This is a genomic window from Saccharopolyspora hattusasensis (assembly GCF_050972075.1).
GTDB lineage: Bacteria > Actinomycetota > Actinomycetes > Mycobacteriales > Pseudonocardiaceae > Saccharopolyspora > Saccharopolyspora hattusasensis.
In genome coordinates, this window is record NZ_JBPCDC010000001.1 from 6,100,498 (window position 1) to 6,156,275 (window position 55,778).

At 68.4% G+C, this 55,778-nt stretch carries 52 protein-coding genes and 1 pseudogene (2 of these 53 only partly in view); 27 read left to right on the forward strand and 26 right to left on the reverse strand.

The window, feature by feature from the left end; all coding sequences use genetic code 11:
* Both ACRXBZ_RS29280 and ACRXBZ_RS29285 read right to left on the reverse strand, forming a co-directional pair.
* Positions 1-443 carry the start of a prenyltransferase/squalene oxidase repeat-containing protein gene (locus tag ACRXBZ_RS29280; RefSeq protein ID WP_433881805.1) on the reverse strand. 853 nt of this gene lie to the left of the window's left edge, so the window shows 443 of its 1,296 coding nt (coding positions 1-443); it begins with the start codon at positions 441-443; its stop codon lies beyond the left edge, outside the window.
* 280 nt (positions 444-723) lie between these two features.
* Positions 724-909 (reverse strand): 3-deoxy-7-phosphoheptulonate synthase, encoded by a 186-nt coding sequence (locus ACRXBZ_RS29285; protein ID WP_433881806.1) that lies wholly within the window; start codon positions 907-909, stop codon positions 724-726.
* Between the two features lie 231 nt (positions 910-1,140).
* Between ACRXBZ_RS29285 and ACRXBZ_RS29290 the strand changes: the two genes are divergently transcribed.
* Positions 1,141-1,269, forward strand: a complete 129-nt coding sequence (locus ACRXBZ_RS29290; RefSeq protein ID WP_433881807.1) for a glutamine amidotransferase-related protein — start codon at positions 1,141-1,143, stop codon at positions 1,267-1,269.
* On the opposite strand, the gene ACRXBZ_RS29295 is transcribed toward ACRXBZ_RS29290, so the two are convergent.
* Positions 1,247-2,632 carry an aminotransferase-like domain-containing protein gene (locus ACRXBZ_RS29295; RefSeq protein ID WP_433881808.1) on the reverse strand — a complete coding sequence of 462 codons (1,386 nt, stop codon included), beginning with the start codon at positions 2,630-2,632 and terminating at the stop codon, positions 1,247-1,249. The genes ACRXBZ_RS29290 and ACRXBZ_RS29295 overlap by 23 nt on opposite strands.
* A gap of 220 nt (positions 2,633-2,852) precedes the next feature.
* Here ACRXBZ_RS29295 and ACRXBZ_RS29300 point away from each other — a divergent pair, with 220 nt between their 5' ends.
* Entirely contained in the window at positions 2,853-3,209 is a 357-nt protein-coding gene (locus ACRXBZ_RS29300; RefSeq protein WP_433881809.1) for a hypothetical protein, read from the forward strand.
* On the opposite strand, the gene ACRXBZ_RS29305 is transcribed toward ACRXBZ_RS29300, so the two are convergent.
* From ACRXBZ_RS29305 to ACRXBZ_RS29315, 3 genes and pseudogenes are all read right to left on the reverse strand, one after another.
* Positions 3,158-3,355, reverse strand: a complete 198-nt coding sequence (locus tag ACRXBZ_RS29305) for a 3-hydroxyacyl-CoA dehydrogenase NAD-binding domain-containing protein (protein ID WP_433884005.1) — start codon at positions 3,353-3,355, stop codon at positions 3,158-3,160. The genes ACRXBZ_RS29300 and ACRXBZ_RS29305 overlap by 52 nt on opposite strands.
* A 159-nt stretch (positions 3,356-3,514) precedes the next feature.
* The gene (locus tag ACRXBZ_RS29310) at positions 3,515-3,769 is read right to left on the reverse strand and encodes a transposase (RefSeq protein WP_433881810.1); all 255 of its coding nucleotides are present in this window, start codon (positions 3,767-3,769) and stop codon (positions 3,515-3,517) included.
* Positions 3,666-3,896: pseudogene (locus tag ACRXBZ_RS29315) on the reverse strand (transposase); the annotation flags it as partial. The gene ACRXBZ_RS29310 and the pseudogene ACRXBZ_RS29315, both read right to left, overlap by 104 nt.
* Positions 3,897-5,148: 1,252 nt before the next feature.
* Between ACRXBZ_RS29315 and ACRXBZ_RS29320 the strand changes: the two are divergent.
* The 3 genes from ACRXBZ_RS29320 (at position 5,149) to ACRXBZ_RS29330 (ending at position 6,801) form a co-directional block, all read left to right on the forward strand.
* Entirely contained in the window at positions 5,149-5,463 is a 315-nt protein-coding gene (locus ACRXBZ_RS29320; RefSeq protein WP_433881811.1) for a hypothetical protein, read from the forward strand.
* A 49-nt stretch (positions 5,464-5,512) separates the two neighbouring features.
* Positions 5,513-6,244, forward strand: coding sequence for a Clp protease N-terminal domain-containing protein (locus ACRXBZ_RS29325; RefSeq protein ID WP_433881812.1), 732 nt, complete (start codon positions 5,513-5,515; stop codon positions 6,242-6,244).
* Between the two features lie 98 nt (positions 6,245-6,342).
* Entirely contained in the window at positions 6,343-6,801 is a 459-nt protein-coding gene (locus tag ACRXBZ_RS29330; RefSeq protein ID WP_433881813.1) for a GreA/GreB family elongation factor, read from the forward strand.
* Positions 6,802-6,931: 130 nt separating this feature from the next.
* Here the strand turns inward: ACRXBZ_RS29330 and ACRXBZ_RS29335 are convergent, their stop codons facing one another.
* Positions 6,932-10,531 (reverse strand): indolepyruvate ferredoxin oxidoreductase family protein, encoded by a 3,600-nt coding sequence (locus ACRXBZ_RS29335; RefSeq protein ID WP_433881814.1) that lies wholly within the window; start codon positions 10,529-10,531, stop codon positions 6,932-6,934.
* Here ACRXBZ_RS29335 and ACRXBZ_RS29340 point away from each other — a divergent pair.
* From ACRXBZ_RS29340 to ACRXBZ_RS29355, 4 genes are all read left to right on the forward strand, one after another.
* Positions 10,530-10,979, forward strand: a complete 450-nt coding sequence (locus ACRXBZ_RS29340; RefSeq protein ID WP_433881815.1) for an Lrp/AsnC family transcriptional regulator — start codon at positions 10,530-10,532, stop codon at positions 10,977-10,979. The genes ACRXBZ_RS29335 and ACRXBZ_RS29340 overlap by 2 nt on opposite strands.
* 427 nt (positions 10,980-11,406) lie before the next feature.
* Positions 11,407-11,976 (forward strand): NADPH-dependent FMN reductase, encoded by a 570-nt coding sequence (locus ACRXBZ_RS29345; RefSeq protein ID WP_433881816.1) that lies wholly within the window; start codon positions 11,407-11,409, stop codon positions 11,974-11,976.
* Positions 11,977-12,196: 220 nt separating this feature from the next.
* Complete coding sequence (locus ACRXBZ_RS29350) at positions 12,197-12,664, forward strand: DUF2520 domain-containing protein (protein WP_433881817.1); 468 nt, start codon at positions 12,197-12,199, stop codon at positions 12,662-12,664.
* An 18-nt stretch (positions 12,665-12,682) separates the two neighbouring features.
* Positions 12,683-12,979: a pantoate--beta-alanine ligase gene (locus ACRXBZ_RS29355; RefSeq protein ID WP_433881818.1), complete on the forward strand. Its 297-nt coding sequence runs from the start codon at positions 12,683-12,685 to the stop codon at positions 12,977-12,979.
* Between the two features lie 63 nt (positions 12,980-13,042).
* On the opposite strand, the gene ACRXBZ_RS29360 is transcribed toward ACRXBZ_RS29355, so the two are convergent.
* Positions 13,043-13,234, reverse strand: coding sequence for a hypothetical protein (locus ACRXBZ_RS29360; protein ID WP_433884164.1), 192 nt, complete (start codon positions 13,232-13,234; stop codon positions 13,043-13,045).
* Between the two features lie 260 nt (positions 13,235-13,494).
* On the opposite strand from ACRXBZ_RS29360, the gene ACRXBZ_RS29365 reads away from it, so the two are divergent.
* A complete protein-coding gene (locus tag ACRXBZ_RS29365; protein WP_433881819.1) occupies positions 13,495-16,584 on the forward strand; it encodes a discoidin domain-containing protein in 3,090 nt (1,029 codons plus the stop codon).
* A gap of 615 nt (positions 16,585-17,199) precedes the next feature.
* On the opposite strand, the gene ACRXBZ_RS29370 is transcribed toward ACRXBZ_RS29365, so the two are convergent.
* Both ACRXBZ_RS29370 and ACRXBZ_RS29375 read right to left on the reverse strand, forming a co-directional pair.
* Complete coding sequence (locus ACRXBZ_RS29370; protein WP_433881820.1) at positions 17,200-17,682, reverse strand: endonuclease domain-containing protein; 483 nt, start codon at positions 17,680-17,682, stop codon at positions 17,200-17,202.
* 784 nt (positions 17,683-18,466) lie between these two features.
* Entirely contained in the window at positions 18,467-19,357 is an 891-nt protein-coding gene (locus ACRXBZ_RS29375; protein WP_433884006.1) for an endonuclease/exonuclease/phosphatase family protein, read from the reverse strand.
* Between the two features lie 208 nt (positions 19,358-19,565).
* Here ACRXBZ_RS29375 and mshB point away from each other — a divergent pair, with 208 nt between their 5' ends.
* Entirely contained in the window at positions 19,566-20,390 is an 825-nt protein-coding gene (gene mshB, locus ACRXBZ_RS29380) for an N-acetyl-1-D-myo-inositol-2-amino-2-deoxy-alpha-D-glucopyranoside deacetylase (protein ID WP_433884007.1), read from the forward strand.
* Between the two features lie 9 nt (positions 20,391-20,399).
* Here the strand turns inward: mshB and ACRXBZ_RS29385 are convergent, their stop codons facing one another.
* Complete coding sequence (locus ACRXBZ_RS29385; protein ID WP_433884008.1) at positions 20,400-21,110, reverse strand: maleylpyruvate isomerase family mycothiol-dependent enzyme; 711 nt, start codon at positions 21,108-21,110, stop codon at positions 20,400-20,402.
* Positions 21,111-21,462: 352 nt separating this feature from the next.
* On the reverse strand, positions 21,463-22,164 hold the full coding sequence (locus ACRXBZ_RS29390) for a GntR family transcriptional regulator (RefSeq protein ID WP_433881821.1): 702 nt from the start codon (positions 22,162-22,164) through the stop codon (positions 21,463-21,465).
* 175 nt (positions 22,165-22,339) lie between these two features.
* Here ACRXBZ_RS29390 and ACRXBZ_RS29395 point away from each other — a divergent pair, with 175 nt between their 5' ends.
* The 6 genes from ACRXBZ_RS29395 (at position 22,340) to ACRXBZ_RS29420 (ending at position 27,577) form a co-directional block, all read left to right on the forward strand.
* Positions 22,340-23,560: an NRAMP family divalent metal transporter gene (locus tag ACRXBZ_RS29395; protein WP_433881822.1), complete on the forward strand. Its 1,221-nt coding sequence runs from the start codon at positions 22,340-22,342 to the stop codon at positions 23,558-23,560.
* A 7-nt stretch (positions 23,561-23,567) separates the two neighbouring features.
* On the forward strand, positions 23,568-24,329 hold the full coding sequence (locus ACRXBZ_RS29400) for a LamB/YcsF family protein (RefSeq protein ID WP_433881823.1): 762 nt from the start codon (positions 23,568-23,570) through the stop codon (positions 24,327-24,329).
* Positions 24,329-24,937 (forward strand): 5-oxoprolinase subunit B family protein, encoded by a 609-nt coding sequence (locus tag ACRXBZ_RS29405; protein WP_433881824.1) that lies wholly within the window; start codon positions 24,329-24,331, stop codon positions 24,935-24,937. Before ACRXBZ_RS29400 ends, ACRXBZ_RS29405 begins: the two co-directional genes overlap by 1 nt.
* Positions 24,934-25,815, forward strand: a complete 882-nt coding sequence (locus ACRXBZ_RS29410; protein ID WP_433881825.1) for a 5-oxoprolinase subunit C family protein — start codon at positions 24,934-24,936, stop codon at positions 25,813-25,815. The genes ACRXBZ_RS29405 and ACRXBZ_RS29410 overlap by 4 nt, the downstream gene beginning before the upstream one ends.
* 89 nt (positions 25,816-25,904) lie before the next feature.
* The gene (locus ACRXBZ_RS29415; RefSeq protein WP_433881826.1) at positions 25,905-26,687 is read left to right on the forward strand and encodes a putative hydro-lyase; all 783 of its coding nucleotides are present in this window, start codon (positions 25,905-25,907) and stop codon (positions 26,685-26,687) included.
* A 422-nt stretch (positions 26,688-27,109) separates the two neighbouring features.
* Entirely contained in the window at positions 27,110-27,577 is a 468-nt protein-coding gene (locus ACRXBZ_RS29420; protein WP_433881827.1) for a hypothetical protein, read from the forward strand.
* Positions 27,578-27,906: 329 nt separating this feature from the next.
* Here ACRXBZ_RS29420 and ACRXBZ_RS29425 read toward each other — a convergent pair whose 3' ends face one another.
* Complete coding sequence (locus ACRXBZ_RS29425; RefSeq protein WP_168587182.1) at positions 27,907-28,290, reverse strand: hypothetical protein; 384 nt, start codon at positions 28,288-28,290, stop codon at positions 27,907-27,909.
* 322 nt (positions 28,291-28,612) lie between these two features.
* Here ACRXBZ_RS29425 and ACRXBZ_RS29430 point away from each other — a divergent pair, with 322 nt between their 5' ends.
* The 3 genes from ACRXBZ_RS29430 (at position 28,613) to ACRXBZ_RS29440 (ending at position 31,620) form a co-directional block, all read left to right on the forward strand.
* Complete coding sequence (locus tag ACRXBZ_RS29430; protein WP_433881828.1) at positions 28,613-29,359, forward strand: IclR family transcriptional regulator; 747 nt, start codon at positions 28,613-28,615, stop codon at positions 29,357-29,359.
* Positions 29,360-29,725: 366 nt separating this feature from the next.
* Positions 29,726-30,781: a saccharopine dehydrogenase family protein gene (locus ACRXBZ_RS29435; RefSeq protein ID WP_433881829.1), complete on the forward strand. Its 1,056-nt coding sequence runs from the start codon at positions 29,726-29,728 to the stop codon at positions 30,779-30,781.
* Positions 30,782-31,284: 503 nt separating this feature from the next.
* Positions 31,285-31,620, forward strand: coding sequence for a MazG nucleotide pyrophosphohydrolase domain-containing protein (locus ACRXBZ_RS29440; protein ID WP_433881830.1), 336 nt, complete (start codon positions 31,285-31,287; stop codon positions 31,618-31,620).
* A gap of 278 nt (positions 31,621-31,898) precedes the next feature.
* Here ACRXBZ_RS29440 and ACRXBZ_RS29445 read toward each other — a convergent pair whose 3' ends face one another.
* Together ACRXBZ_RS29445 and ACRXBZ_RS29450 are read right to left on the reverse strand one after the other, a co-directional pair.
* Complete coding sequence (locus tag ACRXBZ_RS29445) at positions 31,899-32,036, reverse strand: hypothetical protein (protein ID WP_433881831.1); 138 nt, start codon at positions 32,034-32,036, stop codon at positions 31,899-31,901.
* A gap of 111 nt (positions 32,037-32,147) precedes the next feature.
* Complete coding sequence (locus ACRXBZ_RS29450; protein ID WP_433881832.1) at positions 32,148-32,828, reverse strand: VOC family protein; 681 nt, start codon at positions 32,826-32,828, stop codon at positions 32,148-32,150.
* Between ACRXBZ_RS29450 and ACRXBZ_RS29455 the strand changes: the two genes are divergently transcribed.
* Positions 32,808-33,302: a GNAT family N-acetyltransferase gene (locus ACRXBZ_RS29455; protein ID WP_433881833.1), complete on the forward strand. Its 495-nt coding sequence runs from the start codon at positions 32,808-32,810 to the stop codon at positions 33,300-33,302. The genes ACRXBZ_RS29450 and ACRXBZ_RS29455 overlap by 21 nt on opposite strands.
* 197 nt (positions 33,303-33,499) lie before the next feature.
* Here ACRXBZ_RS29455 and ACRXBZ_RS29460 read toward each other — a convergent pair whose 3' ends face one another.
* The 4 genes from ACRXBZ_RS29460 to ACRXBZ_RS29475 all read right to left on the reverse strand — a co-directional run bounded on the left by ACRXBZ_RS29460 (position 33,500) and on the right by ACRXBZ_RS29475 (position 41,854).
* The gene (locus ACRXBZ_RS29460) at positions 33,500-34,783 is read right to left on the reverse strand and encodes a TIGR02679 family protein (RefSeq protein WP_433881834.1); all 1,284 of its coding nucleotides are present in this window, start codon (positions 34,781-34,783) and stop codon (positions 33,500-33,502) included.
* A 92-nt stretch (positions 34,784-34,875) separates the two neighbouring features.
* On the reverse strand, positions 34,876-38,994 hold the full coding sequence (locus tag ACRXBZ_RS29465) for a TIGR02680 family protein (RefSeq protein ID WP_433881835.1): 4,119 nt from the start codon (positions 38,992-38,994) through the stop codon (positions 34,876-34,878).
* On the reverse strand, positions 38,991-40,205 hold the full coding sequence (locus tag ACRXBZ_RS29470) for a TIGR02678 family protein (protein ID WP_433881836.1): 1,215 nt from the start codon (positions 40,203-40,205) through the stop codon (positions 38,991-38,993). The genes ACRXBZ_RS29465 and ACRXBZ_RS29470 overlap by 4 nt, the downstream gene beginning before the upstream one ends.
* Entirely contained in the window at positions 40,202-41,854 is a 1,653-nt protein-coding gene (locus ACRXBZ_RS29475) for a DUF2397 domain-containing protein (RefSeq protein ID WP_433881837.1), read from the reverse strand. Before ACRXBZ_RS29475 ends, ACRXBZ_RS29470 begins: the two co-directional genes overlap by 4 nt.
* A 278-nt stretch (positions 41,855-42,132) precedes the next feature.
* Between ACRXBZ_RS29475 and ACRXBZ_RS29480 the strand changes: the two genes are divergently transcribed.
* Complete coding sequence (locus tag ACRXBZ_RS29480) at positions 42,133-43,089, forward strand: cobalamin biosynthesis protein (protein WP_433881838.1); 957 nt, start codon at positions 42,133-42,135, stop codon at positions 43,087-43,089.
* A gap of 153 nt (positions 43,090-43,242) precedes the next feature.
* Here the strand turns inward: ACRXBZ_RS29480 and ACRXBZ_RS29485 are convergent, their stop codons facing one another.
* The 3 genes from ACRXBZ_RS29485 to ACRXBZ_RS29495 all read right to left on the reverse strand — a co-directional run bounded on the left by ACRXBZ_RS29485 (position 43,243) and on the right by ACRXBZ_RS29495 (position 45,730).
* Complete coding sequence (locus ACRXBZ_RS29485) at positions 43,243-44,211, reverse strand: SURF1 family cytochrome oxidase biogenesis protein (protein ID WP_433884009.1); 969 nt, start codon at positions 44,209-44,211, stop codon at positions 43,243-43,245.
* Between the two features lie 171 nt (positions 44,212-44,382).
* Positions 44,383-45,255: a fructosamine kinase family protein gene (locus tag ACRXBZ_RS29490; RefSeq protein ID WP_433881839.1), complete on the reverse strand. Its 873-nt coding sequence runs from the start codon at positions 45,253-45,255 to the stop codon at positions 44,383-44,385.
* A gap of 16 nt (positions 45,256-45,271) precedes the next feature.
* Positions 45,272-45,730, reverse strand: a complete 459-nt coding sequence (locus ACRXBZ_RS29495; RefSeq protein WP_433881840.1) for a low molecular weight protein-tyrosine-phosphatase — start codon at positions 45,728-45,730, stop codon at positions 45,272-45,274.
* 171 nt (positions 45,731-45,901) lie between these two features.
* Here ACRXBZ_RS29495 and ACRXBZ_RS29500 point away from each other — a divergent pair, with 171 nt between their 5' ends.
* The gene (locus tag ACRXBZ_RS29500; protein WP_433881841.1) at positions 45,902-46,345 is read left to right on the forward strand and encodes a hypothetical protein; all 444 of its coding nucleotides are present in this window, start codon (positions 45,902-45,904) and stop codon (positions 46,343-46,345) included.
* 1,056 nt (positions 46,346-47,401) lie between these two features.
* Here the strand turns inward: ACRXBZ_RS29500 and ACRXBZ_RS29505 are convergent.
* Positions 47,402-47,863: a DinB family protein gene (locus tag ACRXBZ_RS29505; RefSeq protein ID WP_433881842.1), complete on the reverse strand. Its 462-nt coding sequence runs from the start codon at positions 47,861-47,863 to the stop codon at positions 47,402-47,404.
* Positions 47,864-48,281: 418 nt separating this feature from the next.
* Between ACRXBZ_RS29505 and ACRXBZ_RS29510 the strand changes: the two genes are divergently transcribed.
* From ACRXBZ_RS29510 to ACRXBZ_RS29525, 4 genes are all read left to right on the forward strand, one after another.
* Complete coding sequence (locus tag ACRXBZ_RS29510; RefSeq protein WP_433881843.1) at positions 48,282-48,638, forward strand: 5-carboxymethyl-2-hydroxymuconate Delta-isomerase; 357 nt, start codon at positions 48,282-48,284, stop codon at positions 48,636-48,638.
* A 595-nt stretch (positions 48,639-49,233) separates the two neighbouring features.
* Positions 49,234-50,343, forward strand: coding sequence for an FkbO/Hyg5 family chorismatase (locus ACRXBZ_RS29515; RefSeq protein ID WP_433881844.1), 1,110 nt, complete (start codon positions 49,234-49,236; stop codon positions 50,341-50,343).
* Positions 50,340-52,295, forward strand: coding sequence for an FAD/NAD(P)-binding protein (locus ACRXBZ_RS29520; RefSeq protein ID WP_433881845.1), 1,956 nt, complete (start codon positions 50,340-50,342; stop codon positions 52,293-52,295). Before ACRXBZ_RS29515 ends, ACRXBZ_RS29520 begins: the two co-directional genes overlap by 4 nt.
* An 89-nt stretch (positions 52,296-52,384) precedes the next feature.
* Entirely contained in the window at positions 52,385-53,923 is a 1,539-nt protein-coding gene (locus ACRXBZ_RS29525; RefSeq protein ID WP_433881846.1) for an MFS transporter, read from the forward strand.
* A gap of 2 nt (positions 53,924-53,925) precedes the next feature.
* Here ACRXBZ_RS29525 and ACRXBZ_RS29530 read toward each other — a convergent pair whose 3' ends face one another.
* The 3 genes from ACRXBZ_RS29530 to ACRXBZ_RS29540 form a co-directional block, all read right to left on the reverse strand.
* Positions 53,926-55,143 (reverse strand): amidohydrolase family protein, encoded by a 1,218-nt coding sequence (locus ACRXBZ_RS29530; RefSeq protein WP_433881847.1) that lies wholly within the window; start codon positions 55,141-55,143, stop codon positions 53,926-53,928.
* 196 nt (positions 55,144-55,339) lie between these two features.
* Positions 55,340-55,531: a DUF397 domain-containing protein gene (locus ACRXBZ_RS29535; RefSeq protein WP_433881848.1), complete on the reverse strand. Its 192-nt coding sequence runs from the start codon at positions 55,529-55,531 to the stop codon at positions 55,340-55,342.
* Positions 55,528-55,778, reverse strand: the final stretch of a protein-coding gene (locus ACRXBZ_RS29540) for a helix-turn-helix domain-containing protein (protein WP_433881849.1). Its footprint extends 604 nt past the window's final position; the window shows 251 of its 855 coding nt (coding positions 605-855); its start codon lies beyond the right edge, outside the window; the stop codon is at positions 55,528-55,530. Before ACRXBZ_RS29540 ends, ACRXBZ_RS29535 begins: the two co-directional genes overlap by 4 nt.

Genomic DNA, 55,778 nt, shown 5'->3' on the forward strand with positions numbered 1-55,778 from the left:
AAATTTCTAAGGCAATTCCGGGCCGCCTCGTGCTCGTTCGCAGCGAGCAGCGCTATGCATGCAACCGCGGATATCGCGGGCATGAGACAAAACCCACCATCAGTCCGTTGTTCAGTGACAAGATCGGTCACTGCATTCCTGGAGATCGAGTTTCCCAGGCGGGCGTCAGCAATAATCTCCGCCGCTGCCAGCAGGGTCCTCTGCCATTGCTTGACCCTTTTTCCGCGAAGGGCTCTGACGATGTCGAGGAGGTGCGCCGCATCCGAATATGGGCAATTTTCGATTACGGAGATCGATTCGACCAACAGAACCCGTCCCGACCATGTTCGGCTAGTGCTCGACAGGTTGGGAGCTGGCTTCTTTTCGGCGTCAAGCGCCAGCACGCGCAGCCATTCCTCTAGCTCTGTCACAACGGGGTCGTGGCACTGCGGCACCGCGTTCATGAGCCATTTCCGTGCGCGCTCGACCGCTATGGACGCTCCGCTCCCTGCCTTTGCCAGGCAGAGAGAAACGATAGCGGTGTCGAATATTCTGGGATCAGGCGGAGTCTCCCAATACCCGTCTCGGTGCTGAGTGCTGCAGGCAAACCGCACAGCAGCCTGAAGTGACCGTTTCGTTTCTTCCTTCAAGTCAGGAGCGAACCGGTTTGCTTCTCGGAATGAACCGTTCGGCACTGTAGCCCTCATTTTTCAGCAGGAGTGGTAGTAAAAATCTGCTAACGAGTCATTCGCGGGCCGATTGCCCCGCGGCAAGTCTGGACCGCAGATAGTCGCATGCGCTTGGGGTGACCAATGCCGGCACGGCGGCCAGCCTGGCGAGCACGTTGTTCAGGGCAGCGCGGTCCGGCGACTCCGGTTGGTGCGCTTCGGGCGCGTCACGCCACGAGGCGAGTAACTCGGAATTCGTCATGATCGGCAGACCACCACAAACTCCGCCTGGCGTGCAATGAATTGACCGAGTGGTCCGGTTGGCAGGGCATCGATTGGTCTGGCTAACCGCGACTCGAGCTTGGCGGCCTCGGCGTATACGCCGACCTACCCGACCGGTGCACGGTCACCCGGTATCACTCGATCGTTGTAGCCGAGCCGTTTCCGGCGGAACTCGTTCTGTACGGCACGGTCGATCGACGACGGTTACCTGATGGGTCTGCGTCACCGGAATCTGCCTGTCGAGGGTGTGCAGTTCCACCCGGAGAGCATCGCCACCCCCGATGGCACGACGATGGTCGCGAACTTCCTGGCGGGCGTTACGACGCAAGCAGCCCGGTGACCTGACCCATCACGGCGGCGAGCACACCGACGGCCTCCGCGAGCACGCCACGCCGCACCGCGCCGTAGCCGAGCACCACCCCGGGTGCGGACGGCCGGCCGTCGAAATGGAAGTGCTTGCCAGGATGTACGAGAACCGACCTCGTCCGTGCGACGGTTGCCAGCCGGACGTCGTCGACTCCGGCAGGCAACCGGACGTAGGCGTGCGTGCCGGCGGGTACGCCGGTCAGCCGGGCGCTCGGCAGGTGTTCTGCGACGGCGTCCTGCACCACTGAACGCCGCGCCCGGTAGGTGCTCCGGACCTGGCGGATGTGCTGGTCCAGCAAGCCGGACGAGACGAAGTGGGTGAACGCCAGCTGGGTGAGCGGGTCCGGAGCGCCCAACTGCGCCCGGCCCAGCCGACGCGTCACTACCTCGGGCGCCACTGACCAGCCGAGCTGCAAGCTCGGACCGAGCAGGCCACGGGTCGACCCCGCGTAGATCACCCGTTCCGCCCCACCCCGCTGCAGGGCGAGCGGGCCACTGCTGGCGCCGAACCAGAGGTCACCGTCGCGGTCGTGTTCTATCACCCAGCCGTCCACGTCAACGGCCCAGCGCAACAGTGCCTCCCGCCGGCTTGGCGAAAGCACGGCCCCCGTCGGTACCTGCGCCACCGGCGTGACCAGGACAGCGCGCGCCTTGGTCCGCGCGAGCGCTTCGACGTCGACGCCCTCATCATCCACGGGCACTCCGGTGACCCACAGGCCCGCCCGCTGGGCGATCCTGACCTGCCAGGGCGCACCGGGATTCTCCACGGCGATGTGGTCGACACCGAGCTCGCGAAGGATGTGGCACAACACGCCGAAGGTGTGGTCGAAATTCGCGGTGACGACGACCTCGGCGGCGGTCGCCTGGACCCCCCGCGAACGGCCGAGGTACGCCGCGAGCTCGGAACGGAGCTCCGGAACACCGAGTGGGCGCCGCCAGGGGCCGGACCCACCGATCGATCGAACCACACCCTGGTATGCCTTCAGCCATTCACGCGCGGGGAAGAACTCCGTGCTGGTCGCGTCGACACGCAGGTCGAAGCGGGCGTCCGCGGTCCCGGTCGGCTGCTCGACCGCAACCCGGCCGAGGTGGGACAGATGTGTCGCCACCCTGGTTCCCGACCCCTGAGTGGCCCTGAGGTAGCCCTCGGCGATCAACTGTTCGTAGGCTTGGACCACGACGCTGCGAGAAACCCCGAGGTCTGCAGCGAGATCGCGGCTCGATGGCAACCGGACACCCGGGTGCAGGGTGCCGTCCCATATTCGTTCGCGGATGACTGACTGAATCTGTACGGTTAAGGACAACGGCGACTTCCGGTCGATGGCGATCGGTAACATTTTCCCCTCTTCAGCGCGGAAATGGCCAGCCGGCAGCGGCATCGAATGGTCTTGGTCAGCGCCTCCGCAGACTGGAACGCTGAACACGAAATAACAGCGGACGAGCAGCGATGACCGGCCAGGCACCCGTACTCGACACGATTCGGAAAAGAGATGGGCGGAGATTCTTTCGGCGCTCACGGACGGCCAGGACCTCACCGAGAGCGATACGGAGTGGGCAATGGGCGAGGTGATGCGTGGCGAGGCCGGCGATGCCAGGCTGGCCGGTCTGCTGATTGGCCTGCGGTCCAAGGGAGAGACCGTCGCTGAGCTCGACGGGCTGGTTCGCGCCATGGACGCGCACGCGGTCAAGATCGGTGTCGACGAACCGTTCCTGGACATCGTCGGTACCGGCGGAGACCAAGCCGGCACGGTGAACATCTCCACCATGTCGGCGATCGCCGCCGCGGCAGCGGGTACGCGGATCGTCAAGCACGGCAACCGGTCCGCGTCCTCGGTGGCGCATCGCGGGATGGAAAGAGCATGTCAAGCGACACGATGGCTCAGTTCGCATCTTGTGTATGTTCGTTGCTGGTAGGCGCTCAATCGCGCAATGCCGACATTCGTGGTAGGACCCCCGGTTGTGTGCGCTCGGGCGGAATGAACATTTACTCCGCGTTGAGCGAGGCAGAAGGCTACGCAGGCTCCGATGACGCCGCTTCCTACGACCGCTACGGTTTTCAGTTACCCCTCCTCGCGGTGGCGGTCTTCCACCTAGCCCGAGTGTCCCCATTGAACGCAGGCTACGGCAGCTTTGGCGGCAGTTTTCCACCTAGTACTACAGCGGCAAGGCGTGATGTCCGGTCCTTGGTGCCTTCGCCCGCCGAAAGGCGTTGTCAGGCTTTACGGGGTGCGGTCCGTGCGAGTTCGTCGGCTCGAATCCGTCCGGGCGGCCTCATCCGTGGTGAACCAGCCGATGCCGGCACCCGCATCGGAGTCCAGCAGGTGTTCCAGCATGCGCTGCGCCAATTGGGGTTTGGTCGCGAACTTGACATCATCGTCGATCCCAGCCTCGGCCAGGCGTTGACGGTCGCCCGTCCACGACGCCGGCAAATACAGTTCCCGGTCGACCAACGCCCGCCCCCTTGACCGACGCATTGGTCAAAAACACGCCCGGCTGACAGTTCTCGATCCGCCCGGCCGTACCCGAGTACTGGCGCTGGACACGGACGGATTTGGTGCCTTTCTGCAGAAAACCCGTCTCATCAGCGAGCATGATCCCGCCGCGATCACCAAGGTTGCCGAGTACGTACTCCCGGGATCATCACGCATCTCGCCGGCGTTCCAGCGGTAGAAGTCCGGCAACCACTGCAGGCCGTCGGAGGTAACGCCCCCGGCCTGCTCGGCCAGCCCCCCACGAGTTCTTCCGCTGCAACCCGAAGCCAACCCCGGCACATACTAACCTTGCCCGGCGACGCGAGTCCGCCTGCGCGAAATCCGCTGCCATCGAGAACATCTCGTCAGCCCGGCCTGTCACCGAGCGAGCTGATCACCGGCCCGCACTTCGATGCCGAGATCAGTTCCGTGCTCACCAAAGGTGACAGCCACCGGCCCGCCGAAGTGATGCCAGTAGCGCTCACTTCTTGCGGGCGCGCAACCAAAAACCTGTGACGTTGTGTGCCACAGGATTTCGTGGACCCGCTTCCCCAGTTGACACTATGGGTCAGACAGCCGGAGTTGACGCTGAGTCGACGCTCATGCGTGGGCCGAGAATCCGTATGTGATGATGTTTCCGCCGCGGCTTGGACGGAAATTGCCGGTCTGGATCCAGAACGTGGACGGGCTGCGGGTGCCGAAGTCGTTGATCGGCTCAGCGGCGGTGCCGGACCCAAAACCGGTGAACTTCTGGCACCGACCACTGTTCACGTGCTGACTGGTGGCGTCTGAGGCGGGCGTCGTAGCAGCAGCACGGCGGCAGATGCTGGGATACCGACAGCGAGGGCGGAAGAATTTGGTCGCTTGAGTGCGTTCGCGAAGGGCATGTTTTCTCCGTTTCAGCGTCTCTGCGTCGAACCACTATTGCTGCGGGCACACGAGAATTGCGTTGTGAAACTATGCCGGAGAGATTCGGCCCTGCAACAGGGCGCGAACGGATCTGCCCGTGCGGGCACGAAACTATTCCCTTCCGGGTCCGCCGTAAGGCATCCTCTAATCGGCCGATTCGGGAACGGACGAGATCGCCGGGAGGCCCGCTGCGGCGCGTCGCCGCTACGTGCTTCTACCGCGCGGACTGAGCATTTCTCTTTGTCGTTTTCGTGATGGGAAGCGCTGACCACGTCATTGGTTGCCGGCGTAGTTCTGGGGGCCTGCTGCTGTTGAGGCTTCTCGGGATGCTGCATTGAGCCCGGGTTTCACCGATTCGTCGTTCGAGTGGCTGACCGCCATTGTCCCGTCCGCTCGGTTCGGACGACGAGGTCTGAACGCGGGACCGCGAGTGCGGCTGCCGCGGCCCGGGGCGTTGGCCGGATGATGGGGTCGTGGATGTGGGTCAGCGGGATGAACTGGTGGGGGCGGCCGAGTCGCTTGAGCGGCTTGCCGCCGTTTCGACGCGTGGCGATTGGCGGGTTGGGGGGTTGCTCGCCACCCGGCCGGAGGTCGTCGCTCACTTCGAGGGTGGGGCTACCGAGCACGTTGCCGAGGCTCGTGCCGGTAGTGCCCGGTGGATCGCCGCTCTTTCGCCCGCTCTCGTGGAGCCGCTCGCCGCGTGGCTCCGGGCGGCCGCCGGGCAGGAGGAGATCGATGCGGCGGCCCTGTCGTTCGCTCGGGCTCTTCGTCAGCGACTACCCCAATGATCGTCAACTTGAGGTTGACGATCCGACGGCGTCAACTTATGGTTGACGCATGGCTGATTCAGTTGAGTTCTCCGGTCAGGTTCGGCTCGACGACCTGATCCAGTCCATCAAGAAGGCGCACGGCGACGCCCTCGACCAGCTCACCGACGCCGTCATCGCGGCCGAGCACCTCGGGGAGGTCGCCGATCACCTGATCGGGCACTTCGTCGACCAGGCCCGGCGTTCGGGCGCTTCCTGGACCGAGATCGGGAAGAGCATGGGCGTCTCGAAGCAGGCCGCGCAGAAGCGGTTCGTGCCGAAGGGCGACGCAGCGGGTTTCGACCCCAGCCAGGGATTCGGCCGCTTCACCCCTCGGGCCCGCAACGTCGTGGTGCTGGCGCAGAACGCGGCGCGCGACGCGGGCAACGTCGAGATCCTGCCCGAGCACCTGGTGCTGGGGCTGCTCGGCGAGCCCGATGGGATCGCCGCGAAGGTGATCGTTGCGCAAAGGGTGTCGCTGGAGGCCGTCCGGGAGGCCGCGACCGCCGCGCTGCCGCCGGCGGCCGACGAGGTGCCGCAGATCATCCCGTTCGACGCGTCGGCGCGGAAGGCGCTGGAGCTCACCTTCCGGGAGGCCCTGCGGCTCGGGCACAACTACATCGGCACCGAGCACATTCTGCTCGCGCTGCTGGAGAACGAGGACGGCAACGGCGTCCTCTCCGGGCTCGGCATCGAGAAGGCCGCCGCTGAGGCCAACATCGCAGCCGCGCTCGCCGCCGTCGTGGCCCAGATGAAGAAATGATCCACCGGCCCGGCCGCCGGTTTCGTGTCGCCCCGGCTCGGGCGTCCGCTGAAGATGGCAGTCGGTAGGCGGTCGTCTCCGGGCGGAAGGATCGGGTCATGGGTGGCGAGGAATCGGCGGTGGGTCGGGCTCGGTTGACCGAGGAGATCCGCACGTTGCGCGCGAGGCGGCAGCAGCTGGTCGACGAGTTGAGGCAGACCGACGACCCCGGGGACCGCGGCGACGCCGCGCAGGAGCTGCAGGGCGGCGATGAGCTCGTCGCGATCGACGACCGCATCGCCGGGCTGGAGAGGCTGCTTGCCGGTGGGCAGCCCGACGTCGGAGGACTGGCGCCCGGTACCGAAGTGAGCCTCCGGCTGCCCGACGGCACGACGCAGGACTTCCGGGTCGTGGCCATCCCGGAGGAGATCCCATCGGGCGCGGAGGACACCTCGCTGACCTCCGACAGTCCGCTGGGGCTGGCGCTGGCCGGCAGCCACCCGGGGGAGACGGTCGATTTCCCGACCCCGGAAGGCCAAACCCGGGTCGAGGTGATCAGTATCCGGCCGCCGAGTTGACCTGCTCCGCGACTCACCATTGTGGACAGTCGTGGGTGGGCTTCCGTCACCGCAGCGGCCCGCCCGATGCGCTGGGCAGCGCCACTGCGGAGATCGGGGGAGTCGCCTGCCGGGCAGGAGACTCCCCTTCTCACGTTGCGGCGCCTACCGGCCTGGCCTCCAGGGACTTCCGCAGTTCGGACTGGCGTTCGCGGTAGGCCGCGACGTTCACGAGCTTGATCTCCTCGTAGCCGCGGACCATGTCCGGGAGCTCCGCGAGTTCCAGCAGCGCCGGGTGGTCCGGCGTTGCCAGCGCCTCCGCGATCACCTTCCGGTACTCATCGATCAGTTCTCGCTCGACGCGGCGGACCTTGGCGTAGCCGAACGGGTCTAGGCGGGTGCCGCGGACCTTCCGCGCCGCGCGCAGCAGGCGCAGCACGTGGCGGAACCAGGGGCCGAGGCTGATCTTCCGGTTCATGCCGAGCGCGCGCAGCACCGGCGGGTGCAGCCGGAAGGCGAACCGGGAGCCCGCGCCGAACTGGGCTTCGACGTCGGCCAGCAGCTTCTCGTCGAGCGAGAGCCGGGCGACCTCGTACTCGTCCTTGTAGGCCATCAGCTTGTAGAGGTTGCGGGCCACCGCTTCGGTCACCGCATCGACTCCGCGCCCGCGCACCTCCTCGACGAACTCCGCGTACGTCCGCGCGTAGTCCTCGTCGTGGTAGTCGACGAGGTCCGGGATCCGGATGTCCAGCAGCCGCGCCAGTTCCGAGCCCGCCGCGGCCCTGACGAGTGCCCGCACCCGGTGCGCCGCGGCGCTGGGCTCGCGGGGCTTCGCCGGCGGCGGGGTGATCTCGGCCTGCAGCGCGTCGGGGTCCGCGATCGCCTGGCGGCCGCGGCGGAACGCCTGGATGTTGGCCGCGACCGCCGTCCCGTTCAGCTCGATCGCCCGCTCGATGCTCTCCGCCGGCAGCTGCAGCGAACCGGCCTGGTACGCCGCGCCGAGCTGCAGGATGTTGGCGAACTGGTCATCGTCGAACAGCTTCTCGGCAAGGCCGCGCGCATCCAGGTAGAACGCCCGCGCGGTCGCGTCGTCGAGGGCGGACCGGATGCCCGACTGCACCGGGAACGAGACGGCGGTGTCCACGACCATCCGGCCGGTCGGGACCTCGGTGGTGGACACCACCGCCGTCGTCCGGCCGTCGTCGGCCGCGGCGAGGTGCACCGGGTCGGCCGCCACCAGCAGGTCGCAACCCAGGTAAAGGTCGCATTCGCCGGCGGCCAGTTTCGGTGCCTGCGCAACGGGTTCCGCGGTGATCTTGAGGTCGGAGACGACCGCGCCGCCCTTCTGCGCGAGCCCGATCTGGTCGAGGGTGCGGACCTGCCGGCCGTCGATCACCGCCGCCGTCGCGAGGATCTGCGTGACGGTGACGACGCCGGTGCCGCCGATGCCGGTGATGCGGACGGTGAAGTCGCCCGCGCCGTGCTCCGGCTCGGGCAGTTCGCCGGCGCTGACCTCGCTGATTTTGCGGCGGGCCGTGCGGCCGCTGGGTACCACGGTCAGGAACGACGGGCAGTCGCCGGCCAGGCAGGAGTAGTCGACGTTGCACGAGGACTGGTGGATCTGGGTCTTGCGGCCGAACTCGGTGGCGACGGGCTGCACGGAAAGGCAGTTGGACTTGGCGCCGCAATCCCCGCAGCCCTCGCACACCCGCTCGTTGATCAGCACCTTCTGCGCCGGCGTGGGCTGCTTGCCCCGGCGGCGCTTGCGGCGCTTCTCGGCCGCGCATTCCTGGTCGTGGATGAGCACCGTGACGCCAGGGACAGCGGCCAGTTCTTCCTGCGCGCGCAGCAGATCATCGCGGTGCCGGATCTCGACGCTCCGGGGGAGCTTGCCGCTCAACCGCTTGGGCGCGTCGCTGGTGACGATGACCTTGGCGACGCCTTCCAGCAGCAGCGCTTCCGCCAGCCGCGCCAGCGGAAGCGCCCCGACCGCGTCCTGGCCGCCGGTCATCGCCACCGCCGAGTTGTGCAGCAGCTTGTATGTGATGTTGACCCCGGCGGCGACGGTCGCGCGGACGGCGAGGCTGCCGGAGTGCGTGAAAGTGCCGTCGCCGATGTTCTGCACGAAGTGCTCGGTGCCGACGAACGGCGACATGCCGATCCACTGGGTGCCCTCGCCGCCCATCTGCGTGATGCCGACGACGTCGCCGACCTGGTCGGCGTCCATGAACAGTGCCATCGTGTGGCAGCCGATCCCGGCGCCTACCACGGTCCCTTCCGGCACCTTCGTCGACGAGTTGTGCGGGCAGCCCGAGCAAAAGTACGGCGTACGGGCCAGCAGCGGCACGGCGATGCGCTCGCGGCAGCGGTGCTGCCGCCAGGCGTTGATCGGCTCCACCTCGCCGTGCGCGGTCAGGCGCCCGGCCAGACCCTTGGCAATGCGGTCCGGGTCGAGCTCGCCGAGCTCGGTGAACAGGGTGCCGCCGTCCGGCCCCTTCTTGCCGTGGACGGCCGGGGCGTCTGGGCGGCCGTAGAGGATCTCCTTGATCGCCGTTTCGAGGAACGAGCGCTTCTCCTCGACCACCACGATCTCGCTCAAACCGGTCGCGAAGTCCCGGACCAGCTGCGGGTCGAGCGGGTAGATCGCGCCGAGCTTGAGCAGCCGGATGCCGTACCGGGCCAGGTCCGCGTCGTCGAGGCCGAGCGCGCGTAGCGCCTGCCGGATGTCCAAATAGGACTTCCCGGCCGCCACGATGCCGATCCGGTCTGCCGGGCCCGAGCGCACCACCTGGTTGACGCCGCTGCGCCGGAGGTACTCGACCGCCAGCGGCAGGCGGAGGTTGTGCAGGCTGTGCTCCAACCCTGCGAGCTCGGCGCCGAGCAGGCGGGCGCTGGGGCGGTGCGAGTACGGCTTCAACTCGGCCGGGATCGCGGGTGCGGTCCAGGTCGGCGCCACAACCGCTGTTCCGGCCGCATCCGCCACGTTGGCGACGACCTTCAGCGACGTCCACAATCCGCTGGCCCGCGACAGCTCCACCGCGTGCAGCCCGAAATCGAGCAGGTCCTGCGAGTCCGCCGGGAAGAACACCGGCATCGCCAGGTCCGTGAGCGCCGCCTCCGAGGCCGCCGGAACCGTCGAGGACTTCGCGTTCGGGTCGTCGCCGACGAGCACGACCGCGCCGCCGCGCGGGTTCGCGCCCGCGAGGTTGGCGTGGCGCAGGGCGTCGCTGGCCCGGTCCAGGCCCGGTGCCTTGCCGTACCAGACGCCCACCACCCCGTCCGGGCGCTGCGTGCCGAGGCCTTCGGTGAGCTGGCTGCCCATCACCGACGTCGCGGCCAGCTCCTCGTTCAGGCCCGGCCGGTGGACCACGTCGTGATCGGCGAGCAGCTTCGAGCGGCGGGCCAGCTCCAGGTCGAACCCGGCCAGCGGCGACCCCTCGTAGCCGGAGACGAACGCCGCGGTGCGGTGCCCGGCGCGGCGGTCGTGGCGGATCCGGTCGAACAACAGCCGCACCAGGGCCTGCACCCCGGTCACGTAGACGGTGCCCGATTCCTGGAGGTAGCGGTCGTCCAGGGTGTAGGCGGCCATGTCGAACTCCTTTGTCGCGGACCCGCGGGTCGTGATCGACGCCACTTCAACCGAAGGTGGGTGTGGCGCACAACACCGCGACCCGAAACGATGGTCAGCACGCAAACATCGGCGGTTCAGGGGCTTTTGCGCGCCCGAATTTTGCGTACCATCGCTGTCCATGGCCGAAGCGACGCTCGATGCGATAGATCACGAAATCCTGGCCCTGCTGCGCGAGGACGCGCGGCGGACGCTGTCGGACATCGCGACCCGGGTGACGCTGTCCACGGCGGCCGTGAAGCGGCGGATCGACCGGCTGCAGGAGATCGGGGTGATCCTCGGCTACACCGTGCAGGTGGATCACGCGAAGCTCGGTTCGGGCGTGGAAGCGTTCATCGAGCTGCGGTTCCTGGGCACCAGCGGTGTCGACGAGATCATCCAGACGACGACCCGAATGCCCGAGGCGCAGGCGGTGTTCACCATCGCGGGCGACCCCGACGCGCTGGTGTGGCTGCGCGTCCGCGACATTGCGCACCTGCAGCGCACCATCGACGAGATCCGCCGCAGCCACCGGGTCACCAGCACCAAGACCCTGATAGCGCTCGACTCCTGGCAACGCGGCCGCCGCTAAAGACTGTTTCCAGAGAGAAGACCCGTGAGTGTTTTTGGGTGCTATAGCACCCAAAAACACTCACGGATCTTCTTGCAAGAGTAAGGCCCAACAGTGCGACGAGATACCGCTGATCAGGAGTTTCTGCGTTGCGCCCACGGTGTGCGGAAGCGGATCAGGAAGCCAAGCAGCACCAGGACCAGCAGCAAACTCCCTGGTCGGGGACGAGCTCACGGTGGAGCGCGCCACCGGTGATGTCGAACTCACCAAGATCTCACCGAGCGGCTGGAATCCACGCTGCGCGACCTCGACGTGGCGCTCAGCGCAGCGGAGTTCGACGCGCTCCGGGTGAAGCGCGAATCCACTGTGGATGAGTGCGCTTGACTTCGAGTAATATGGAGGTTCCAGGATGATCGAGCAAGCCGTTCATCGTGGAGGGAAAACGAAAATGTCCGAAGACGTGTTGCGCTTGGGAATCATCGTCGGCAGCACCAGGGAGGGTCGCTTCGCCGGGACGGTCTCCGGTTGGTTCGCCGACCTGGCGAGGCAGCACCCGGGGCTGGAGATCGGCGTCATCGACCTCGCCGAGCTCGACCTGCCAGCGGTGCACCCGGCCGACCTGACCCCGGAACTGCTGGCCTACACCGCCCGGCTGGCCGCCTCGGACGCGTTCGTGGTGGTCACCCCGGAGTACAACCACGGCTATCCGGCATCGCTGAAGTACGCCATCGACTCCGCGCACACGGAGTGGCAGACCAAACCGGTCGGATTCGTCTCCTACGGCGGGATTTCGGGTGGCCTGCGGGCGGTCGAGCAGCTCCGCCAGGTCTTCGCGGAGCTGCACGCGGTGACCGTGCGTGAAACCGTGAGCTTCCACGGTGTCCACGACTGCTTCGATGAGTCCGGTAGCCCCAAGGACGACACGGGCCCGGCGGCCGCGGCCAAGTTGATGCTGGACCAGGTCATCTGGTGGGCGCACGCGGCGAAGGAGGCGCGGATCCGGCGTCCGTACCGATGATTCTCGGCCAGTCGGCCCCTTGTCGAGGCTGCCAGGGCGCGCGACGCTACCCGGCAGCGGACGACTTGCCGGCTCGCCGCGAGCACTGTTGTGCTGCAGGAAGTTCCGGTGCCGGGTTCGCCGTTCCAGGACGTGGTAGAACTGCCAGCGCAGGACACTAGCTTTTTCGCCGCTGGCTATTCGCCGCGTACTCGCCCACTGCGACGCACGAGGGTTCTCCTTGCATCCGCTGATGACGATAACGAATGCCACGCCTGCTCGGTTTGCGGGTTGCGCTGCGGCGATCGCGGGTACGACCGAGCGCGCCTTGGGCGTTTCCCGAAAATTGGCCTTGCTGTTGGGAATGCGGCCGATCACGGTATCGGAAGGGGATCGGGCCGCGTACCACGCTGCGGCGTCGGTGGCGGCGAACTTCGTCGTCACGGTGTTGGGCATGGCCGAAGACGTCGCAGCGACCGCCGGAGTTGCCCGGGAGGCGTTCTTGCCCCTGGTGGAAGCGGCTGTCCAGAATTGGGGGCAATTCGGATCCCGACAATCGTTGACCGGACCGATCGTACGCGGAGACAAGGTGACAGTCGCTCGCCAGCATTCCGCGATCGGACAGCGGTGCCCGCAGTTGTTAGGACTGTTCGATGCACTTGTCGAGGCAACCAGAGACCTGGGTTGCACATCGTCGGCACAGAAATAAGTACGCAACGTGAAGTTAGTGCGCACGATCGCTGAGATCCGGGACTTCGTGAGAGAAGCACGGGCCAAGGGATGCCGTGTCGGTTTCGTTCCCACCATGGGCGCGTTCCACGCTGGGCATGAATCCCTGATGCAGGCTGCGGGGCGCGAGTGCGACGTAGTGGTCGTTTCCCTGTTCGTCAACCCTGCCCAGTTCACCGGTGCCGCCGATTTCGACGGTTATCCTCGCGACGAGCAGCGGGACGCGGCGATCGCCGCCGGCCAGGGCGTTCTGCGGAACGGGAGAAGGCAATTGTCCGAGCCGGGATCCCAGTAATGGGCCACATCGGACTGACGCCGCAAACCGCGACGGCGTTGGGCGGATTCCGCGCCCAAGGCCTCACCGCCGAACGCGCGCATTCTGTATCGTCTTGCCGTCGACAGCGACCGCCTCAGCGGGCTTGTACTCCTGCATCGTCCAGCCGGATAAGGCCTGGTCAACACTTCGGGGAAGACCGTTAGCTTTGCGTTCCAAAGAGCGAATCGGATTTTCACTTTCTCCGGTTTCTCTTGGTGAAAGCATGACGACCATCCGGATCTCCGACTCTCAGCGGAATGCCAGGATCGCCCATGGGCGGCGCCAGGGTTCGGGTCGCGCAGATCGTCCCTGGCCGGTAGTGCGGTTGTCCGAAAACGGACAGGTTTGCCCTGCGGCATTGCCTCTCCGCGCCGGAACGAACCATAATCAAGTAATCGTCGCTGACAGCGTTGTCAACGGGGTGGTGATCATTGAGTATTGAGCACTCTCGTCGGCGGATTCTCCAGGCATCCGGCGCAGGTGGACTCGCGCTCGTGGCCGCCGGATTGGTGACGCCGATGGCCTGGGCTCGGGCCGTGGCCGCGCAGCCGATCGTTTCGCAGCGCCCGGGCGTCTCGGACGACGTGGCGGCGACTTACCTGCGGGTGTTGCTGCGGCACACGCGCTGGGCCGAGCGACGGTTCGACCGGGCTGCGGGAATCTACCCTGCCAAGGACTTCACGTTCGCCGTGGTTCTCGGCAACGCCGTCCTGCTGACTAGGGAGGGTTACGACGCGACGGTCGCTGGGGTCGAGCGGGAGGTGCTGCACCGGCACACCGTCGACACGATCCGCCACTTCGCCGAATCGAACGTGATCACCGGCGGCACCGAGTGGGGGCGCCGGCTGTACTTCGACACGACGTTCCAGTCTTATTTCCAGCTCGCCGGTCGTCTACTGTGGAGCGATCTGGACGATGCTACAAGGGCGAACCTAGACAAGATCGCGATCGGCCAAGCGGTTTATACGGCGGGACTGGGCTCGGGTGACGACCCGCTGTCGGGTGGCTGGACACCACTCGGATTGTCCGGTGGGCACGTCGGGGACACCAAGTTAGAGGAGATGTGCGTCTACGCCCAGGCACTGACCCCGGGAATCGCTTGGGCGCCGGACGACCCGCAAGCCGTGGCGTGGCGTGAGTGGTTTGGTAAGTGGAGCCGCAACGAGACGAGCCTGCCCGCCGCGGACCTGGCCAACCCGCGTGTGGTGGACGGCGTGCCGATCTCGGCCAACACCGCCGAGAACCTGTACGACACGTTCCTGGTCGAGAACCACGGTTCGTTCGGCCCGCACTATCAGGAGGAGCTGTGGCGCACCTCCGGGCGCAACGCGATGCATTTCCTGCTCGCGGGGCAGCCGCTGCCGGAGGTGCTCACCGCACAGCCGAACGGCGAGCGGCTGTGGCACACCACGCTGCTGATGGCCAGCGACGCGGGCGAACCGTTGATGCCGATGGTGGCGGACCGCGAGCATCTTTACGGTCGCGATGTCCTTCCGCTCGCCTTCCGCGCCCAAGTCCTCGGCGACCGTTACGCCGCACGCGCCGAGGTGCAGCTTGCCGAGCGGCTCGAGCCCTACCAGGCGTACCCGCCGGCCGATCGCATCACGAAGTTCTCCGGTGAGCCGAAGTACGAGCCAGAGGCCCGCGCGGAAATCGCGATCAGCTACCTGCTGCACGAGTGGCGCGCGAGTCACGGTGGCCCGGTGCAGGCGGTGAGCCAGGCCGAGTTCGATGCGTACGCGATAGGCGTGAGCGATTTCGGTGAAGGGCCCGGATTGATGGCGCACCGAACGTCTTCCGCGTGGACGGCGGCGGTGAGCAAGCCGGGCTTCGTCAAGTTCGCCTGGCAGCCCCATCACGACGACTGGCTGTTCGTCGTAAGCGGTGCGACGCCGATGCTCTTGCCGTCGACGGCGCTCAAGACACTGAAGCGGAACGCCGCGACCTGGACGAAGGTGCGGGACGGTTTCGACGCGACCGCAGCGGTGCTGAAGTTCGGCAACGGCTACGCCGGTTTCGCCACGCTGCCCTCGGGCGCCGCAGTATACGCGACGACCGGCTTGGCCTCGGGAGAGGGCGTCGTGTCGGTCTACAACCTCGCCATGCCTGGCATTCCGGGACTGAACGGTAAACGCACTTACCACACCGCCGAGGGGACCGTGACCGTCCCGGCTGCTCCCGCACCCCCGCCCGGCGGCGGCCGGACCGACGAGGTCGCTTTCCCCGCGGTCACGGCACGCTACGTACGGATGCTCGGCGTGCTACCGGATCCGGCGTACGGCTATTCCGTGTTGTCCTTCGAATTGCGCGACGACGCCGACGGGACCGACCTTGCCCGCGCGGGTACCGCGTTCGCCTCGTCAGCATCGCCAGGCAAGGAAGCGAAGTACGCGACCGACGGCGATGCGACCACGCGCTGGGCGGTCGCCACGGCCGATCGCCCGCGCGCCGACAGCTGGCTCGCCGTCGATCTTGGCTCGGCACAGCGGTTCGACCGCGTCAGAATCGTTTGGGAGGCTGCGGCCGGACGGTGGTACCGCATCGAGACCTCGCAGGACGGGGATACCTGGACCGCCGCGGCGAGCTACCCGCGACCGGCGGTCAGCACCAACGGAAACTGGCTCAACGTCGATGGGCGTGCCGGGTTCGTCGTGACTGGTTCCCCGAACCCGATCATCGTCACCGGTGACCAGATCCTGCTCTCCGACGGCAGCGCGGCACCCCTGCAAGTCGAATGCCACCCGGATCCGCACACCCTGGCCACTGCGGCGACGGCGCCGCGTCCGACGTCCAGTGTTGCCGCGGTGCGCACTTCCGTGGTCGACGGATACCTCGTCATGCTCAATCTGTCCGGCTCGGCGGTGCGCGGGACCGTCGCACTGCCCGAGGCCGGGGGCGCCGTCTCGCTCTACCGTGGCGTTCAGTTGATCACGAAGGCCGGCAGTGAACTCACGATGTCGTTGGCCGAAGCGGAAGGACGGGTCGAACCGGCTTGGTTTACCGTGCGCGCCGCCGCAGGGCCGCAGCTGCCCGCCGGCCTACAGGCGACCGTCGCCGACGGCGCGACACTCCGGCTCACGGCACCCGCCGGACCGCCACTGCGCCTCCAGGTGCAGCCCGCCGGCGAGCCACCGCGCCACGTGGCGGTGCCGGGACGCCGCACGGTGACGATTAAGGCCTGCAACACCCGGCCCTACCCACTGGATGATCTCGCCCTGGGGGCCACAACGTTCCCGACCGAACCGCTGCCCCCGGGGATGTCCGCACCGAGCGCAGCGGTCGACGGCGACGAGCGGACCTCCTGGCACCCGGGCCCCGACGGCCGGATGGTCGTTGACCTCGGCGCGGTCTGGCAGCTCGGTGAGGTCGAACTGACGTGGACCGACGGGCTGTCGCCCACCGTCACCGTCGAAACGAGCACCGACGGGCGTACGTACACGCCAGCGCCCCCACCGACCTCCCGCCGGAGCACGACAGTGCGCTTGGCCGGTGCCGCGCGCTACGTGGCGATCCGGGTACACGGCGGTCATGCCGGGGACGCCGAACTCACCACGATGAGGGTGCGGCCAGCCGGGTTCGGTTGATCATGTGGCCGGCCTCGTCCGGGGATAGCCGAGCTCCTGGACAATTCGCGGCATAGCGATACGAGACGGCCACGCCCTCGGTGCGGGTTACTAGTAGGTGGCTGGTGTTTTTCGGGAAAAGTCAGGCAGGTGCCTCGAACTTCGAGGCTCAGGGTGGGCTGATTTGTCGGCGACCGTCTTTCCGGCCGCCTATGGCAATCTCAGCTCTGCGCGATGTGTCTGGATCGGCCTTGCGATGAAAATGAGGCCGTTCGACACCAGCCGCGTAGGGCGGTGTGGGCGTGTCGGCGGTATCTGAGGGTGCGGCGGGCGCGCTTGCGGGTGCTGGCGGTGGCCACCGTGTCGACCCTCCCGGTTGGGGGTCGGCGCACACGTGGGCCATGTCGCACGGTAGCGGCCCCCGGCGGGGCGTCCAAGCGCGCGCGGAAGTTGTGCGCACACACTGCACGTTGTGCCCAGTGTGGACACACCGTGAACTGCTGAAACGCCCCGGCCGGTGACCAGCATCATTAACGCGCGAAACCGTCACCACCCACGAGGGGGCCGCGGCGATTTCGCGCGAAATCGTCGCCACCCATGAGGGGCCAGTGGCGATTTCGCGCGAAATCGCCAGAATCAGCGACGGGCTGTGAAAGCGGCATGGACCTCGGCGAGCAGGTCGGGCAATCGCTGGTAGAGGCGTTCCGCTGTCACCACGATGACATGCCAGCCGCATGCCCGGATTCGCCGCAACCGTTCCTGATCGAGTGCATGTTGAGCAGGGTCAGCATGCCATGCCCCGTCATACTCAAGAGCGATCTTCGCCTCTTCCAACGCGAGGTCCACACGAGCGACAAACCCGTAGCCGTCGCGGATTTCCACCTGTGGTGTCGGGCGAAAACCTGCCTGTACCAGGACGACACGCAGCTCGGATTCGGGCAGTGACTCCGCTCGTCCGTCCAAGAGCGCGGCGGCCCTACGTGCCCGGACTATGCCGTGGTCATGGCGTCTCGCGAGGAAAGCGTAGACCGTCTCCTGGTTGATCAGTCCAGCGTGGATCAGTGCATCCCCAGCCGCGACCGCCGACCGTAACGGGTTCCGGGCGAGCAGGTCCAGCATCGTGCGTTCGATGGTGGCGAGGTGGATTCGTCCCCACTCCACCCGCTCGAAGTCCCAGCTCCTGACGGACCAACATCGCAGGTCGAAACGTCTGTTCATGTACTTCTGGCCGCTTACGAGAACTTCGACCGGTCATGAGCCCTCGCCAACTGCACCCCGTACAAGGTGGCGGCTGAGCGACCGGTGATGATCGCGGGCGTCGGCAGGACAAGCGCCGCGGCATGGCAGCGAAGTACGTGGGTCGCCTCGATGGCGCTACTGCAGTAGACGCCGTGAATAACTCGTCGGTATTCGCTGCTTTTCCGCAGTTGGCGGTCGGTGATCCCCTGGGCCAGTGCCTGCGCGCGAGTGAGTAGTCCGGGGTCTGCTGGTGTGATGGTACGTGTCAAAGATGTCATGCATCTTAGAATCCGGGCTCAGTTCGGTGTTGTCATCCCCGGTCTGTAAATCTGTGGATAAGTCGGCCCACTGTGGACAACTCGGGATACCCGTTAGAAGGATGGCGATTTCGCGCGAAATCGACGGCGCCCACGAGGGGCCAGCGGCGATTTCGCGCGAAATCGCCATCCGCTGCCGTAGAGCCGCCGTTCACTGGCACGCGTAACGAGTCTCAAACAGCCTCTGTAGCAACCAAAAACGCTCACGGGTCTGGTCTTCGTTTTCGAAACACCGGAGGCGCTTGGCCCACCCTCGCAGCTTGCGCTGCCGCGGAACCTCAGCCGTCGCCTGAGGTTCCGCTACCCGCACCGCCACGCGAAACGAGTCTGGAAACAGCCCCTGCGGATCAGGCGAGCTCTAGGAGCGCGTGGACCGGCAGGTGGTCGGACGGGAAGTAGCCGTCCCTGCGGTAGGTGTTGATCGCCGCCTTCAGCACCCGGACGCGACCGTTGTGCAGCAGCCAGTCGATCCGCTCCTTCCCCTCGACCGGCTCCTTGTAGCCGGCGAAGGTGCCCCACGCGGGGGTGAGCCGCTCGGCGGCGGTCGCCCAGCTGTCGGCCAGGCCGCCGCTGGTCAGGATCCGGTACGACTCCGACGTCTCGGCCGCGGTGTTGAAGTCGCCGGTGAGCACCACCGGCAGCGCCGGGTCGAAACCGGCGATGCGGTCGCGCACCAACTGGGCGCTGCGCTGCCGCGATGGCTCCGACTGGTGGTCGAAGTGCGTGTTGACGTGGACGAATTCGCGGCCGCTCCGGCGGTCCAGGAATCGCACCCAGGTGACCATCCGGACCACGTTGTTGCCCCAGCTCTTCGAACCGATCACGTTCGGCGTGTCGGAGAGCCAGAAGTGGTCGTAGTCCAGCGGCTCCACCCGGCGGGTGTCGTAGTAAACCGACATGAACTCGCCGCGACCGCCGCCCTCCCGGCCCAGCCCGATCCAGTCGTAGTGCCGCGGAACGTCCGACAGCACCTCCTTCACCTGGCCGTACAGCGCTTCCTGCACGCCGAGCAGGGTGGGCTGCTCGGCGTTTAACAGCTCGGCGAGGATCGGGCGGCGGGTGGTCCAGGCGTCGGGGCTGGGCGGGGTGGCCTTGGCATCGAAGCGGATGTTGAAGGTCATCACGTGCAGCGAATCGCCGCGCGCGGGCCCGATCAACGCGTTGTCGCTGGGCCGCGCGGCCGCCGCACCGGTGCCGAACACACCGACCGCGCCGGCCGCTGCGGCGGCTCCGGCCATGCCGAGAACTCCCCGTCGGGTATATCCAGACACATCTGCCTCCTCGATTGACGTGTCAAGATCCTCACGCGCAGCGGCCCGGGAGTGGTTGACCGTTAGGCGAACATTGCCGGAATTCCGCAACGGGCCGAATGTGACCTGGTCGGCGGAGGCGGCCCGGTGTCGGTGCCCGTGGCTAGGCTCGGTTCCCATGAGCGATCGTCGTCTGTTGCTGGTCCACGCCCACCCCGATGATGAGTCCACCGCCACCGGCGCAACGATGGCCCGGTATTGCGCGGACGGCGCATCGGTGTCGTTGGTGACCTGCACCAGCGGGGAGCTCGGCGAGGTCGTCGCCGATGATCTGGCGCACCTGCGCGGAAATCCCGACGCGCTGGGCGAGTACCGGCGCGGGGAGATCCGCGCGGCGCTGGCCGAGTACGGCGACGTCCGGCACCACTGGCTCGGCGGCCCGGGGCGCTGGCGGGACAGCGGCATGGCAGGCGAGGCGGGCAACGGCGTGGACGGGGCCTTCGCGAAGGCCGACCCGGCCGAGGTGACCCGTGCGATGGTCGAGATCCTCCGCGCGGAACGGCCCCACGTGGTGATCACCTACGACGAGTTCGGCGGCTACGGCCACCCGGACCACATCGGCGCGCACCGCGCGGTGATGACCTCCCTCGACCCGGCGGAGGACCCCGGCTACGCGCCGGAACTCGGCGAGCCGTGGCAGGTGCCGAAGGTGTACTGGACGACCCTGCCGCGCTCGATCCTCAAGCGCATCGAGGGGGCGGGTATCGAGGGCTTCGAGCCGTACACGGTGCCCGACGAGGAGCTGACCGCGATGGTCGACGGCCGCGCCTTCCACGCCGCCAAGATCGCCGCGCTGCGGCACTACCGCAGCCAGGTCGACCTAGATGACGGCGGGTTCTTCGCCCAGATGGTGGCCCGTCCGGAGTTCGCGATGGAGCACTACCTGCTGGTCCGCGGCGACCGGGGCCCCGGAACCGGCCCCCACGACTGGGAATCCGACCTTTTCGCCGGCCTCGACTGACCCGACCGGTCACCGGGCGGACAGGCGCTGTTCGGCTGGGATCGGCGTGGGGTGCGCGGGCCAGGGCAGGAGGTCCGGGAGCGAACCGGTCGGGATCTGCTGCGGCGTCCGGCCGGCGAGCCAGGCCGCTAGGTCGCGGGCCCGGCCGGTGATCTCGACGCCGTCGACGTCGGCCGGCCACCGGCGCGGGCCGTCGGTCTGCCGCAGCGCGATGCCGCCCGGCAGCCGGGGCAGCAGGAAATCGACTGCGTGGCAGGAGAATTCGTCGCTCCACTCCTGCGGGCTGACGCCCAGGTCGAGGTCCACCAGGTGGATCCAGACCTCCCGCCACCGCAGGTGCACGAGCCCGCCCAGGTCGCCGTTGCGGAACCGCACCGGCCGTTCCCAATCGTCGGCCGCGGCCTGCGACCACACCGCTTCCAGGGCGGCCGAGTGCCGGGCGATGGAGTCGCGGTGCTCGTCGGCGCTGCGGTCGGCGAGCCCTTCGATGATCGCGTCGCGCTCGGTCTGCCCGCCTTCGTAGGCGTCGGCCAGTTCGCCGCGCAACGCGAGCGCAGACACCCGGGCGAAGGCGCGGGCGTTGTCGGTCAGGTGAGCCAGCACGTGGCCCCGGCTCCAGCCGGGGAGCAGCGACGGCTCGGCGACCTGATCGTCGGTCAGGGCGGAGAGCACCTCTAGAAGTCGCCGATGGCCCTGCGCAACAGCATTCAACGGAGGCATCACGCGCCAGGATCCTAGACCCACGCCACCCGGCCCCACCCCGGGATGCCGATTCCAGCGGTTTCAATGGAACCAGCACGTTGATTTCCGTTGAGCCTTTTCACCCTGGCTGATCCGCAGCCGCAACGCCTGAAGTCCTGCGGTGCACGGCTGCCGCAAGCGGCGTAGCCGCCTTGGCCCACCCGCGCAGTTCGCGCCGCCGCGGGTTCTCAGCGGTCTTCTCGCGAGGACAGCTGGTCATACACAAGTCCGGAATTCCGGAGTCGCGAAGGCCGCTGAGGTTCCGCTACCCGCACGCAACGCAAGAAGAGGCTGGATGGAAAACGCTCATTGAAATCGCCATCCGGCCCGATCAACCCGTGTTGTGGGTCCGGTACGCCGCGACGAGCTGGGTCTCGGCGGCGTCGAAGTACTCGTCGAGACGTTCGGCCGCCGCGGCCATCGAGCCGTCGGTGATCAGGTCCGCGATCTCCCGGTTGAGCTCCAGGTATGGCTCGTGGAACTCCCGGGGGCGCGACATCACGTGGAACGCCAGGCGCAGTTCGGCCAGCAGTTGCCGCATCGTCTCGTTCACCCGGGGGCTGGCGGCCAGGGCCGCGAGCGCCTCGTGGAAGCGCATGTTCGCGGTGCCGACGTCTCCCCAGCGCTCGTTCTCGGCCGCGCTCTCGCCGTCGGCCACCGCGCCGTCGACGGCCGCCACCAGCTCCGGCGCGGCCCCGCTTGCCCGGCGCACCGCGCTGGTCTCAAGAAGCCGGCGGATGCGGTAGAGGTCGATCACGTCGTCAGCGCTGAGCACCCGGACGAACACGCCGCGGTGGAACTCGTGCACCAGCAGCCGCTCATGCACCAGCAGCCGGAACGCCTCGCGCAGCGTGTTGCGGGAGACCGCCAACGCCTTGCCCGCGCTTTCCTCGGACAGCCGGGTGCCGGGGGCGAGTGCGCCATCAATGACGCGCTGCCGCAGCACATCGGCGACGCGCTCGGCCGTGCTCGTGCGGTCCAGCAGCGCCCGGTCGGCCGTGAGCAAGTCCACCCACGGATCCGAGGTGGTCAATCGAGCTCCTAACGACGTGCGGCAGTTGATCGCAGTCTAACGAGAAAGGTGCGCACGGGGGATTGCAGAATTGTTCAACAACTCACTATGTTGGCCGGAACCGCGGTTCGCGCGGCTGACACGCGACATCCCCCGATACCGGTGGCGAACCGGTGTACCTGCTGATCGGAGTGCCATGGCCCAGACGTCCACGGCCGAGAACAAGCCTTCGGCGGCCAAGCGCAGCACGCTGCTGGGTGCGGTCTTCCTCATGGCCACCAGCGCCATCGGCCCCGGCTTCATCACCCAGACCACGGAGTTCACCGTCCAGCTCGGCGCGGCGTTCGCCTTCGCCATCCTGGTGTCGATCCTGGTCGACGTAGCCGTGCAGCTGAACGTGTGGCGGGTCATCGGAGTCTCCGGGATGCGGGCCCAGGACCTGGGCAACCGCGTGGTGCCCGGCCTGGGCTACCTGATGGCCGCGTTGGTGGTCTTCGGCGGCCTGGTGTTCAACGTCGGAAACATCGCCGGTACCTCGCTGGGCCTGGACGCGCTGTTCGGTCTGGACGCCAAGATCGGCGGCACCGTCTCGGCCGTCATCGCCATCGGGATCTTCTTGAGCAAGAAGGCCGGGGTGGCGATGGACCGCATCGTCGTCGTTCTCGGCGTGGTCATGATCCTGCTGACCGCGGTCGTCGCGTTCTCCTCGCACCCGCCGGTCGGGCAGGCCCTGGTCCAGGCGGTGTGGCCGGAGGAGGTCGACTTCCTGTCCATCACGACCCTGATCGGCGGCACCGTCGGCGGCTACATCACCTACGCCGGCGCGCACCGCCTGGTCGACGCCGGGGTAACCGGCCCGGAGCGGATCGTCGACGTCAGCCGCACCTCGGTCATCTCGCTGCTGGTCACCGGCGTGATGCGGCTGGTGCTGTTCCTCGCGGTCCTCGGCGTGGTGGCTGGCGGCGTCACGCTGGCCTCGTCAAACCCGACCGCGGAGGCCTTCCGGCACGCGGCGGGCGAGGTCGGCCTGCGGCTGTTCGGCATGATCCTCTGGGCGGCCAGCATCACCTCGGTCGTCGGCGCCGCCTACACCTCGGTGTCTTTCCTGGTGACCTTCTCGCCAAAGCTGGCCCGCGCCCGCAACTGGCTGGTCGTCGGCTTCGTGGCGGTGTCGGCCGTGGCGTTCCTGCTGATGGACCAGGCCCCGACGACGCTGCTGGTGCTGGCCGGCGCGCTCAACGGCCTGATCCTGCCGGTCGGTTTCGGGGTGCTGGTGTTCGTGGCGGCCAAGCGGCGGGACCTGCTCGGCGGATACCGGTACCCGAGCTGGTTGCTGATCGTGGGTGTGGTCGCCTGGCTGCTGACCTTGTACTTGGGATACAACTCGCTCGGCGGCATCGCCGCGCTGTGGAAGTGAGGTGGGTATGGACCTCAACTCGGACCTTGCGGAGGGCTTCGGGCGCTGGGAGCTCAGCGACGACGGGGCGCTGCTGCGCATCGTCACAAGCGCCAACGTGGCCTGCGGCTACCACGCGGGCGACGCCACGGTGATCCGTCAGGCCGTCGAGCAGGCCACGAAGCTGGGCGTCGTGGTCGGTGCCCAGGTCAGCTACCGGGACCTGGCCGGGTTCGGCCGCCGGTTCATCGACGTGCCGCCGGTGGAGCTGGCCAACGACGTGATCTACCAGATCGGCGCGCTGGCCGGGTTCGCCCGCGTCGCGGGCACCGAGGTCGGTTACGTCAAGCCGCACGGCGCGCTGTACAACGCGATCGTGCACCACGCCGAACAGGCGTCCGCCGTGGTCGAGGCGGTCCGCAGCTACGATCCGTCGCTGGCCGTGCTCGGGCTGCCGGGCTCGGAGTGGCTGACCCAGGCTGAGCGGGCCGGGCTGCAGGTGTTCCGCGAGGCCTTCGCCGACCGCGCCTACACCCCGGAGGGCACCCTGGTGTCGCGCCGCGAGCCCGGCGCGGTGCTGCACGACCCGGAGGTCATCGCTGACCGCTGCCTGAAGCTGGCGGCTGGGGAGCCGATCGAGGCCGTCGACGGGTCCGAGATCAAGATCGGCGCCGACTCGATCTGCGTGCACGGCGACAGCCCGGGCGCGGTGGCCATCGCCGAGGCCGTGCGGGCCCGGCTGGTGGCCGGCGGAGTGGCGCTGGAGTCGTTCACCGTGCGAGGCCGGTGATGCGTTTCCTGCGGTGCGCCGACTCGGGGCTGCTCATCGAGCTGGCCGATCTCGAAGCTGTGCAAGCGCTTTACGCGGTGCTCGTCGAGGATCCGCCGGAGGGCGTCACGGACCTCGTCCCGGCGGCCCGGACGTTGCTGCTGCACTTGGACCCGCGCGCCAATACCGCGGCGGTCGAGGCGGGGGTGCGTGCGGTCGAGCCGCGCGACGGCGCACCCGCCAGCGGCGACCTGCTGCAGGTGCCGGTGGTCTACGACGGCGCGGATCTGGCTGAGGTCGCGGAGCTGACCGGGCTGACCGAGCAGGAGGTCGTGCACCGGCACACGAGTGCGGAGTGGACGGTCGCCTTCGGCGGGTTCGCCCCCGGTTTCGGCTACCTCGCCGGCGGCCCGCCGGAGCTGGTGGTGCCGCGCCGCACTGAGTCGCGGACCAAGGTGCCGCCCGGCTCCGTCGGCCTTGCCGGCGCGTTCAGCGGCATCTACCCGCGCGAATCGCCCGGGGGCTGGCAGCTGATCGGGCGCACCGGCCTGGAGATCTGGCGGGTCGACCGGGAACCGCCGGCGCTGCTGCGGCCCGGCGTGCGGGTGCAGTTCCGGGAGGTCCCATGAGCTGCCTGGAAGTCCTGGCCGCGGGTCCGCTGTCGACGATCCAGGACCTGGGTCGGCCGGGCCTGGCCGGAATCGGCGTGGGTCGCTCCGGTGCGGCCGACGGCGGCGCGTTCCGGCTGGCCAACCGGCTGGTCGGCAACGACGAGACAGCGGCGGCCATCGAGGTCACGCTGGGCGGGCTCGCGGTCCGCGCGACCCGCGACCTCACCGCCGCAGTGACCGGCGCCCCCTGTCCGACCACTGTGGATGGTCGGGTGGTGGCGGTGAACTCGGTACTGCGGATCCCGGCCGGTGCCGAGCTGAGGATGGGCGTGCCCGGCCGCGGTCTGCGCAGCTATCTCGCGGTGCGCGGCGGCATCGCCGTGCCACCGGTGCTCGGTTCCCGGGCCACCGACGTGCTCGCCGGGATTGGCCCGGACCCGCTGACCCCCGGCGCGCTGCTGCCGGTCGGCCCGGCGCCCGCGCGGTTTCCGCTGGTGGACGTGGCCCCGGTGGCGATGTGCGAGGCCGGCGAGATCGTGCTGCGCGTGGAGCCCGGACCGCGCCACGACTGGTTCGCCGACGACGCCCTGGCCACCCTGGTCAGCCGTCCGTACGAGGTCACCCCGGACAGCAACCGGATCGGCATGCGGCTGGACGGACCGGCGTTGGAGCGCAGCCGCACCGAGGAACTGCCCAGCGAAGGCATGGTCGCCGGTGCGCTGCAGGTGCCGCCGTCGGCGCGCCCCACGCTGTTCCTCGCCGATCACCCGGTGACCGGCGGCTACCCGGTGATCGCGGTGGTCACCGCGGCGGACGTGGACAATGCGGCGCAGGCCAGGCCAGGCCAGCGAATCCGCTTCCGGTTGAGGAACGGCTTCAAACCTCGTTCCGCATAGCAGGACCTCAGACCCCGACCGGTCCGCGGGATCCCCGCCGCTTCAAGGCAGCTCAGATCGGCTTCAACAGCAGAGGTAGGGAGATTTCGATGACGCAGCCGAAAGCGATGTCGCCGGAGCAGGCCCGCGCGGCATTCCGCGCCGGATTGCGCGTACCGACCTCGGGCTACAGCGCGGGTTGGACCCAGGCGAACCTTATCGCGCTGCCCCGCGAGTACGCCTACGACTTCTTGCTGTTCGCGCAGCGCAATCCGCGCTCGTGTCCGGTGCTCGACGTGACCGAGCCCGGCGAGACCAGCGCTTCGGTCTTCGCCGGCGACCTGCGCACCGACCTGCCCGCCTACACGGTCTACCGGGACGGCGAGCTGGCCGGGGAGCGCGCCGAGGTCGCCGACCTGTGGCGGGACGACCTGGTGTCGTTCCTGGTCGGCTGCAGCTTCACCTTCGAGGCGGCGCTGCTGGAGGCCGAGGTCCCGGTGCGCCACGTCGAGGCGGGCAGCAACGTGCCGATGTACCGGACGAATCGGGAATGCCGCCCGGCGGGCCGGTTGGCGGGACCGATGGTGGTGTCGATGCGGCCGATCCCGGCGGAGCTGGTGTCCACCGCGGTTCGCGTGACCTCCCGGTACCCGGCGGTGCACGGTGCCCCGGTGCACGTCGGCGCGCCGGAAGCGTTGGGAATCCTGGATATCGACCGGCCGGACTTCGGCGACGCCGTGGAGATCCGGCCCGGGGAGGTCCCGGTGTTCTGGGCCTGCGGGGTGACGCCACAGGCGGCCGTGATGCAGTCCAAGCTGCCGTTCGTCATCGGCCACGCGCCCGGCTTCATGGCGATCACCGACGCTCGCGATAGCCGTTTTCTCGTCCCGTAAGAGGGCCTCCAGGACTCGGAGACTGAGACACCAGCAAGCACGCATCAACAACATGGAGGGCAGCGGCGAACTCCGCTGTCCTCCATGTTGACAACACGATGACCAGGGAGAAAACCCCGATCGAGCCTTCGACCCCGGGATAATCTCCTTAGCGCGGTCCGTTTCGCTTGGCGGCCGATGCGCCGGTCGCCTCTGCGGCGATTGGCGCGACGCGGCTCCAGCCGAACGGTGTTCCGCGAAGGCGGTGATTGAGGCCCGGGGGACACGGGCGCATCGACCGGACCGTCCAACGGCCGGACCCGAGGCGGTGTTCCGGCTTCCGGTGTGAGTCGCCCCTCACTCGATCGAGAAGTCGTCCCGACACGCGTCGGTTCGATGCTTGACTCCCGGGATTCGGCGACCGCGGCTCGTAGCTTCGAGGCATGGATTTCAGCAACGAAGTACGAGTCGGACAACACACCTACGGAGTCACCGCCAAGCGCGAACCGGTCAGTGCGGATCAGCCGGCCACCGTCGCGGTGGAGTTCACCGGAGCGGATGCAGACGGCCGCGTCGTCGCCGAAGGCAACCTACTGATCGCCGTCGACGGGCTGGGCGACGCGAACGCGTTCCTGGCCCAGACCCTGGACAGGCTGGCCGCGCTGCACGTGCCTTGGACGGCCGGGCACGGGCGGAGCCGACCACGCCCGCCCAACGCCGGTCGACCGTGGACCGAGCCCGACGGCGAGCGGCTCCGGGAGCGGTGGCTGGGTTCGGTGGGTGAGCCCGCGAGCCGATTGATCGAGGAGTTGGCCGAGGAGTTCGGCCGCACCAGCGGAGCGGTCCGCGCACAGCTGCCCCGACTGGGCTGCGACTCGGACGTCCCGGGCCGGGTGCTCGCTGAGACCTGACCCGCGGCCCGGCGTCGAGACCGGTGGGAATGGCGAATCGGACATTCGCCGGGCGCCGAAGAATTGTTGAACCTGGAATCGATTCCCGCTCGATGCGCGGTCGCGGGAATTGCCATTCTGCAGAAATTGGGAGGAGGGTTTGCGGGGTGAGAAGGCGAGTGGTTCCGATATCGCAGTTATTTCGCCCGCGCCAGTCGGCAAAAGAAGGCACCGCCTCGCCGGAGGGCCCCGAGTGCACGCTGTCGGGGAGGTCCGTGCGAGGCGGTGCATGGGGGATCTGCGGGATCGTCGCCGGGGTATCGTCCTCGGCTGTCCCGTTCAGATCCGGGTCAGCACTTCTCGAAGGTGCTCGTCGGGGAGTGGGCGATTGCGCCGGTGGAGCTGATCGTCTCGGTGTGCACCTTGACGGTCGCGCCGGAGTTGCATGGTGCCTTCGTGGCCAGGTTGATCTCGGTGCCGCTCTGCGCCAGCTCGCCGAGCACCTTGGGCGTCGCGTCCTTCTGCTCGACGACGATCCGCACGGTGACCGTCGCGGTGTTCAGGCAACCGGTGCGCCCGCCGGTGGCGGTCAGAGTGTTGCCCTCGCGCGTGGGTTGGTAGGCGAACAGTGCGCACGCCGGGGCGGACTCGGCGGCGACCGCCGGGGCGGCGGGCGCGACCGCGAACGCCGCGAGCGTCAACGCGGCGCTGAACAGGACGGGCGAGTGTCGCATTCGGGGCCTTCTTCCGTGTACCGAATTGCTGACGGATACAACGCGGAGTCGATCACCCGCCACGATGGCTGTCAATTTGGAATTGGTCGGAGCGCAGTTTTTCACCCGGGAGAGGCTAGTTATTAGTAGTTGTTCAGAGGATGGAGGTTTGTGCCCGGCCGGCTTGGCCGGACGCCAGGGGAGGAGGACGGATTGGACGTTTTTCTGAACGCGATTTGCGGCCGGTTCGCGGCGTCCGGGTGATCTCGGACGGCAGCCGTCGCGCGCCTGCAATATTTGCAATGCCTCTGTTAATATCGCAAGCCCGATTGAGGGGGTGTGGATGTCGAAGACGGTCGCCAAGGCGGTCCACGTGCTCGAAACCCTTGCCGGAGCGCCCAAGACTGTCGCGGAGCTGGCGCGCGAGCTCGGGGTGCACGGCTCGACCGCGCTGCGGATGCTGCAGCCGCTGGCCGACGGCGGCCTGATCGCCCGCGGATCGGACGGCCGATACCGCCTCGGGTTCCGGCTGGTCGAGCTCGGCCAGCAGGTGCTGGAGGAGATGGACCTGCGCGCGGTCGCCAGGCCGCACCTGATCTCGCTCGCGGACGCCACGCGCTCGACGGTGCACCTAGCGCAACTGGTGGACGACCAGATCGTCTACGTCGACAAGATCGAGGGCGCCGCGTCGATCCGCACCTGGTCGCGGATTGGACGGTCAGTGCCGCTGCACACCGCCGCCGCCAGCAAGGTGATCCTGGCCGCGCTGCCGGCTGACCACCGGGATCGCCTGCTGTCCGCGCACGCCTTCACCCGCTACACCGAGCGCACCATCACCGGCGAAGCCGAGTTCCGGGACCACCTGGCCGAGGTCGCGAGGCTCGGCTACGCCACCGACCAGGCCGAATTCGAGCCGCTGGTGCACTGCATCGGCGTCCGGATCCCGGACGTCACCGGGCAGCTCCTGGCGGCCGTGTCGCTGACGACGGTGCGCGCCGACACCGATCTGCCCGAGCTCGGCAGCCTCCTCGGCCAGGTCCGGGACACGGCCACCGCGATCGCCGTTGCCCTCGGCCACCAGGCGGGTTGAACACCGGTCGGGGTGTGCCGGGTCCGAAGGAGGCCGGGGCTTACCTAAGGCCTGTTTCGAAAGTGGTTTGCGTCGCGGTGCAGGTAGCGGAACCTCAGAGGCCTTCTCGCGCCCCGACATCATGAATGCCAATTCATCGCGTCGGGGACTGGCCTCGCCGAGAGCCCTCCGGCGGGCACAGCCCCTGAGAACCCGCGGCGGTGCCAGTTGCGTGCCAGTTGAGTCCCACACCGCAAGCGGCTGCCGCCGCTTATAAATCACGTCCTAGTTCGCGATGTCGGGTGATCGGAACAACTCGGGGCAACCCGTGACCGTTCCCAGCGGTGTTCGTTACCAGGATGTTCGGTATTACCCGGGAGGATCGCGATGACCTGGATGATCTACGGAGCGAGCGGCTACACCGGTCGGCTGGTCGCCGACCGGGCGCTCGACCGCGGGGAGCGGCCGGTGCTGGCCGGTCGCTCCCCGGCGAAGATCGCGGCCTTCGCCACGCCCAGGGGCCTGCCGTACCGGGTCTTCGACCTCGGCGACCCCGACGCGGTCGCCGAGGGGCTGCGGGGCATCGACATAGTCGCGCACTGCGCCGGTCCGTTTTCCGCGACGTCGGCGCCGGTGGTCGAAGGCTGCCTGCGAGCCGGCGCGCACTACCTCGACATCACCGGCGAGATCGACGTTTTCGAGGCGGTTTTCGCACGCCACGAGGACGCTCGCCGCGCCGGTGTGGTGCTCCTGCCGGGCTCGGGCTTCGACGTGGTGCCCACCGACTGCCTGGCCGCGATGGTTGCAGCCGACCTGCCCACCGCGACCCATCTGGACCTTGCCTTCCACACCAGCGGCGGGATCAGCGGCGGAACGTTGAAGAGCGCGCTGGAGGGTGCCGCGCTGGGCGGCAGGGCGCGCGTGGACGGCGAGGTGCGCACCGTGCCGCCGGCGTGGCGTCGACGTGAGATCCCGTTCCCGTCCGGGCCGCGGCGGGTCACCTCGCTGCCCTGGGGTGATGTCAGCACGGCCTACCGCAGCACCGGGATCGGCAACATCACAGCCTTCGCCCACCTGCCCGGACTCGACCGGACCGGCCGTCGTTCGACCCGGTTGTCGCAGGTCGTGATGGGGTCGCACATCGTGCAGCGGCTGGCCAAGGCGGCGATCGGCGTAGTCGTGCGCGGCCCCGGTCGGGCCACCCGCTCGCGCAGCTGGGTCGAGGTCTACGCGGAGGCGACGGCACCGGACGGCGCGAGCGTGTCGGCGGCCCTGATCGGCCCGGACACCTACGACCTCACTGCGGACGCGGTGCTCCGGGCGGTCCACTCCCTGAGCGCGGAACCCCCGGCGCCCGGCGCTCACACCCCGTCCACGGCGTTCGGCGCGGACTTCGTCCGCCGCCTCCACGGGGTCAAGATCATCGAACCGGCCCGCCGCTGACACCATCCACAATGCACGAAGTGAGACGAGATCGAGGAAGTCGGCGGCGCTGGACGTAGCGGCGCGAGGTGCCGGTTTGCCCATGAATGGCACGGAAAACCGAGGTTGGCGCGTGCATTTTCGAGGCGGAACCGACCTGCTTTGCTGGCTGGCTCCGCAATGTGGAAACGGAACATCCATTGTGGAGTCATGTATCGGCACGAGACTCGCTAGCCGACTCCCGGTTCCACGTCGAGCGCGGCGGCGATCCCATAAATCGTCTTCGTCCGGGGAAAGTCCTGCATCGGACGGTCCGGGTTGCCTAGGTGAAGATGCTGGTCGGGGCCTGTTCTCCCTTGGTCAGGGCATGCTCGACGAGCTATCGCCACGTCAGTGTGGGATGGTCCAGCAGGCCGCACACACCTGCGGAAGACCAGTTGGCGTTGTTGTGACCCGACCATGCTTCAGACAGCCAGCCGGGTACAGTGCCCCATCCGCCCACCGAGTCCAGGAGGACCAGCAGCATGCTGCCGCTCCGTTCCGGCGCGAACATCGCCGACCTTCAGCGCTACGTGGCCGACATGGAGACCGAGCGCGGGTTCTCCCACAGCACCGTGCTGGAGCAGTCCCTCAAACTTGGTGAGGAGGTGGGCGAGCTGTTCAAGGCCATCCGCAAGCGGGAACACCTCTCGATGGACCACAGCTCGATCACCGGGACCGTGGACGAGGAGCTAGCCGACGTCCTGATCTACGTGTGCGCAATCGCCAACCGCCTTGGCATCAGCCTTGATGAGGCGCTGCGAGCAAAGGAACTCCTCAACGAAACGCGAATCTGGACAGCCGACAGTGCTACGCCATGATCTTGGGCTGAACTGATCATTCAGTGCCCGTACAGCCCGAGTGCGAAACAGGGACAGATGGATGGCCATTCCGCGTTTTGCCTGGGAGCAGGTCTCATCCCGCGCATGTAGCTTCGTTGAAGCCTTGACCGGCCCCGTGCTGTCGGCCACGACGGTCGGCCCCGGCCAGAACTCCGCCGTAGCCGCAACCCTGGACACGCCGCAGGGCCGTGTGTTCGTGAAAGGGTTGCGCAGCGGGACGAGAAGCGTAATTACCCAGTAGCGCGAGGGACTACACGTCAGGTTCCGCAGACCTCCCGCACCTGATCACCACCATGCGGCGACTTGCCGACCTGCCGCAGCTGGGTCGAGGTGTACGCGGAGGCGACGGCGCCGGATGGCACGAGTGTGGCGAGAACCGAGGTTGGCGCGTGCATTTTCGAGGAGGAACCGACCTGCTTTGCTGGCTGGCTCCGCAATGTGGTATCGGAACATCCACTGTGGAGTCATGTATCGGCGCGAGACTCGCTAGCCGAGGCCCCGCGGGGTCACTCCACGAGGACGCGGAGCATGCCCTCCGGCCCGGACTCGCTCTCCAGGAACTCCAGGAAGGGCCCTTCGCCGGACGGCGGGCGCAGCGACGCGAACTCGGAGCGTTCGCCCGCCAGTTCCATACCGGTCGCCGTCGCAATGGTCCGGGCGTCCGAGCGCGGGTCCGAGGTGTCGATCACGACTGCGGCGACCGGCCCGGTGTCGGCGTATACCTTCCGGGGTTCCAGCACGCACAGCTCGTTGCCCTCGACGTCGGCCATCACCACCCACGGCACGTCGCTGCTCTGGTCGATGTCGGCGAACCGGGCGCCGGCGTTGAACAACCGTTCCACGATCCTGTTCTGCTCGTCGTGCGACTCGCTGCGCAGGTCCAGGTGCACGCCGTTCTTCCGGGTCTTGGCGCGGGCGCTCCCGACGAACCGCAGCGGCACCCCGGGGCCGGTCGGCTGGACGACGGTCCCGGCGCGCGTGTCGAGGTGCCATCCGAGCACGTCGGCCCACCACCGCGCGAGCCGCTCCGGCTCCTGCGCCGAGAACTCCACGACGACCGATGCCATGCCGCGAAAGTACGGGCACCCCACCGGTGCGCACAACTCCGCCTCGGCAGCCAACGGCGAGGTGGCGAACTGTCCGGCGGTAGTCGTAGCTTCCGGCCCATGCGGATTCGCGATGCGCACCGGGACGACTGGCCGGAGATCCGGCCGTTCATGCAGGAGATCGTGACGGCGGGGGAAACGTTCTCCTGGGATCGCGACATCGACGAGCAGCGGGCCAGGCAGCGCTGGTTCCTGCCCCGGCCGGGCCGCACGGTCGTAGCCGTCGACGAGAAGGGGCGGGTGCTGGGCACGGCGGTGTCGGGCCCGAACCACGAGGGCCCGGCGGCGCACGTCGCGACGGCCAGCTTCATGGTCGCCCCGGACAGCTCGGGGCGCGGCGTGGGCCGAGCGCTGGGACGCCGCGTCCTGGACCAAGCACGAGCGGACGGCTTCCGGGCGATGCAGTTCAACGCGGTCGTCGAGACCAACGTCGCAGCGGTGGCCCTGTGGCGCTCCCTCGGCATGCAGATCGCGACGACCCTCCCGGAAGCGTTCCACCACCCGACCCACGGCTACGTCGGCCTGTACGTCATGTACCAGCGTTTCAGCAGCTAGCGACCGGTGAGAAGCCTGTTTCCAGACTCGGTTGCGTGGCGGCGCGGATAGCGGAACCTCAGACGCCGTCCGGACTCCGGGATGTCCAACGCGGCGTCGCTCGCCAGACGACGTCTGAGCAAGTTGCTTAGGCGGGTTAAGCGCAATGCCGCTTCGACGACGAAGATCAAACCCACATCGTTGGCACCAGAACAAGCTCACGGGTCCTGACCCGTTGGATTCAAAATGTCCAGCCCGGTGCGGAGGTCGGTCAGCAGGGTGGGGAGGACCGCTTCCTCTTCGATGGCTCTGGCCGTCGTGGCCATCAGCTCCGCAAGCTGGGGATCCCAGGGGGTTTCGAGCGGGGTGCCGACGAGGTTCGGCAGGTCGGTGCGGGTTGCCGCGGCCCGGTCGAGGGCTTGGCGGTAGTCGGCGGCGGACATCCGCCATGGACGCGCGTTGTGGTGCGTCAAGAGGGATCGGGTGATGCCGATGCCGGGCCAGTCGAAATCGCCGTGGTAGTGCAGCGTGGCGCCGCAGTCGGTGAGGCGCTGCAGCAGTGTCACGGCAACCGTTGTGGGATGGCCGGACACGCACACCACGGGGTGCGCGATGCGTTCTTCCACCGCCGATTCGAGGACTCGCGGGTTCTCGCACACGGCGATCGTCGTGCCCGCCTCGACGAGCGCGGACGGGGCGGCGCGCAGGTCGAGGTGGGTCAGGTGCGTCGGCAGACCCAGCGCGGTGCGCTGCCGGACGCCGTGCGACCAGTCGTCCGAGCCGGCCAGTGGCAAGGCCCAGCACAGAACGGTCGCGGACACGGCATCGAGCGTGACTCCGCAGCGCTCCCACAAGGCCCGGCGCTCGCGCTCGTTGACTGGTGTCTCGGCCCCGTGCGCCAGCGCCGCGGCCTTGAGCACAACCCGGCTCAACGCCGTGCCGTTGTCGAGCTGATGCGCTCCGCCAACGCTCGCCGCTAGCTCGCCACGCGACGTCCACGCCTCCGGTGGCTCCGCCAGCGCTAGCGTGCTCAGCGCCTTCGCCGCGCGCCGCGCGACGTCCGGGAGCTCGTCGTCGCCGACTCGCCCGTACTGCTGGAGCCACTGCGTCCACGGCTCCGCCCATGCGGCCGTCGCGAGTCCTTGCTCGGCCAGCGCCGCTCGCAGCGTCCCTGCGGTCCGCTCGCGCCGTTCGTCCGGCTCCGTGGTCTGGCGCCGCGCCAGCGGCCGCTCGTGCAGGATCTCCAGAACTTCCGCCAGCCCCAACGCGAACCGGCTGCGTCGGACTGCTTCGTCCAATTTGGACACGCTGATCCGTGTACCCTGCCCCCACATCGGACGGCCGTAGAGCTCGCCGACGGCTCGTTGGGTCTCGGCATCGGGCAGCTCCAACCGGAACGTCGCCGGGGGTTTCGCGGCCTCCAGCGCTTCCCGCGCCTGCGCCCACAAGCCACGCAGCGGCTCAACGCCCCACACGGCACGGACGTCGTCCTCGACACCCACGTCGGATCGCCCCCATTCGCTCATAAGTGTGCAGCGTGAAAGGCACCCTCCACCAACGTAGTCGGCAAATGGTGCCCCGCACACCTAATAGATCACGTGTTGGCGCGGTCGAGGGCGGCGCCGTCCCACGTCGTGTGGGTGCAGGCGATGCCGTGGCCGCTGCGGGGCCGGAGCACGTCGTAGATGTGCATCTTCGGGATCTTCGGGGACACGCCCCAGCCGCTGGGCCAGGTGATCAGCCAGTCCATGTCGAGGTCCACCAGCAGGCCGAGCATCCGCGCGATCGTCGGATCGTCCAGCCGCTCGAACGCCTCGTCCAGCAGCACCAGCCGCAGCGGCCCGCGCCCGTCCGACGACACGCTGACCGCGTCGTAGAACGCCGCCGCCGCCGCGAACAGCGTCACGTAGGAGATCAGCCGCGTCTCGCCGGAGGACAGCTGCCGCAGGCGCCGCACGCGGGGCTTGCCGTCCGGTCCGGTGTCGCGAACCCGGACGGTGAACGCGAACCACGACCGGTAGTCCAGCGCCCGCGCCAGGATTTCCGCGTAGCCGCCCGAGGTGCTGTCCCGCTCGGACTCGATCAGATCCGTGAACACCCGGCGCAGCAGCGTGTCCTGGTCGTCGCTGCGGTTGGCAAACGGGGTGCGGACCAGCTCGATGGCCTGCTTGATGTCGTCGCCGAGCGCCGCCGACGGCTGCCATTCCAGCTGGACGTGCACGCCCTGGCTGGAGCGGGCGCCGTCGAGCACCTCGTTCATCCGCTTGCACAGGTCCTCGGCGATGCCGACCTGGCCGCGCAGCCGCTCCGCGAGGTCGCGGATCAGGTAGTCGGCGAAGATCGACTGGTAGCGCTCGTTGAGGTAACCGCGCTGCTCGGCGAGCCGTTCGCCGACCCGGCGCGCGGCCTCGGCCACCGGCTGCGGGCCTTCCTCGCCGGTGACGGTCACGGTGAGCAGGCCGTGCTGGTCGGCGGCCGTGATGTCGTAGTTGCCGCTCAACGAGTGCTGCAGGGTTTGCAGGCGGTTGAGCACCGTGGATTCCGTCGAGCCCCGGCGGTCCGCCTCGGCGAGCAGGCCCGCCGCCTCGTCGAGATCCTCCGGCGTGGTGCCGGCGATGCCCGCGGCCGACCACAGGCCCGGGATGCGCAGCACCTGCCGGAACGTGTCGGTCGCAGCCGTCGCGTCGTGCTCCCGGCTGGCGAGCTGGGACTGCTTGTGCTCCAGCTGGGTTTCCAGTCGCGCCGAGGACTCCCGCAGCGAGCTGATCTTCTCCCGCGCCTGCGGCAGCTGCTTGCGCAGCCCGGCGCGCTCCCGCTCGAAAGCGCCGACCTTGTCGGCGATCTGCTGCGCCTCGCCGCCGACGGCGGAGGTGAGCTCCGCGAGGCCGGTGGCCTGCTCCGCGTACTCGGCGCAGCGCCGCTCGGCCTGCGTCTCGGCCTCCATCCGGTCGGCCACCGCCGCGTCGTGGTGCAACGAGAGGTCCTGCAGGTCCGTGAGGGTCGGCAGGCAGCGCGACTCGATCGCCTCGCGCAGCGCATCGATGCCAGCGCGGGCGTCGACGGCGGCCCGGTGGGCGGTGTCGAGCGCCTGCGTTTCGGCCGACAGGCCGGCCTCGCCCGCGGCGCGCACCAGCTCGGCCTGCGAGGCCTGCCAGCGCTGAGCGGCTCTCTCGTGTTGCTCGCGCAGCTGCCTGGCCTTCTGGTCGGCATCCGCCGCGGCCTCGATCGCCGTGGCCAGCTTGGCGTGCGAAGTCAGCAGGTCGCTGTCGTCCGGGTACGACTCGAGGTGCTGATCGAGGGCCGCCGCGTGCTCGCCCGCTTCGCGGTGCCGCCGCTCGGCTCCGCCGATCTCGGCGCGCAGCCGCGCGAGGTCCTCCTCCAGCTCCGCGATGCGCCGGGCTCGGGCCGCTTCGCGGGCCCCCGCGCCGACGTACTCCGCCGTCTCCTTGCGCCAGGCACCGGACAGCACCCCGGCGCTCCAGGCACCGGTGACCGACACCGAGAGTCCGGCACCGCCGTCGATCGACACCGAGGCGAGCAGGGCGGCGACCCGCTCCGGCGGTACCGGGCAGTCGGCCTCGGCGGCTGGGGACAGCAGCTCGGCCAGCGTGCCGCCGGAGCCGGACTCGGCGGGGGCGGCCAGGAGGTCGGCGAGGCCGGGCACTGCGCCGTCGGCGGTGACCCAGGCGTTGAGCAGCCCGCTGGACTGCAGCGCCGCCTCCAGCCCGGCCCGGTCGGCTTCGCCCAGCGACGGCTGGAAGTCCACCAGCTCGTAGAAGGCCCGCCCCTGGCTGGCGTCCCGCTCGGCATCGGCCCAGGTGGGGCGGCTCGGGGTCTGCTCGTGCCCGGCGCGGAGCTCGGCGAGTTCCTGTTCGCGGGACCGGGATCGCTCGCGCAGCTCGGCGATTTCCTGCTCGACCTCGGACACCTGCCGACGCGCCTTGTGCAGCTGCGGCTTTGCCCAGCGGCGTGCCTGCTCGCGGGCCTGCCGGGTCGCCGCGCGGTCCCCGACCAGGTCCTCGGCGGCGGGCGGCTCCGGCGGCAGGTCATCCACAGTGGACGGCCACTCGGCGGCCCACTTCTGCGCGCGTTCCACCCACACCGCCGCGGCGTCGGAGAGTTCCTGCTGCGCCTGGTTGCGCCGCCCGGCCGCTTCCGTCGAGGTCAGCTGCGCCTGCCGCGCCTGCCGCTGGAGCTCGGTGACCTTGTCCCGCTCCGCGTCCAGCTCCCGGGACTGCTGGTGCAGCGCGAGCGTCAACGCCGAACGCTGCCGGGCGACCGACGAGACCTGCTCGGAAGTCCGCACCGCCGCGCGGAATTCCGCGGCGAGCGCATCGGTGTCCGGTCGGGGCGCGGCGTAGCGCTCCACGGGCACCGGCTCCGCGTCCGGTTCCGGCGAGGTGCGCACCCGCGCCTGCTCGGCCTGCACCTCGGCGGCCGGAATCGCCGGTGGTCGCGGCACCAGCGACCCGTCCAGCCCGGCCGTGGAAAGCTGCTGCGCCGCGCGGGCCGCGGCCTGCCCGGCCGCCTCGGTGTCACCGGTCAACCGGCGCAGCATGCCCACCACCGACTCCGCCGAGCGGTACTCCTGTGCGCGGTGCTTGTTCGCCGTGCCGAGCGCGGAAACCGCTGCGGTGCGGGCGCTTTCCACCAACCGCTCGCGGTCGCGCAGGTTCTGCAGTTCGGAGTACGCCGGGTGGGAGCGCAACGCGTCGATGCTGGATTCCAGCTCGGCCTCGCGCTGTTCCAGTTCGGCGATCGTCTGCTGCGCGGTCTCGCGGTCGTGCCGCTTGCCGGCCACCTGCTTCTCCAGGCCGGTCAGCTCCTTGCGCAGCGCCCGAAGCTTCTCCTGCGCGGTGCGCATCGCCTCGGCGCGGTCGCGCAGCGCGCCGAACGCGTAGCCGGAATAGGTGGACAGGAACGCGGTGAGCGCCTTGTCCGCGCCGGTCAACCGGACGATGTTCTCCCGGATCGACTCCAGGTCGTCGAACGAGGTCGCCAGCCGCTCGATCAGGCCCGGGTCCAGCGGCGGCAACGCGTCCGACAGGATCTGCTCCAGCTGGCCTTCCAGGACCTTCAGCCCGACGTCGGGGTTGCGCAGCGTCCGCTGCAGGTGCAGCAGGTCGCCGTAGCGCGCGGCGGGCACGCCGTAGACCGAGGCGGCGACCTTCGCGCGGAACGCCTGGTCGTCGAGGACGCAGTCGGCGCCGAGCAGCTCGCGCAGCTGCGCCGAACCCAGCGGCACCCGGTCCGTGCCAACCAGGTGGAGGTTGATGCCGACCCGGCGGCCGGTGATGAACCGCCACGAATCGCTGATCGACTGCGAGGTCTTGGACGCCTTCACCCCGATGCCGCAGGTGAGAAATTCCTCAGTCCCGCCGTTAGCACCGCCGCCCGGAGTCTCGCGGTGCAGCTCGATCCAGGCATAGCCGATCCTGTTCGGCCCGCCCGGGTACTCGTCGAGCATCAGGCGCCGGATGCTGACCGTGTCGAAGCCCTTCGAACCCAGCTGCCGCAGGTCGCCGTCCAGGCACAGCGGCAGCAGCAGCTCCAGGGTGCGGGACTTGCCGGAACCGTTGGTGCCCTGGAAGATCGCCCGGCCGCCGCCCAGGTCGAAGGTCGTCTCGGCGTACTGCCAGATGTTGACGATCCCGCCGCGGTGCAGCCGCCAGCGGTTGGCGGTGGGCACCGATCCCGTGCTGTCTGCGCTCACCGTGGACCGTCCTCTTGCATCTCGTCGAACACCGTCATCTCGTCGAACAACGACCAGCCCGGTGGCTCCGGGGCCGGTTCCGGTTCCCGGCCCGGGGCCGGGGTGGCGTCCGGCTGCGGCAGCCAGCGGTGCGCCGCCGGGCTGAGCAGCCATCGGCCGTCGTGGTCCTGCAGCAGGCCGAGCCGGCGAAGCAGCGCGACGACCGAGTGCACCAGGTCCTGGTGGTCCCCGGTGGCCTGCCGGGACCACGCGGCCGGATAGGAGTCGACCAGCTCCTGGCAGACGTCGGTGAAGTCCTGCCAGGTCACCGGGTGCTTGCCGGACCCGTCCGGCTCCGCGCGGCCGAGCAGTTCCGGCAGCGCCAGCAGCGCGATGCGCGCGACCGTGCCGGGGCCTGGAAAGACCAGGTCGGTGAGGTAGTCCTCCGGATCGCAGACCACCACGCCCTCCGCGCGGCACTCGCCGACCAAGCCGAAGAACCGCTCCAGCAGGCGGGATTCGTTCGTCACGTGCTCGCGCAGCCAGGCGGCCTGCTCGGTCGGCAGGTCGTCGTAGAGCACGACCGGGTCCTCGACGAGCCGACGGCGCACCGCGTGCTCCAGGTGCCGCGGCCCGGCCGCGGCGGCCAGCTCGACCAGCTGCTCGGGGCTGCCGGCCTCGGCGAGCGGCCCGGCGATGAGCTGGCCTAGCAGATCGGTGTCGATGGTGATCAGGGCCTCGGCGGTGGACTCGGCGGTCACCGAGCCCTCGGTTTCGTTGATCACACCGAGCGCCACCAGCTGCCGCAGCGCCGCCGTGAGCGCGCGCCGATCCGCCGGGTCGTCGACCACCTGGACATCGGCCTCCACGGCGGCTGCGCGCACGTCGCTCACCAGCCGCGACAGCAGGACCTGGCGGCCGATGCCGGTCAGCGCGGCCAGCGTCAGCGCCAGGTACGCGTAGCCGCGGGGCGACAGCGACGCCTCGCCGCGGGTGGCGTCCGCGCCCGGGCCGGACTTGTAGAGCCGTGCGAAACGCCGCTCCACCACCAGGCGGTAGCCCAGCAGCGAGGAGAACACCTCCTGGAGCACGACTCGCTGGCGGTAGATCATCGGCAGCAGGTCGCCGTCCGGTCCGCCGGGGCGCAGCAGCGGTCGGCGCAGCAGCACGCGGGCGCAGCGAACGACGTTCGCCGCATCGATGTCGGGAAGTTCTTCGAAGGTTGAGATCATCGAGCGGCTCCCCGCAGGGTTTCCGGGGTTTCGGGGATGGCTCCGTCGCCGGAAACCTCCAGCACGGTGTCGCGCAGCGTCAATGTGCCTACCGCGCTGGAGATCCGGGTTTCCCGGCCGGCCTCGGGGCGCACCGTGACGCGCAGCCGGTGCACCGGGTCGAGCGCCGTGCCGGAGTCGTCGGAACCTTCGCGCTGCGCCATCGCCAGCGTCAACAGCTCGCACAGCACGCCGAGCGCATCGCCGGAAAGCTTCCGCTCGGCCAGCTGCGAACTCGCCGCCGCCAGCTCGGCGACCGCCGCGGAGCGCCGCTCGTCGGCCTGACGTGCTTGCGCCAGCAGGGTTTCCTCGGTCATCGGGTCGTCGAGCACCCGCGAAGTCCGGCCGCGCGCCCCGCGATCACCCCGGCTGCGCACGCTGACCGTCACGTCGAGCACCGGGCCATCGCGCCACGCGACCTTGTCGTTGTCGCTGTCGTAATCCGGTGCGGGCAGCAGGTGCCGCGCCGAATGCAGGCCGAAAGCGGCCGAATAGACCTGGTGGGCGGTGGTTTCGTTGGCCCCGTCGAACCACTTCGCCAGCTTCAGCAGCTCGCCCCGGCGCCCCGGCACCAGCCCACCGCCGGAGGTGGCGCGTTTGACGCTGGCCAGCAGCGAGCCGATCGCGCGGGCGGTGGCCTCGCGCAGCGCGGCCACCTGGCTCGGCCGACCCGGTGAGTCGACGAACCAGTCGGTCAGCTCCTGCCAGTCCGCGGCGGTGCGGCCCCGGGCGCGTTCCACGTCGATGCCCAACTGGTCGGCCGGACCCAGCAGCCGGAGCAGCTCGCTGCGGACCCCGGCCAGCCCTGCCAGCGAACCGGCGATCGTCGCGGTGTGCCGCAGCACGTCCTCGACGACCATCTGGATGTACTCGACCAGCAGGTTCCGGAACCCGGAGATCTCGTCGGGCGCCAACTGGTGGCGGGTCACGACCTGGCCCAGGTACGCGTAGAAGTCGCGGACGGTGGCGGCGAGCTCGGCGTGCTGCAGGAACACCGTGGTGACCTGCTCGGCGAGCCGTTCCCGGGCCTGCCGGGCGGGTTTCGCCTTCGGGTCGCGGCGTTCCACGGCCAACGCCTCCGAAAGCGCCACGCCGATCCCGGACAGCCCGCGGTCGATGGCGGGCAGCAACTCGCGCGAGACCTCGCGGGCGCCTTCGGGAACCCGCAGCAGCGCGTCGACGTCCCGCTGCACCCGGACCGCGAGCTTGCTGACCTGGTAGCGGACGCTGCCGTGCTGGAACTCGGCGATGCTCGACGCGATCGTCTCGCGGCGGCCCACCACCAGGTTGCCCCACTTGACCAGCTGCTTTAGTCGGTCGATGGCGGTGTCCACATCGGACTCGCCGGCCGCCACCCGGCCCTCGCGCTCGGCCGCGGCCAGCGCCGCGCCCACCTCGCCGGCGGACAGGTCGGCCAGCAGCGTCGAGGTGAACAGCCGCATGATCGCGAGATAGGTGCGGTGCTCGGGTGCCTGTAGGTAGGCGAAGAGCTGCAGGCGCTGCCCGCCGTCGCGGGTCTGCTCGGGAGCCTGCGTGGCCGGCACGTCCGTCGCGGTGGTTCCCGCGACGCCCGCGCGCAGCACGTCAGCATCGTGGTCCGGGGCCGTCACGGTCCGCCACGATATCCGGTCGTGCCGACACGTCCGGTCACCTGGCATGCGGTGGCCGGTCCCACCGGCCCCACGGGTAGCGTTCCGGAAAGATTTGCGAGGTGCGGGGGGCACCTGCGAACCCTTGGTGCGTCCGGACCCGAGAGCCGCTCGGGCGGTGGTATCCGCTCGACGGGCTCACGGCCGATCACCAGGGAGAACGCCTATCTGATGGGGATGTTGCCGCGGGCTTCCGGAGAGGCTCGCTCGCACCAGATCGATTTGGAGGAACGGCACCGGTGAGCGCGGGACGGGCGGTCGGACTGCTACTCGGAGTGGCCGCGGACGCGGCGATCGGCGACCCGAAGCGCGGACACCCGGTCGCGATCTTCGGCAAGGCCGCGCAGGCCGCCGAGCGGGCACTGCACCGGGACCAGCGGATCGTCGGCATCGCCTACACCGGCCTGCTGGTCGGCGTCACGGTCGGGATCGGGGTCATCGCGCAGCGGCTGTCGCGGCGCAGCCCCGTGCTGGAAGCCGCAGTCACCGGCCTGGCCACCTGGGCGGTGCTCGGCGGCTCGTCGCTGGCCGACGAGGGCACCGCGATGGCCCGGATGCTCGACGCCGGGGAGATCGACGCGGCGCGAGCGCGGCTGCGGAACCTGTGCGGGCGGGACTCGGCGGTGCTGGACGGGCAAGGCCTGGCCCGCGCCACCGTCGAATCCGTCGCCGAGAACACCTCCGATGCGGTGGTCGCGCCGCTGGTGTGGGGAGCGATCGCCGGGGTCCCAGGCCTGATCGGCTACCGCGCGGCCAACACCCTCGACGCCATGGTCGGGCACCGCTCGCCGCGCTACCGCAACTTCGGTTGGGCCTCGGCGCGCCTGGACGACGTGCTGAACCTGGTGCCGTCCCGGTTCGCGGCGGTGCTGACCTCGGCGTGCGCGCCAGTGGTCGGCGGATCGGCGAGCGGGGCGTGGCGGACGTGGCGGCAGGACGCCTCGGCGCACCCGAGCCCGAACGCCGGGCAGGTCGAGGCGGCGTTCGCCGGTGCCCTGCAGATCCGCCTGGGCGGCCGGACGGTTTACGGCCACGTGGTAGAGCAGCGCCCGGTGCTGGGAGAAGGCCGTACGGCGGACGCGGGCGATGTGACCCGAAGCGTCGAGCTCTCGCGGGTGATCGGCACGGTGACGGGAGTCCTGACTGCGGCCTTCGCCCTGACCCGAGCCCTCCGCCGAGACCGCCGCTCCCGCTGAACCACGAACCCCAACTGGTCAGGTCCGTGAGCGGTTTTGGGTGTCATGGCACCTGAAAACATGCACGGTCTCTGACCAGGGGAAATAGGTGGTTCCGGGGGGCCGATTTCGGCCGGAGGCCTAGGTAACTGGCGGCCAGCGCCGTGCTGCGGGTCAGGCTTGGCGGGTTGGTTCGGTTTTGGGTGTTTCGCCGCTTGTGGTGGCGGTGTTCCCGGTTGTTTCGCCGGTTTCGCGGGCCGCTTCTTCGCGTTCGCGGCGTTCTTCCTCCGCGATCGCCTCGGCCACCGACACCTTGCGGCGGCCGCTGCTCTTGCCCCGGCCACCCGGCGTCGGTCCGTCGGCGGGCTCGTCCACCGTGCCAGCCGCGTCGGTCCGGTTTCGCCAGGCCGGGCGGGCGTCGGTGCGGAGTTCCGAGTACGCCAGGTAGCCGATCGCGATGATCGCCATGATGCCGAACGCGATCCACTGCAGCGCGTACGAGAAATACGGTCCCGACTCCAGACGCGGCAGCGGCAATGGCTCCAGCACGCCCGGCTGGCCCTCGTTGAGCGAGAGGTAGCCCGGCCGCAGTGCGATACCGGTGCCGTTCGCGATGGTCTCCGCGTTCACCGCGTAGGCCCAGCGATGCCCGTCGTGGTCGAACAGCGGGCGCTGCTTGCTGTCCTGCTCGTCGGTGCGGACTCGGGCGGTGAGCTTGAGGTCACCGGCCGGCGCGGCCGCGTAGTCCGGCGCCTGGGTGCCGTTGACGGGGCGGATGAAGCCCCGGTCGACCAGCACCGTCGTGCCGTCGTAGAGCCGGAACGGCGTCAGCACTTCGAAGGCGGGCTCGCCGAGCACCGTGCGCTGCCAGGCCAGCGTCTCGCCCTCCGGCAGGTACCGGCCGTGCATCAAGACCTGCGACCACTCGGTCTGCTGGTCCGGCGCCTGCCCAGCGGGCAGCACCTCCGCCAGCGGCTTCGGTGACGCGTGGAAAGACTCGGAGATGGCGTTGTTGCGCGCCTGGGCCTCGTCGCTGCGGCTGAACTGCCAGGGAGCCAGCAGCGTGAAGCAGAGCGACGCGAACACCACGACCAGCGCGATCAGGCCGAGCCAACCGGGTCGTAGCAAGAACTTCAGGCGCACCCTTCTACGGTAAGCGGCCAGTCCGGAGCCCCGCCGCCACCCCCACTGCCGCACTGGCCGCTCGTGGCTAGCGCGATCACCGACCGTCACCTGGGTGAACCTCGTCGCGCGAGAAGCCGCGGCCTGCCCGTGAGTGCCGGGAGATTTGTGAAGGTTGTCACCTTCGGGTGGTTAAGCGTCGAGAGCGGAGCGTGCCGCGGCGACCGCCTGGGACGCGTAGCCTCCGCCGAAGAGCACCGTGTGCACCAGCAGCGGGAAGAGCTGGTGGAGTCCGATCCGGTGCCGCCAGCCGTCGGCCAGCGGACTGACCTCCTGGTACGCCGCCAGGACGCGGTCCAGGTGGGGGCAGCCGAAGAGGTGCAGCATCGCGAGGTCGGTCTCGCGGTGCCCGCCGTGCGCGGCCGGGTCGATCAGCCAGGCCCGCTGCGCGCCCCAGTGCACGTTGCCGCTCCACAGGTCGCCGTGCAGCCGGGCGGGCGGCTCGGCGGGCCCGGCGAGATCGTCGATCTGCGCGCACACCCGCGAGATCACCGCGCTGGCCTCGGCGCTGAGCGCTCCGGAGTCGACGGCACGCCGCAGGTACGGCTCGACCCGGTGCCGGGCGTAGAAGGACGGCCACCGCTCGCCGGGTTCGTTGCGCATCGGGGCGAGGCCGATCCACGCGTCGGCCGGGCCTCCCGGCGGCGCTGCGCCGAAGGCAGGTGCGCCGGCCGCGTGCAGCGCGGCGAGCTCGCGGCCGAGTCGCTCGGCGACCCCCGGGCTCGGAGCCGCCTCTGGAACGTGCTCGGTGACCAGCCAGTTCTCGGTATGCCCGCGCACTGCGGGTACGGCGACCGCGTCGGGCTCGGCGAGCCAGACCAGTGATGCCGCCTCGGCCGCGATGGCGCCGGGCATCGTCGCGGGCGCGGTTTTGGCGAAGACCATCTCGCCGTCGTCGAGGCGGACCGCGAACGCGGCAGCGGTGTCGCCACCGCCGAGTCGGCGCACATCGTCCGCTGCACGGCCGGTGATCTCCGCTACAGCCGCCCGGGCTTGATCGAGCATCATCGTCACAACATCGTCACAACCGTTCGCGGACCCAGTCGAGCAGACCCGGTGTGGCGGCCTCGACCATCGCCAGCACATCGTCGAACCCGTTCGGGCCGCCGTAGTACGGGTCCGGGACCTCGGCACCGTCGGCGGAGTCCGGGTCGAAGGAAAGCAGCAGGCGCACCTCGGCCGAGCTGTCGACGAGGCGGCGCACCGCCCGGAGGTGCCCGGCGTCCATTGCGATCAGCAGGTCGGCGGCCAAGTGCTCGTCGTCGATCTGGGTGGCGACGTGCTCGGTGGGGTAGCCGTGCTCGGCGAGCACCTTCGCGGTGCGCGGGTCGGCCGGTTCGCCGACGTGCCACGGCCCGGTTCCGGCACTGGTGACCTCGACCTGCCCGTCCAACCCGGCCCGCCGCAGCTGCTCGCGGAACACCAGCGCGGCCATCGGGGAACGGCAGATGTTGCCGGTACAGATGAAGGAGATGTGCACGTTTCCCGAGGGTACGGCCCAACCGTCCCCACCTCCCCCCGCGGGGAGGGGAGCGAACGGCCTGCCACCCGCACTCACGGGCATCCGGAGAAAAACCGGTGCGCCCGAGCGTGATGGGAGCGTCCCGCCAGACCCGCCGCGCCCCACATTCCCGTCACCGTCCGGGGGCCCGTGGCCGCCAGTAAGCCGGTCACCGCCGTCGCCCTGATCATCTGCATTGCGTGGCTCGGCTCGTTCGCGTCGTCGGTGTCGGAACTCCCTAAGCCGCCCGCGGTTCCGGCCAGAGACTCCGCGCCGACTGGCGTTCCTGGCATTGCTGACGGAAACGCCATCGCCGACGTCAAGGTCACTTCGTGCAAGCTCGACGACAATCCGTACTTCCCAAGCGTCAAAGCGCAGGTCGAGATCGTAAACAGCAGCGATGACCTGGCGTCCTACACCGCCACCGTCTCCGCCGACGCCGCCGATGGCTCCCGACTCGGCGAAGGCGCAGTGTTCTCCAGCAAGCTCCAGCCCGGGCAGAAGACCACACAGGAAGCCGTGGTGATGGTCAACGGCAAGCCGTCCGGCAACGTGACATGCGCGGTCGTCTCGGCGGACCGACTGCCGTTCTGACATCCCTGGACGAAAGGCGCCCCGTACCACACCGCGGGGCGCCTTCGCGTATCACGACTTGTCGCGCCTCCAGCTAGCTACTGGTGTTACCCCCAGAAACCTATGTCGGTAACAAACGCAGGGCAAAGAGAACCCACGAGCCGGTGGAAGAAGCTGCGAGCAGCGACTTTGGCTGCTAACGACACGTGTTGGTTGCCCGGTCATCCGGGCGTTGGACAACGGCCTGCACGGTCAACTTGGGTAACCGCCAAGGTCAGCAGCTCACTGTCAGTGAGTAAGGGGCGGCGGCCGCGTCCCGTGCGGGGCGGGACAACGTGATGTCTACATCGGATGGTTGGGTGTGCGTGGTGCAGGACCGAGGACCGTGAGCGTTTTTCGGTGCTATGGCGCCCAAAATCACTCACGGCCAGGTGGCGACCTTCGCCGCGGCCGCGCCGCAACCGGGTCGCGGGTCTGCTTCTCGTCGACACCAGGGCTCAGGGCTGTCGCCGACAACGATGAGCAGCGTGGCAACCGCCTCATGGTCGCGGATCGAGCGGAACGCGAGGGCACGGGCGGCCGGCTCGCGGAGAGCACCCTGCCGAATGCCGCTACGACGACCCAGCGATGAAGGTCTCCCACCTCCATCCGACACATCAGCACCCTTGTGGCGCACCGGAAAGTGGGCCAGAACCAGATCACGATGCCACGACCACCAGCGAGCGCCGGTGACGGTGTCCTGGATCTGGTCGATGACGGTGACGTCGGGGACCAGCCGGTAGCCAGGGCTGTCCGTTGAGGTGTCGATTGAGTTCTATCGGGCCGAATGCGCGAGACCCGGGTCGGTGAAAGGATCTGCCATCTTCGGCGAGTTCGCTCATGCCGACCTCCAGTTGAGCCGTCCCGTCGCCGATGCGCCTGGCGACGCATTGCGCGAGGTTTCCGAAGCCGACGTCGGCGACGATCATGTCGCCGACAAGGTCCGCGGCCGGTCGATGATGTCTCGCCCTGGGCAGATCTTGTTGTTTGGCCACAGTGTTCGGGTGGCCGGTCTCGGCGAAGACGGGATCGAGTCGTCTACGTGTGTTCCAGCTGACGGCGGATGTCGAGCAGATGGTGCCGCAACTCGTGCAAAGTGTGCACTGCGAACCAGCGCAGAGATCTCACGGCGATCTCGGGGTAGGGGACGCTCAGTGTGCGTTCCCAGTCCTCGGGCCCGAGCTGGTCAAGTCCGTGGGCGAACAACAGGGCCGCGTCGTGCAGCTGACGGGCGACATCGGCTGGTTGCTGATGGATATATCCGTCGTGTTCGACCCGGTCATCCCGCCCCATGGGCTCTGTGACCGGCGAGTCGCTGCGTCGCGCGGCAAGTAGCCGTTCTCGTTGGACAAGTAGCACATCGCGCATGTGACAGGCGTATTCGAGGGGAGACCAGAGCTGAGGCGTAGCGCGTCGTCGGAGCACAACAGGGTCGGCGCTCAACAGTTCCGCATATTCAGCCACATAATGGCGGGCCAGCACGGACACTTGATCGGCCAATGCCAGATCGTATTCGTAATCGCACTCCTCACAGCGCAGCACATCCCCATAGTAACCCGAGCTGCGTGATCGCAGCGGTGGTCCCTGGTTGAGCTGGCGTCAACGGACCCCGAACGCTGTTGCGCCTGCGGTGTCAGGTGCAGGGGCGAGGGCGCGTCGGTTGGGTCAAAGCACAATGTTGACTGGGGATGGGTCTGGCGGTGCGGGCATGGCAGTGCGGCAGGGGTCGTGTTCGCGCTCAGCGGTCAGATCAATATCCGTTATCCGGCGAGGAAGGCTATGCGGCCGGCCCGGATCCTGGCGATGTGCATCGCTGCTGGTTACCGACTGAGACTCCTCGTAGTGACCCCGAGTCCAGGGCGATGCAAGGTTTGGGACAATGACCGCCGGGTTGTCAGTTCACAGAGTAGGGGCAAGCATGCCGCAGATCACGGTCCAGTACCCGGCGGCACTGGCGGTGGGATTCGACAGGAGAGGGTTTGCTTTAGCCGCGCACGCTGCGGCTTCTGACCTGATCAGTAGTGCCCTGGAGGGATTCAAGACCCGGTTCCTCGTCCTCGACGAGACCGTTGTCGGCGACGGAAACCCCAACTCCCACATGCTTCATGCAATCGTCGACATCTTGCCAGGCCGTCCCGAGGAGCTGAAGACCCGATTGGGCAAGCTGGTACTGGGCCTGATCGAGGCGCATCTCACGATCCCCAGCGCGTACTCCGTCCAGGTAACCACCGAGATTCGAGAGCTGCACGGGTATCACCAGCGGGTTCTTCCCTGAATTCGGTCGTGCCATGGAACTTTGCGGCCGGGGCCAGTGTGGTTAGGCCTCGACGGCGGGGTGGTCGAGCGCGACGTCTTCGAGCTTCTCTGGGCCGAACGGTCGATGCGCGACTCACCCGAACGAACAGGGAGAGGGCTTTTTGCGTAGAAAAGAATGCGCGAAAGGGTAAGTATGAAACTCTCGAGCCCATTGCCTTGAGGCAGGGGTCACAGCTTAAGTTTTTCTAAAATTCGTTGACGCACCATCATTCTCACGCTAGTTTCTCTAGAACGAAATTGCGATACTGGATCAAATGGTGAGACTACATGCCGCCGAAATCAATGCCACCGGGGAGGGGTCCCCGAAAGAGGCGTGCTCAACCTGGCCTTGTTGCATCGAACAACACACACCTGGCACCCAATAATTCTGATTTTCGGTCACTCTTTGGGTGCGCCTGGATAGTATCCGATGGTTAGATAGCCTCCCTATTACGCATGCAGCACCCCCTGCGGGGGCGTGGTGTCATATTGCCCGGCGCCGCGACTCGCAGCATCGTACGGCCTGAGACGCGGACAATCAGTATTGCTGCGACCTGCCTGCCGTTCCACGCGACATGCCGCTGTTCCGAGGTCGCATTGATCCGAGGAAACGGCACGGGCAGCCGCCGTTTGAAATCCTCATTGGATCGAGCTCTGGAGATACATTGAGTCACCGACGACTCCGGGATCGTGTGCAGGGTCTGCGGTCCAATCTGGCCACGAACATCACAGGAGTAGCCGACGCGGGGTGTGATAATTCCCTGGGGCGGATCATCTTCGCCGACAGACCGGCTGAGCCCGCCTTGGTCGACGGGGTCCCATGCCTGACCACTCACATGGCGAACGGGAGTGGCGTTCCCGTCGAGGAGGTCTGGCGAACCGACCGGCCCGTGCGCTCCGGTGCGTTGGGCGAGGCCGTCTTCTCCGAGGACGGCGAGCACCTGTTCTACGCCGTACGTCTTGGACCGCAACCGGTCTACCGGGAGCGGGTACGCGAACTGTACGAGAACGCGCTGCGGTTCGCTTGGGAACGTGGCTACACCGACCTGGTACGCATGTGGAACCTGATCGGCGACATCACCGGCCCGAACGCAGAAGGTATCGAGATCTACCGCGACTTCTGCGTCGGCCGGGCCGAAGCGTTCGCAACCGGGGCAGCACAGTTCCCACAGTTGCCGGCCGCCACCGGAATCGGCACGCTCAGTCCGGGGATCGACCTCTGCTTCCTCGCCGCGAAACAGGGCCGGACCGTCCACCTGGAAAATCCGCGGCAGACCCCGGCCTACCAGTACCCGTCCCGGTACGGGCCGAAATCCCCGAGCTTCGCCCGCGCGACGTTCCTGCGGGGGCAGCAGACCGCCAGCCTGTTCGTGTCGGGCACGGCCAGCATCCTGGGTGAGGACACCGCGCACGTGCACGACATCGCGCGGCAGACCCTTGAGACCCTCCGCAACATCGATGTGCTCGTCGGTTGCGACAATCTGGGCCGGCACGGCGTGAACGGGTACGGGTACGCCGTGCGGGATCTCGACCAGGTCAAGGTCTATGTCCGCGATCCCGAGCACGTTGCCGCCGTCCGCGAAATCTGCGCGCAGGTGTTCCGCTCTGACTCCGAGATCGCGTACTTCAACGTCGACGTGTGCCGGCCCGACCTGCTTGTGGAGATCGAAGGGGTGTGCCGATGAGTGCCACGCTCGCGCGCGGACGGGTCAGAGTCGCTGTCGTCGGCGCGGGCCCCAAGGGCACGATGATGGTGAACCGACTCTGCGCGTTCGCCGCGTCAAACGCCGGCGCACTCGATCTCGAGATCGATGTGGTCGAACCGTTCGTTCCAGGGGCGGGCCGAGTGTGGCGCGTGGATCAGGCATGGTCGCTGCTCATGAACACCGCGGCCGCCGAAGCCACCGTGTTCCCGCCCGGCCCCTCGGACCTGACCGGGCCCAGCGTCCACGATTGGGCGGTGATGGTGCGAGAAGGCTTGGTGGACGGGCTTCCGTCACGGTGCCGGGAGTTCGCGGCAGCCGTCGAGCCGCAGACCGCGGTTCCCCGCGCCTTCTATGGCGCGTACCTGGAGTGGGCGTTTCGGTTCCTCGTACGGCAGGCTCGAGAAGCGGCCCGGATAAAAGTTCACCGCGGGAGCGCCGTTTCGGTGACCGATCTGTCCAACGGCCGCCAGCGACTGTTGGTGGACAACGGAATCGGTGCCCTCGACGTCGACGCGGTCGTGCTGACCCAAGGGCACTACGCGGTCGGCCTGGGGTCACCCGAACGTGTGAAAGCCAGCGCGGCACAAGAACTGGGCCTGATCTACATACCGCCGATGTGCGCGGCCGAGGCGGATCTGTCCGGCATCGCCGCAGGGGCACCGGTGATCCTCAACGGCCTGGGGCTCTCGTTCTACGACTACGTCACGTTGCTGACCACAGAACGCGGCGGACGCTTCCGGTTGGACGCCGGGCGTCTCCGCTACGAGCCGTCGGGAACCGAACCGGTGATCTATGCGGGTTCAGAGCGGGGCGTCCCCTACCCGGTGCGGGCGGATTTTTCGCCGACCGGAGATCAGCCCTACGTTCCTCGCTTCCTCACCAAGGCAGCGGTCACGGCCCTACGCGAATCCACTCCCGGGGTCGGTGACTTCAAGCGGGACGTGTGGCCACTGCTGGCCAAGGAGTTGGGCTGGACGTTTTACACGGTGCAGTACGCGCGATTGCACGGCACAGGTGGGTTCGAGGCTTTCTCGGCACGATATGCCGCAGCATCATGGGATTCCTCGCGCATGCGCGATCTGATCGCCGAGTTCTTCCCCCAGCCGTGGATGCGTTGGGACTGGGACCGCCACACTCGACCAGCCGCGGACAGGAGGTTTCGTGATCCAGCCGAATTCCTCGACTTCGCCACCGAGTACCACCGGTCAGTTCTGGACGAAGCCGCGGCGGGGGTCACGCGAAGTCCACACCGAGCTGTGACCGCGGCGCTACGGCGCTTGCGTGAGCTGGTGCGTCTCGCGGTTTGCCATCACGGTATCGCTGGCTCGTCCTATCGCCGCGACATCGAGAACTGGTTCGACGGCCTGTCCAAATTTTTGGTCTGGGGTCCTCCTCCGGTGCGTGTGGAGGAGTTGCTCGCATTGCTCGACGCCGGGGTCGTGCGCCTGACGGGCCCCCGGACTCGAGTGGCGTTCGATCGCGACACCGCGGCCTTCACGGCCGAATCCGCGGTGGTGGACCAGTCCAGGGTTACGGCCGATGTTCTGATCGATGCCCGCTTGCCGTCAACCGATGTGCGCAATGCCACCGATCCCCTGGTCGCCTCCATGCTGGCGGCCGGAGACTGCCGCGCACATGTGATCAGCGATGCTGCCGCACCCCCGGGATACCCGGTGGGCAGCCTGGACGTCACCGAGAACGTGTTCACGCTGGTGCGCTCGGATGGCCGGGCTCATCCTCGCCGTTTCGCCTATGGTGTGCCGCTACGCGGAATCCTGGGCCCGTTCGGGACCGCGCTTCCCGCCGTTGTCGAGCACTGCGACGCGATCGCCGCGACCGCGTGCGCGACGGGCACCGGGACAGCAACAGCCAGCTCGGGCGAAGCCATGACCCGCTTGGCCGGCACGACTCGTCACGTCGGACACGGGTGATGCACATAGGGGATACGTCGCCATCACCCGAGCACTCATCGCCGAGTATGACGTCGAAACCTCCTGATCGGGTTCGGGTACCCGGCCCTGTGCAGACGAGCGATGCCAGGCCTGCTGTGGCGGCGCCGGTGCCCGGTCGGCGCCGAAAGGCCATCGTGCTGACAGTCTGCTGTTTCAGTCTCTTCATCGTAGGCCTCGACAACACTGTGGTGAACCTGGCACTTCCCGCCATTCAGCGGGATCTTCACGCCGGCGTGTCCGAACTGCAATGGATCGTCGATGCGTACATGCTGGCCGTAGCCAGCCTGGTCATCCTGAGCGGTTCCACGGGGGATCGCTTTGGCAGGCGCCGCACGTTCCTCGCAGGGCTTACCACGTTCGGGCTGGGTTCGCTGCTGTGCAGCATCGCGCCGAATGCCGGGCTTCTCATCGCTTTTCGTGCCCTGCAAGGAGCAGGCGGCTCCCTGATGACGCCATCGGCGTTGTCGATCATCAGCAGTGTGTTCACCGATCCCCGCGAACGTGTGCGCGCGATCGGGGTATGGAGCAGTGTAACCGGATTGAGCATGGCGATCGGTCCACTGGCCGGTGGCCTGCTGGTGGACGCGGCCGGCTGGCGGTCGATCTTCTGGCTGAACGTTCCGCTGATCATCGCCGCTGCGGTGCTCTCAGCGCTTTTCATACCTGAATCGAAGGCCGCGCGGCCCCGGAGGTTCGATCCAGCCGGGCAGCTTCTCGTCATCGTGGCACTGACTAGTCTGACCTTCGGTATCATCGAAGGCCGTACAATGGGTTGGGGTTCGCCGGTCATCGTAACCTGTTTCGCTCTCGCCGGTGTCATGATCGTGGCGCTGACAGCCTACGAACACAGGCACCGTGAACCGCTTCTCCAGCTGCGCTTCTTCGCCAGCATTCCTTTCTCCGGCGCCACAGTCATAGCGGTTTGCAGCTTTTGCGCGTGGTCTGGATTCATTTTTATCAACGCGCTGTATCTGCAGAACGCCCGCGGTTTCTCCCCGTTCCACGCCGGCCTGCTCACACTGCCGATGGCCACGATGGTCGTGGTGTCCTCCCCTGTGGCTGGAAGGATCGTCGCAAGCCGCGGACCTCGCTTGCCACTGCTCATCAGCGGGCTCGGTATCGCACTCGCCGGGCTCCTGCTCACTCGAATCACCTCGCACACCTCCATCGGCTACCTACTCGCGGCCTACGTGTTGTTCGGCATCGGCTTCGGCTTTGTCAACGCCCCGATCACCAACGCGGCTGTCGCGGGAATGCCGCAAGCCCAGGCCGGAATGGCCGCAGCCGTGGCGACCGCAAGCCGTCAAGTCGGAGCCTGCCTCGGGGTGGCGGTGCTGGGTTCGGTAGCGACCGTCGATGTGCACGTCGCCGTCGACAGCGCTACCCCCATTGGTCAAGCCGGTTGGTGGATCACGGCCGCCTGCGGCTGCGCTGTGCTGATGCTGGGTGTGCTGACCACTGGCCGTCGAGCACGCGCCTCGGCCCGGCGCGTCCTCTGCGCCGAGCAGCCTGCAAGCCTTCGTGAACGCGTGGCCACGAGCGGAGAAGTGCGGGTTGACCCGCGTGTGCGTGAACCAGAGCGGGGTTCACATCTCGACTCAGCGTGAGATCAGGCCGTGGTGCGGCTTCCCGGGTCGACTCGGGTGCCGCGAGAATAGACCGCCACAACTCGATGCAGCGCGGAGAGATCTGCATTCGGATCTCCCTGTACGACAACGACATCGGCGTCGTACCCTGCCCTCAGTCTGCCCTTGCGGTGGCCGAGTCCGCAGACGCCGGCGGCGACCGACGTCATGCTCCGCAGGATGGTCACCGGGTCCATTCCGAATGCCGCCAGCCGATCTTGTGCATACGGCAGCACATCATGCGGTTTGTACGGACCTATCCCCGCGTCCGTACCCGCGACGATCACCGCTCCCGCCGCGTACAGGGCCGCGAAGTTGGCGATGATTGCAGGCATTCGCTGAGACACTGGCGCAGGCATCACCGAGTCCGTCCGGGGCAGGACTCCGGCGGTAGCACCGAGCGCGACACGCTGTGAGACGATCCGCTCGACGAGTTCACGCCCCGGCGTATCGACACCCTCGGTCGCCCAGAAAGTGACGTGCTCCACACCATCCACTCCGGCCTCGATCGCGTCGAGTACAGTCCTGTGACCGTGCGCATGCGCGGTCACAGGGATGCCGTGCCGATGCGCCTCCGAGACAGCGGCACGCAGGGCTTCCCGATCGAACTGTGTCTGCTCCTGGAGGCTGCCCGGCGTCATCGTGCCACCACTGGCCATGATCTTGACAACGTCGACGCCACGTTCCACGTGGGCGCGTACCGCGGCCCGAAGTTCGGCGGGGCGATGTGCGACCTCCCCGCCGAGGAAATGACAGTGCCCTTCCACGGTGGTCAGTGGCGGCCCGGCCGCGACGATGGTCGGCAGGTCCGCCGCGCCTCGCAGCGCTAGTGACAGAAAGTCCCTGTCACCGAGGTCACGAATGGTCGTGATGCCGGCGCGCAATGCCGTCGTGGCCGCGATGCGCATCGCGGCCACGACAGCATCGTCATCGCGCTCGGCCAGCGACTTCACCGGGTCGGAGCTCGCGTCGAAGGCGAGATGCACATGAGGATCGATCAGACCAGGAATCAGGGTGGCGCCCGGAAAGTCCACCACGGTCTCCCCATGCCGCAGATCCGCCGCGCAGCCGATTCCGGCTATCGTCGTTCCTTCGAGGATCACGACGGGGTTGTCCACAGGACTGGCCGTTTCGCCGTCGAACAGCCGTGACGCCCGCAGCACTGTGGTCCCATGACGTGCGGTGTCGTTCACCGTAGACATGCGGTCGATGCTACTGCTCTGACCACGAACGCCCATCGGCGCGCCAACCGGACCGGACGACCGTGCCCGTGTGGGTTGCTGCTGATCAGGCGGTGCGTCCTGCCGCAACGGCGACATCTGCGAATGCGCGTTCCAGCACCCATACAGCAGCGCCCGCCTGGTGATATCGGCACCAGGCGGGCGCTGCCGTGCTGTCTCAGGCGTCGAAACGGTCACCCTTTACTGCGGCGATGAACGCCGACCACTGGCAGGCGGTTGCGGTGAAGTACCCGGCTGCCCGGTCCTTCGTGTCGCGGACGGCGGCCATGTCGCCGATGTGGCCGACCTCAACACAGTTGTCGTTGGGGCCGGATCGGGTGGACTTCCGCCACCCGCTTGCTACCGTCATGGTGTTTGGTTCCTTTCCAGATCCTTGACGATAGCGGCCATGAGCTCGGTTGACTGGCCTTCGCTGATGGCCGCTTCCCTGAGGGTATCCACCGCTTCGCGGTAAGATTCGACGTCCTTGGCTCCGCGCAGGAACGCGGGCCCACGGTAGTGCTCAAGGTGCACGATCGGCGGAGCCTTCGCGAACTCGTACAGGACAAAGGCGCCGTTGTGGGCCAGAGTCCACCGGCCGAGGTCAGCCGGGATTA

Coding starts and splice junctions, on each gene's coding strand:
- ACRXBZ_RS29285 (WP_433881806.1), bottom strand. CDS start 909: ATGACGAATTCCGAGTTACTCGCCTCGTGGCGTGACGCGCCCGAAGCG.
- ACRXBZ_RS29290 (WP_433881807.1), top strand. CDS start 1,141: ATGGGTCTGCGTCACCGGAATCTGCCTGTCGAGGGTGTGCAGTTCCAC.
- ACRXBZ_RS29295 (WP_433881808.1), bottom strand. CDS start 2,632: ATGTTACCGATCGCCATCGACCGGAAGTCGCCGTTGTCCTTAACCGTA.
- ACRXBZ_RS29300 (WP_433881809.1), top strand. CDS start 2,853: ATGGGCGAGGTGATGCGTGGCGAGGCCGGCGATGCCAGGCTGGCCGGT.
- ACRXBZ_RS29310 (WP_433881810.1), bottom strand. CDS start 3,769: ATGCGTCGGTCAAGGGGGCGGGCGTTGGTCGACCGGGAACTGTATTTG.
- ACRXBZ_RS29325 (WP_433881812.1), top strand. CDS start 5,513: ATGGCTGATTCAGTTGAGTTCTCCGGTCAGGTTCGGCTCGACGACCTG.
- ACRXBZ_RS29330 (WP_433881813.1), top strand. CDS start 6,343: ATGGGTGGCGAGGAATCGGCGGTGGGTCGGGCTCGGTTGACCGAGGAG.
- ACRXBZ_RS29340 (WP_433881815.1), top strand. CDS start 10,530: ATGGCCGAAGCGACGCTCGATGCGATAGATCACGAAATCCTGGCCCTG.
- ACRXBZ_RS29335 (WP_433881814.1), bottom strand. CDS start 10,531: ATGGACAGCGATGGTACGCAAAATTCGGGCGCGCAAAAGCCCCTGAAC.
- ACRXBZ_RS29345 (WP_433881816.1), top strand. CDS start 11,407: ATGTCCGAAGACGTGTTGCGCTTGGGAATCATCGTCGGCAGCACCAGG.
- ACRXBZ_RS29360 (WP_433884164.1), bottom strand. CDS start 13,234: ATGGTCGTCATGCTTTCACCAAGAGAAACCGGAGAAAGTGAAAATCCG.
- ACRXBZ_RS29370 (WP_433881820.1), bottom strand. CDS start 17,682: ATGCTGGACCTGCTCGCCCGGAACCCGTTACGGTCGGCGGTCGCGGCT.
- ACRXBZ_RS29375 (WP_433884006.1), bottom strand. CDS start 19,357: ATGGCCGGAGCCGCCGCAGCGGCCGGCGCGGTCGGTGTGTTCGGCACC.
- ACRXBZ_RS29385 (WP_433884008.1), bottom strand. CDS start 21,110: ATGCCTCCGTTGAATGCTGTTGCGCAGGGCCATCGGCGACTTCTAGAG.
- ACRXBZ_RS29395 (WP_433881822.1), top strand. CDS start 22,340: ATGGCCCAGACGTCCACGGCCGAGAACAAGCCTTCGGCGGCCAAGCGC.
- ACRXBZ_RS29400 (WP_433881823.1), top strand. CDS start 23,568: ATGGACCTCAACTCGGACCTTGCGGAGGGCTTCGGGCGCTGGGAGCTC.
- ACRXBZ_RS29405 (WP_433881824.1), top strand. CDS start 24,329: ATGCGTTTCCTGCGGTGCGCCGACTCGGGGCTGCTCATCGAGCTGGCC.
- ACRXBZ_RS29410 (WP_433881825.1), top strand. CDS start 24,934: ATGAGCTGCCTGGAAGTCCTGGCCGCGGGTCCGCTGTCGACGATCCAG.
- ACRXBZ_RS29415 (WP_433881826.1), top strand. CDS start 25,905: ATGACGCAGCCGAAAGCGATGTCGCCGGAGCAGGCCCGCGCGGCATTC.
- ACRXBZ_RS29420 (WP_433881827.1), top strand. CDS start 27,110: ATGGATTTCAGCAACGAAGTACGAGTCGGACAACACACCTACGGAGTC.
- ACRXBZ_RS29425 (WP_168587182.1), bottom strand. CDS start 28,290: ATGCGACACTCGCCCGTCCTGTTCAGCGCCGCGTTGACGCTCGCGGCG.
- ACRXBZ_RS29430 (WP_433881828.1), top strand. CDS start 28,613: ATGTCGAAGACGGTCGCCAAGGCGGTCCACGTGCTCGAAACCCTTGCC.
- ACRXBZ_RS29435 (WP_433881829.1), top strand. CDS start 29,726: ATGACCTGGATGATCTACGGAGCGAGCGGCTACACCGGTCGGCTGGTC.
- ACRXBZ_RS29440 (WP_433881830.1), top strand. CDS start 31,285: ATGCTGCCGCTCCGTTCCGGCGCGAACATCGCCGACCTTCAGCGCTAC.
- ACRXBZ_RS29445 (WP_433881831.1), bottom strand. CDS start 32,036: ATGCACGCGCCAACCTCGGTTCTCGCCACACTCGTGCCATCCGGCGCC.
- ACRXBZ_RS29455 (WP_433881833.1), top strand. CDS start 32,808: ATGCGGATTCGCGATGCGCACCGGGACGACTGGCCGGAGATCCGGCCG.
- ACRXBZ_RS29470 (WP_433881836.1), bottom strand. CDS start 40,205: ATGATCTCAACCTTCGAAGAACTTCCCGACATCGATGCGGCGAACGTC.
- ACRXBZ_RS29490 (WP_433881839.1), bottom strand. CDS start 45,255: ATGCTCGATCAAGCCCGGGCGGCTGTAGCGGAGATCACCGGCCGTGCA.
- ACRXBZ_RS29510 (WP_433881843.1), top strand. CDS start 48,282: ATGCCGCAGATCACGGTCCAGTACCCGGCGGCACTGGCGGTGGGATTC.
- ACRXBZ_RS29515 (WP_433881844.1), top strand. CDS start 49,234: ATGCCGCTGTTCCGAGGTCGCATTGATCCGAGGAAACGGCACGGGCAG.
- ACRXBZ_RS29520 (WP_433881845.1), top strand. CDS start 50,340: ATGAGTGCCACGCTCGCGCGCGGACGGGTCAGAGTCGCTGTCGTCGGC.
- ACRXBZ_RS29530 (WP_433881847.1), bottom strand. CDS start 55,143: ATGTCTACGGTGAACGACACCGCACGTCATGGGACCACAGTGCTGCGG.
- ACRXBZ_RS29535 (WP_433881848.1), bottom strand. CDS start 55,531: ATGACGGTAGCAAGCGGGTGGCGGAAGTCCACCCGATCCGGCCCCAAC.